Annotated in this window: 52 protein-coding genes and 1 pseudogene (1 of these 53 running past the window's edge); 25 read left to right on the forward strand and 28 right to left on the reverse strand. The window is 72.2% G+C overall.

Going from position 1 to position 57,671, the window contains the following annotated elements; all coding sequences use genetic code 11:
• Positions 1 to 895 (forward strand): sensor histidine kinase (locus A6A08_RS10115; protein WP_073702302.1); only part of this gene is annotated, 895 nt, incomplete at its 5' end.
• Complete coding sequence (locus tag A6A08_RS10120) at positions 847 to 1,494, forward strand: response regulator transcription factor (protein ID WP_073702303.1); 648 nt, start codon at positions 847 to 849, stop codon at positions 1,492 to 1,494. The genes A6A08_RS10115 and A6A08_RS10120, both read left to right, overlap by 49 nt.
• 63 nt (positions 1,495 to 1,557) lie before the next feature.
• On the opposite strand, the gene A6A08_RS10125 is transcribed toward A6A08_RS10120, so the two are convergent.
• From A6A08_RS10125 to A6A08_RS10145, 5 genes are all read right to left on the reverse strand, one after another.
• Positions 1,558 to 3,483, reverse strand: coding sequence for an AMP-binding protein (locus A6A08_RS10125; protein ID WP_073702304.1), 1,926 nt, complete (start codon positions 3,481 to 3,483; stop codon positions 1,558 to 1,560).
• Positions 3,484 to 3,622: 139 nt separating this feature from the next.
• Entirely contained in the window at positions 3,623 to 4,900 is a 1,278-nt protein-coding gene (locus tag A6A08_RS10130) for a multidrug effflux MFS transporter (RefSeq protein ID WP_083609047.1), read from the reverse strand.
• Positions 4,901 to 5,047: 147 nt separating this feature from the next.
• Complete coding sequence (locus tag A6A08_RS10135) at positions 5,048 to 5,476, reverse strand: DUF3037 domain-containing protein (RefSeq protein ID WP_073702306.1); 429 nt, start codon at positions 5,474 to 5,476, stop codon at positions 5,048 to 5,050.
• Positions 5,473 to 6,240 (reverse strand): HipA family kinase, encoded by a 768-nt coding sequence (locus A6A08_RS10140; protein WP_073702307.1) that lies wholly within the window; start codon positions 6,238 to 6,240, stop codon positions 5,473 to 5,475. Before A6A08_RS10140 ends, A6A08_RS10135 begins: the two co-directional genes overlap by 4 nt.
• 367 nt (positions 6,241 to 6,607) lie before the next feature.
• Positions 6,608 to 7,318 carry a hypothetical protein gene (locus A6A08_RS10145; RefSeq protein ID WP_073702308.1) on the reverse strand — a complete coding sequence of 237 codons (711 nt, stop codon included), beginning with the start codon at positions 7,316 to 7,318 and terminating at the stop codon, positions 6,608 to 6,610.
• Positions 7,319 to 7,468: 150 nt separating this feature from the next.
• Between A6A08_RS10145 and A6A08_RS10150 the strand changes: the two genes are divergently transcribed.
• The 5 genes from A6A08_RS10150 (at position 7,469) to A6A08_RS29120 (ending at position 12,166) form a co-directional block, all read left to right on the forward strand.
• Positions 7,469 to 8,530, forward strand: a complete 1,062-nt coding sequence (locus tag A6A08_RS10150) for a MoxR family ATPase (RefSeq protein WP_073702309.1) — start codon at positions 7,469 to 7,471, stop codon at positions 8,528 to 8,530.
• Between the two features lie 5 nt (positions 8,531 to 8,535).
• A complete protein-coding gene (locus A6A08_RS10155; RefSeq protein WP_073702310.1) occupies positions 8,536 to 9,504 on the forward strand; it encodes a DUF58 domain-containing protein in 969 nt (322 codons plus the stop codon).
• Positions 9,505 to 9,583: 79 nt separating this feature from the next.
• Positions 9,584 to 10,531, forward strand: a complete 948-nt coding sequence (locus tag A6A08_RS10160; protein WP_073702311.1) for a VWA domain-containing protein — start codon at positions 9,584 to 9,586, stop codon at positions 10,529 to 10,531.
• Positions 10,532 to 10,673: 142 nt separating this feature from the next.
• Positions 10,674 to 11,408 (forward strand): HAD family hydrolase, encoded by a 735-nt coding sequence (locus A6A08_RS10165; RefSeq protein ID WP_073702312.1) that lies wholly within the window; start codon positions 10,674 to 10,676, stop codon positions 11,406 to 11,408.
• On the forward strand, positions 11,405 to 12,166 hold the full coding sequence (locus A6A08_RS29120) for an NUDIX hydrolase (RefSeq protein WP_073702313.1): 762 nt from the start codon (positions 11,405 to 11,407) through the stop codon (positions 12,164 to 12,166). Before A6A08_RS10165 ends, A6A08_RS29120 begins: the two co-directional genes overlap by 4 nt.
• Positions 12,167 to 12,202: 36 nt before the next feature.
• Here the strand turns inward: A6A08_RS29120 and A6A08_RS10175 are convergent, their stop codons facing one another.
• Together A6A08_RS10175 and A6A08_RS10180 are read right to left on the reverse strand one after the other, a co-directional pair.
• Complete coding sequence (locus A6A08_RS10175; RefSeq protein WP_073702314.1) at positions 12,203 to 13,471, reverse strand: APC family permease; 1,269 nt, start codon at positions 13,469 to 13,471, stop codon at positions 12,203 to 12,205.
• Positions 13,472 to 13,893: 422 nt separating this feature from the next.
• The gene (locus tag A6A08_RS10180) at positions 13,894 to 14,400 is read right to left on the reverse strand and encodes a dsRBD fold-containing protein (RefSeq protein ID WP_073702315.1); all 507 of its coding nucleotides are present in this window, start codon (positions 14,398 to 14,400) and stop codon (positions 13,894 to 13,896) included.
• 141 nt (positions 14,401 to 14,541) lie between these two features.
• Here A6A08_RS10180 and A6A08_RS10185 point away from each other — a divergent pair, with 141 nt between their 5' ends.
• The 4 genes from A6A08_RS10185 (at position 14,542) to A6A08_RS10200 (ending at position 18,513) form a co-directional block, all read left to right on the forward strand.
• The gene (locus A6A08_RS10185; RefSeq protein ID WP_073702316.1) at positions 14,542 to 15,213 is read left to right on the forward strand and encodes a class I SAM-dependent methyltransferase; all 672 of its coding nucleotides are present in this window, start codon (positions 14,542 to 14,544) and stop codon (positions 15,211 to 15,213) included.
• A 123-nt stretch (positions 15,214 to 15,336) separates the two neighbouring features.
• Positions 15,337 to 15,897, forward strand: a complete 561-nt coding sequence (locus tag A6A08_RS10190; RefSeq protein WP_073702317.1) for a TrmH family RNA methyltransferase — start codon at positions 15,337 to 15,339, stop codon at positions 15,895 to 15,897.
• A gap of 229 nt (positions 15,898 to 16,126) precedes the next feature.
• Complete coding sequence (locus A6A08_RS10195; RefSeq protein WP_073702318.1) at positions 16,127 to 17,506, forward strand: hemolysin family protein; 1,380 nt, start codon at positions 16,127 to 16,129, stop codon at positions 17,504 to 17,506.
• Entirely contained in the window at positions 17,503 to 18,513 is a 1,011-nt protein-coding gene (locus tag A6A08_RS10200) for a hemolysin family protein (RefSeq protein WP_073702319.1), read from the forward strand. Before A6A08_RS10195 ends, A6A08_RS10200 begins: the two co-directional genes overlap by 4 nt.
• A 659-nt stretch (positions 18,514 to 19,172) precedes the next feature.
• Here A6A08_RS10200 and A6A08_RS10210 read toward each other — a convergent pair.
• The 7 genes and pseudogenes from A6A08_RS10210 to A6A08_RS10240 all read right to left on the reverse strand — a co-directional run bounded on the left by A6A08_RS10210 (position 19,173) and on the right by A6A08_RS10240 (position 23,976).
• A complete protein-coding gene (locus A6A08_RS10210) occupies positions 19,173 to 19,484 on the reverse strand; it encodes a putative phosphothreonine lyase domain-containg protein (RefSeq protein ID WP_206780072.1) in 312 nt (103 codons plus the stop codon).
• 88 nt (positions 19,485 to 19,572) lie between these two features.
• Positions 19,573 to 20,490, reverse strand: coding sequence for a phosphotransferase (locus tag A6A08_RS10215; RefSeq protein ID WP_073702322.1), 918 nt, complete (start codon positions 20,488 to 20,490; stop codon positions 19,573 to 19,575).
• Positions 20,491 to 20,551: 61 nt separating this feature from the next.
• A pseudogene (locus A6A08_RS28730) lies at positions 20,552 to 20,656 on the reverse strand (hypothetical protein); the annotation flags it as partial.
• A 201-nt stretch (positions 20,657 to 20,857) separates the two neighbouring features.
• Entirely contained in the window at positions 20,858 to 21,181 is a 324-nt protein-coding gene (locus A6A08_RS10225) for a hypothetical protein (protein ID WP_073702323.1), read from the reverse strand.
• 143 nt (positions 21,182 to 21,324) lie between these two features.
• Positions 21,325 to 21,753, reverse strand: a complete 429-nt coding sequence (locus tag A6A08_RS10230) for an organic hydroperoxide resistance protein (RefSeq protein ID WP_073702324.1) — start codon at positions 21,751 to 21,753, stop codon at positions 21,325 to 21,327.
• A 64-nt stretch (positions 21,754 to 21,817) separates the two neighbouring features.
• Positions 21,818 to 22,282 (reverse strand): MarR family winged helix-turn-helix transcriptional regulator, encoded by a 465-nt coding sequence (locus A6A08_RS10235; RefSeq protein WP_073702325.1) that lies wholly within the window; start codon positions 22,280 to 22,282, stop codon positions 21,818 to 21,820.
• 137 nt (positions 22,283 to 22,419) lie between these two features.
• Complete coding sequence (locus tag A6A08_RS10240; RefSeq protein ID WP_073702326.1) at positions 22,420 to 23,976, reverse strand: aldehyde dehydrogenase family protein; 1,557 nt, start codon at positions 23,974 to 23,976, stop codon at positions 22,420 to 22,422.
• A 191-nt stretch (positions 23,977 to 24,167) separates the two neighbouring features.
• Here A6A08_RS10240 and A6A08_RS10245 point away from each other — a divergent pair, with 191 nt between their 5' ends.
• The 3 genes from A6A08_RS10245 (at position 24,168) to ctaD (ending at position 29,207) form a co-directional block, all read left to right on the forward strand.
• On the forward strand, positions 24,168 to 25,265 hold the full coding sequence (locus tag A6A08_RS10245; RefSeq protein ID WP_073702327.1) for a pyroglutamyl peptidase: 1,098 nt from the start codon (positions 24,168 to 24,170) through the stop codon (positions 25,263 to 25,265).
• Positions 25,266 to 25,685: 420 nt separating this feature from the next.
• A complete protein-coding gene (locus A6A08_RS10255; protein ID WP_073702328.1) occupies positions 25,686 to 27,257 on the forward strand; it encodes a polysaccharide deacetylase family protein in 1,572 nt (523 codons plus the stop codon).
• Between the two features lie 276 nt (positions 27,258 to 27,533).
• Positions 27,534 to 29,207 carry a cytochrome c oxidase subunit I gene (ctaD, locus tag A6A08_RS10260; protein WP_073702329.1) on the forward strand — a complete coding sequence of 558 codons (1,674 nt, stop codon included), beginning with the start codon at positions 27,534 to 27,536 and terminating at the stop codon, positions 29,205 to 29,207.
• Positions 29,208 to 29,241: 34 nt separating this feature from the next.
• On the opposite strand, the gene A6A08_RS10265 is transcribed toward ctaD, so the two are convergent.
• Positions 29,242 to 30,684 (reverse strand): aldehyde dehydrogenase family protein, encoded by a 1,443-nt coding sequence (locus A6A08_RS10265; RefSeq protein WP_073702330.1) that lies wholly within the window; start codon positions 30,682 to 30,684, stop codon positions 29,242 to 29,244.
• A gap of 60 nt (positions 30,685 to 30,744) precedes the next feature.
• Between A6A08_RS10265 and A6A08_RS10270 the strand changes: the two genes are divergently transcribed.
• On the forward strand, positions 30,745 to 31,371 hold the full coding sequence (locus tag A6A08_RS10270) for a TetR/AcrR family transcriptional regulator (protein ID WP_073702331.1): 627 nt from the start codon (positions 30,745 to 30,747) through the stop codon (positions 31,369 to 31,371).
• 720 nt (positions 31,372 to 32,091) lie between these two features.
• On the opposite strand, the gene fahA is transcribed toward A6A08_RS10270, so the two are convergent.
• The 5 genes from fahA to A6A08_RS10295 form a co-directional block, all read right to left on the reverse strand.
• Positions 32,092 to 33,306, reverse strand: coding sequence for a fumarylacetoacetase (fahA, locus tag A6A08_RS10275; RefSeq protein ID WP_073702332.1), 1,215 nt, complete (start codon positions 33,304 to 33,306; stop codon positions 32,092 to 32,094).
• A 26-nt stretch (positions 33,307 to 33,332) separates the two neighbouring features.
• Entirely contained in the window at positions 33,333 to 34,181 is an 849-nt protein-coding gene (locus tag A6A08_RS10280) for a hypothetical protein (protein WP_073702333.1), read from the reverse strand.
• Positions 34,178 to 35,386 carry a homogentisate 1,2-dioxygenase gene (locus A6A08_RS10285; protein ID WP_073702334.1) on the reverse strand — a complete coding sequence of 403 codons (1,209 nt, stop codon included), beginning with the start codon at positions 35,384 to 35,386 and terminating at the stop codon, positions 34,178 to 34,180. Before A6A08_RS10285 ends, A6A08_RS10280 begins: the two co-directional genes overlap by 4 nt.
• A 36-nt stretch (positions 35,387 to 35,422) precedes the next feature.
• Positions 35,423 to 37,165, reverse strand: coding sequence for an FAD-dependent monooxygenase (locus A6A08_RS10290; protein WP_073702335.1), 1,743 nt, complete (start codon positions 37,163 to 37,165; stop codon positions 35,423 to 35,425).
• Between the two features lie 69 nt (positions 37,166 to 37,234).
• A complete protein-coding gene (locus A6A08_RS10295; RefSeq protein WP_073702336.1) occupies positions 37,235 to 38,197 on the reverse strand; it encodes an MBL fold metallo-hydrolase in 963 nt (320 codons plus the stop codon).
• Positions 38,198 to 38,551: 354 nt separating this feature from the next.
• Here A6A08_RS10295 and A6A08_RS10300 point away from each other — a divergent pair, with 354 nt between their 5' ends.
• Positions 38,552 to 39,091, forward strand: coding sequence for a MarR family winged helix-turn-helix transcriptional regulator (locus tag A6A08_RS10300; protein WP_073702359.1), 540 nt, complete (start codon positions 38,552 to 38,554; stop codon positions 39,089 to 39,091).
• Between the two features lie 163 nt (positions 39,092 to 39,254).
• Complete coding sequence (locus A6A08_RS10305; protein ID WP_073702360.1) at positions 39,255 to 40,313, forward strand: aminotransferase class V-fold PLP-dependent enzyme; 1,059 nt, start codon at positions 39,255 to 39,257, stop codon at positions 40,311 to 40,313.
• A gap of 50 nt (positions 40,314 to 40,363) precedes the next feature.
• Here A6A08_RS10305 and A6A08_RS10310 read toward each other — a convergent pair whose 3' ends face one another.
• From A6A08_RS10310 to A6A08_RS10320, 3 genes are all read right to left on the reverse strand, one after another.
• Complete coding sequence (locus A6A08_RS10310) at positions 40,364 to 41,626, reverse strand: GNAT family N-acetyltransferase (RefSeq protein ID WP_073702337.1); 1,263 nt, start codon at positions 41,624 to 41,626, stop codon at positions 40,364 to 40,366.
• A gap of 69 nt (positions 41,627 to 41,695) precedes the next feature.
• Complete coding sequence (locus A6A08_RS10315; RefSeq protein ID WP_073702338.1) at positions 41,696 to 42,958, reverse strand: GNAT family N-acetyltransferase; 1,263 nt, start codon at positions 42,956 to 42,958, stop codon at positions 41,696 to 41,698.
• Positions 42,959 to 43,087: 129 nt separating this feature from the next.
• Positions 43,088 to 44,023 (reverse strand): TauD/TfdA family dioxygenase, encoded by a 936-nt coding sequence (locus A6A08_RS10320; RefSeq protein WP_073702339.1) that lies wholly within the window; start codon positions 44,021 to 44,023, stop codon positions 43,088 to 43,090.
• 584 nt (positions 44,024 to 44,607) lie between these two features.
• On the opposite strand from A6A08_RS10320, the gene A6A08_RS10325 reads away from it, so the two are divergent.
• Positions 44,608 to 45,642, forward strand: a complete 1,035-nt coding sequence (locus A6A08_RS10325) for an N-acetylglucosamine kinase (RefSeq protein ID WP_073702340.1) — start codon at positions 44,608 to 44,610, stop codon at positions 45,640 to 45,642.
• 65 nt (positions 45,643 to 45,707) lie between these two features.
• The gene (locus A6A08_RS10330; RefSeq protein ID WP_073702341.1) at positions 45,708 to 46,562 is read left to right on the forward strand and encodes a siderophore-interacting protein; all 855 of its coding nucleotides are present in this window, start codon (positions 45,708 to 45,710) and stop codon (positions 46,560 to 46,562) included.
• A 13-nt stretch (positions 46,563 to 46,575) separates the two neighbouring features.
• Here the strand turns inward: A6A08_RS10330 and A6A08_RS10335 are convergent, their stop codons facing one another.
• The gene (locus A6A08_RS10335) at positions 46,576 to 47,934 is read right to left on the reverse strand and encodes an NAD(P)/FAD-dependent oxidoreductase (protein ID WP_073702342.1); all 1,359 of its coding nucleotides are present in this window, start codon (positions 47,932 to 47,934) and stop codon (positions 46,576 to 46,578) included.
• Positions 47,935 to 48,202: 268 nt separating this feature from the next.
• Between A6A08_RS10335 and A6A08_RS10340 the strand changes: the two genes are divergently transcribed.
• A complete protein-coding gene (locus A6A08_RS10340; protein ID WP_073702343.1) occupies positions 48,203 to 48,835 on the forward strand; it encodes a trimeric intracellular cation channel family protein in 633 nt (210 codons plus the stop codon).
• Between the two features lie 66 nt (positions 48,836 to 48,901).
• Here A6A08_RS10340 and A6A08_RS10345 read toward each other — a convergent pair whose 3' ends face one another.
• Entirely contained in the window at positions 48,902 to 49,822 is a 921-nt protein-coding gene (locus tag A6A08_RS10345) for a LysR family transcriptional regulator (RefSeq protein WP_073702361.1), read from the reverse strand.
• Positions 49,823 to 49,923: 101 nt separating this feature from the next.
• On the opposite strand from A6A08_RS10345, the gene A6A08_RS10350 reads away from it, so the two are divergent.
• From A6A08_RS10350 to A6A08_RS10360, 3 genes are all read left to right on the forward strand, one after another.
• Complete coding sequence (locus A6A08_RS10350; protein ID WP_073702344.1) at positions 49,924 to 50,847, forward strand: serine/threonine dehydratase; 924 nt, start codon at positions 49,924 to 49,926, stop codon at positions 50,845 to 50,847.
• Between the two features lie 193 nt (positions 50,848 to 51,040).
• On the forward strand, positions 51,041 to 51,712 hold the full coding sequence (locus tag A6A08_RS10355; protein ID WP_073702345.1) for a 1-acyl-sn-glycerol-3-phosphate acyltransferase: 672 nt from the start codon (positions 51,041 to 51,043) through the stop codon (positions 51,710 to 51,712).
• Positions 51,713 to 51,916: 204 nt separating this feature from the next.
• Positions 51,917 to 52,411 carry a metallophosphoesterase gene (locus A6A08_RS10360; protein ID WP_073702346.1) on the forward strand — a complete coding sequence of 165 codons (495 nt, stop codon included), beginning with the start codon at positions 51,917 to 51,919 and terminating at the stop codon, positions 52,409 to 52,411.
• A 24-nt stretch (positions 52,412 to 52,435) separates the two neighbouring features.
• On the opposite strand, the gene A6A08_RS10365 is transcribed toward A6A08_RS10360, so the two are convergent.
• Positions 52,436 to 53,479 carry a sodium:calcium antiporter gene (locus A6A08_RS10365; protein ID WP_073702347.1) on the reverse strand — a complete coding sequence of 348 codons (1,044 nt, stop codon included), beginning with the start codon at positions 53,477 to 53,479 and terminating at the stop codon, positions 52,436 to 52,438.
• Between the two features lie 203 nt (positions 53,480 to 53,682).
• Here A6A08_RS10365 and A6A08_RS10370 point away from each other — a divergent pair, with 203 nt between their 5' ends.
• Both A6A08_RS10370 and A6A08_RS10375 read left to right on the forward strand, forming a co-directional pair.
• Positions 53,683 to 54,588, forward strand: coding sequence for a manganese catalase family protein (locus tag A6A08_RS10370; RefSeq protein WP_073702348.1), 906 nt, complete (start codon positions 53,683 to 53,685; stop codon positions 54,586 to 54,588).
• A 148-nt stretch (positions 54,589 to 54,736) separates the two neighbouring features.
• Entirely contained in the window at positions 54,737 to 55,486 is a 750-nt protein-coding gene (locus A6A08_RS10375; protein ID WP_073702349.1) for a DUF2071 domain-containing protein, read from the forward strand.
• A 33-nt stretch (positions 55,487 to 55,519) separates the two neighbouring features.
• Here the strand turns inward: A6A08_RS10375 and A6A08_RS10380 are convergent, their stop codons facing one another.
• Together A6A08_RS10380 and A6A08_RS10385 are read right to left on the reverse strand one after the other, a co-directional pair.
• The gene (locus A6A08_RS10380; RefSeq protein WP_073702350.1) at positions 55,520 to 57,607 is read right to left on the reverse strand and encodes a xanthine dehydrogenase family protein molybdopterin-binding subunit; all 2,088 of its coding nucleotides are present in this window, start codon (positions 57,605 to 57,607) and stop codon (positions 55,520 to 55,522) included.
• On the reverse strand, positions 57,604 to 57,671 hold the 3' end of the coding sequence (locus tag A6A08_RS10385) for a xanthine dehydrogenase family protein subunit M (RefSeq protein WP_073702351.1). 925 nt of this gene lie beyond the right edge of the window; the window shows 68 of its 993 coding nt (coding positions 926-993); its start codon lies off the right edge, out of view; its stop codon occupies positions 57,604 to 57,606. Before A6A08_RS10385 ends, A6A08_RS10380 begins: the two co-directional genes overlap by 4 nt.

Raw genomic sequence — 57,671 nt, forward strand, 5'->3', positions numbered from 1 at the left:
CACCCTCCTCCACCACCGCACCTACCAACTCCTCTTCGCCCTCCACCTCCTCGGCCCCACCCACTACGGCGTCGACACCCCCACCACCACCCCCCACCAACTCCTCATCCTCGCCCCCAGCGCCCTCACCCTCACCCTGGGCTACCTCCTCCTCCCCCTCACCACCGACATCTACCTACGCTTCAACCGACTCCTCCTCTCCCCCTCCGAAAAAGCCCGACTCACCGCCCGCGTCGCCCACCTGGCCACCAGCCGCGCCAACACCATCGACACCCAGGCCGCCGAAATCCGCCGCATCGAACGCGACCTCCACGACGGCGCCCAAGCCCGCCTCGTCGCCCTGGGCATGAACCTCGGCATGGCCGAACACATCGTCGAACAAGACCCCCAAGCCGCCCGCACCATGCTCACCCAAGCCCGCGAAACCACCCGCCACGCCCTCACCGAACTCCGCGACCTCGTCCGCGGCATCCAACCCCCCGTCCTCGTCGAACGCGGACTCCACGGCGCCGTCCACGCCCTCGCCCTCACCCACAACCTCCCCATCACCGTCACCATCGACCTCCACGGCCGCCCCGCCGACCCCGTCGAATCCGCCGCCTACTTCGCCATCGCCGAACTCCTCACCAACACCGCCAAACACGCCCACGCCACCCACGCCTGGGTCCACATCAACCACGGCCAGAACCGCCTCGTCATCACCGTCACCGACAACGGCACCGGCGGCGCCGACCCCACCCCCGGCAGCGGCCTCGCCGGCATCCGCAGGCGCCTGGACGCCTTCGATGGCACGATGAACATCACCAGCCCCCCGGGCGGCCCCACCATCGTGACCCTGGAGATCCCGTGCGCGTTGTCCTCGCCGAAGACCTTGCCCTCCTCAGAGAAGGCCTGACCCAACTCCTCCAAGCACACGACTTCACCGTCGTCGCCGCCCTCGACAACGGACCCGACCTCCACACCGCCCTCACCCAGCACAAACCCGACGTCGCCATCGTCGACGTCCGCCTACCCCCCACCTTCACCGACGAAGGCCTCCAAGCCGCCATCGCCGCCCGCACCCAGATCCCCGGGCTGCCCATCCTCGTGCTCTCCCAACACGTCGAACAGCTCTACGCCCGCGAACTCCTCTCCGACGACACCGGAGGCGTCGGCTACCTCCTCAAGGACCGCGTCTTCGACATCGGCCAGTTCATCGAAGCCGTCCGCCGCGTCGCCGACGGCGGCACCGCCATGGACCCCGCCGTCATCTCCCAACTCCTGGCCCGCCAGGACCAGAGCGGACCCCTGGCCCAACTCACCCCCCGCGAACGCGAAGTCCTCGCCGAAATGGCCGAAGGCCGCTCCAACTCCGCCATCGCCGGACGCCTCTACATCACCGAAAAAGCCGTCAGCAAACACATCAACAACATCTTCACCAAACTCGACCTACCCCCCTCCTCCGACGACAGCCGCCGCGTCCTGGCCGTCCTCGCCTACCTCAACGGCCAATGACACACAAAGGGCGGGCCGAAACGACCCGCCCCACAAACAACACCCCAGCGCCCCAAGCCCTACCTACGACGGCTCACGACGCACCCGGTACAAACCATCGATCTCCTCCGAGAACGCCCGCAACACCGCCTCACGCCGCAACTCCCCCGAAGGCTGCACCAATCCCGACTGCACCGTGAACTCCTCAGCCAACACATGGAACGACCGCACCGCCAAATGCCGCGGCACACTCCGATTGGCCTCATACACCAACCCCTGCACCTCACGCAGCAGATCACGATCCCCCGCGATCTCCTCCGGCGCCATCGACAACGGCCGACCGTTCACCAACCGCCAGTACTCCAACTGGTCACGCACCAACGTCACCAGCGCACTCGCGAACGGCCGCCCCTCCACGATCACCAACACCTGACTGATCAACGGATGCGCACGCAACCGCGCCTCGAACTCCGCCACCAGCTCAGCGTCACCGCGCTCCTCCACCGGCTCACCCACAGCAGGCAACACCTCGGTCAGCTCATCCCCCGACGGCTCCACCGCACGAGACCCCCGCACAGGCCCACGCACCACGAACCGCCCCGGAACCTCCACCGTCGCCGCCTGCGGCCGCAACCGGCCCACCACCCTCACGAACCCGTCCGCGTCCACCTCCACCGCGAACCCCGTCGCCAACCACCCCTCACGAAACGCACTACGCGAAGCCTCCCCGTCACCCCAGTAACCCGAGAACACCCCACCACCACGCACATGGGCCTCACCCTCACGCGAGACCCACAACTCACGCTCCCCGACAACACGCCCCACCGTCCCCGGCACACGATCCCCCACAGCACCGGACACGAACACACCAGCGGTCTCAGCCGTACCGAACGCCTGCACCACCGGAACCCCCACACCCCCGTAGAAGGACTCCAACCGATCCGACAGGCCACCACCCCAGCACACCGCCAGATGCACCCGACCACCCAGCATCTCCCGCACCCGCGCGAACTGCCAGTCATACATCGACCGCGACAACCGCCGCCAGGCACCCTTCCTCGGCGCCCGGTCGAACTGCACCGCCGTGTCCACCGCAGAGTTGAACGTCCCCAGAGAGTCCCACCCCGTCGAACGCGCACTCCCCTGCTCACGCTCGAAGATGCCCTCCAACAACCCCGCCGAGCACACCAGCACCGTCGGCTTGAACGCCTCCGCCTGCGGCAACAGACCAGCCGCACCCGTCAACCCCACACGCACACGACCCACCATGCACGCCACCAACGACGCCAACCCCGGAATCTGCGACAACGGCAGATCCAGCAGAGTACTCGCCCTACCCGCAGGCAGCTCCGACATCCGCGGCCACATCCGGTCCACCAGATCCGCCGCCGACGACAGCAACGCCCCGTGCGACAGCACCACACCCCGCGTCGACCGCGAGACCGTACTCAACGGATACAGCACCACCGCCGCGTCCTCGGCCACCGTCGCATCCCGCCGGAACCGCACCGAGGACGCGTCCATGTACGCACCCAGCCGCACCACGTCGGCCAGGCCCTCCTCCATCCGCCACACACGGCCCAGATCCGGCAACTCCCGCTGCAACCCCGACACCACACGCAGCAACCGGTCACCCTGAACCACCGCCGCCGCCGGACGCGTCTGACGCACCACATGCGTCACCCGCTCCGCCGACACCGACCTCGCCAACGGCACCAGCACCGCCCGCACCGACCACACCGCGAACGCCAACCGCACCCACTCCTGGTGCGAACCCGACACCACCAGCACCCGGTCGCCCTCACCCACACCGGCCGCGACCAGACCCTTGGCGACCGCCGTCACCTCCGTGGCGAACTCACCAGCCGTCACACGCTCCCAACGGCTCCGCTCCCCCCGCACCGAGAACACCTCGGCACGCGCATCCTCGGTCGCCATCCCATAGACCAGCTCGCCCAGCCCGGAAAGACCCCGAGCCCACGTCCCAGGAGTGACACTCGGCTCGCCCATACCCACTCATCCTCTGCCACATCGGAAGGCAGGCACACCAGGCCCACCTCAATCGGGGAATTGCGACCTACTGTGCCCATTTCCCCATCACACGGCAACCCGGAGAACAGCGAACCACCAAACCCCACACCCCCTGGGGTCATCCGACCTTTGAACGCACAGACCACACATACGCCGCCAACGCCAACCCCGCGGCAGAGGCCATCACCACCGACATACTCACCAACGACGGCTCACCCGACGCCGTCAACCCCGCCAACGACGCCACACCGCCGCCCAACGAGAACTGCAACGCACCCATCAGCGCCGAAGCCGTCCCCGCCACCGCGGCAGGCTGACCGTCCAACGCCGTCACCGTCGCATTCGGCATGATGAACCCGACACTGAACATCATGAACGCCAACAACGCCACGACCACCCACAAAGCAGCCGCACCGACCAGCGCCAACACCACCAGCACACCCACCGACACCAGCGCCGCAGCCAACCCCAGGCCCAGACGCCGCAACGTCTCCACCCGGCCGACCAACAACCCGTTCGCCTGCGTCCCCGTCATCATCCCCAACGCATTCACCGCGAACAGCCCCGCATACAACTGCGGCGAAGCACCGAACTCCGTCTGCGCCACGAACGAGAACGCCGACACATACGTGAACAGCATCCCGAAACTCAAACCCAACGTCAGCACCGGACCCACAAAACGCGGCTGACGCACCAGACCCACCACCGTCGACATCAGCGCACGCGGCCCCTGCCGACGGCGATCCTCCACCGGCAGACTCTCCGGCAGCCACAGCAGCACCAACACAAAACTCAGCGCCGCCATCACCGCCAACACCCAAAAACTCACCTGCCACGGGCCCACCAGCAACAACTGCGCACCCGCCAACGGAGCCAACAGCGGCGCCAACATCATCACCAGCGCCAGACGCGAGAAGAACCGCACCGCGCCATCGCCCTCGAACAGGTCACGCACCACCGCACGCGCGATCACCGCACCCGCGGCACCCGCCATACCCTGCACGAACCGCAACACGATGAACAGCGTCACGTTCGGCACGAACACACACAGCACCGACGTCAGCGTGAACACGGCCACACCCGCCAGCAGAGGACCCCGCCGCCCGAAGGCATCGCTCATCGGCCCGATCACCAGCTGTCCCACCGCCAGCCCCAGCATCATCGCCGTCAGCGTCAGCTGGACCCGCGCCTCACTCGTCCCCAGATCCCGGGTGATCTCGGGAAAGGCCGGGAGGTACATATCCGTCGCCAACGGCCCCGTCGCCGTCAGCACGCCCAGCACCATCACCAGCAAAGCGACCGACCTACGCGAAGGCGTCCAGGGTCGGCTCCGCACCGGGGCCGACTCGACCACCCCCCGTTCAGGGGCCGTGGAGGGGGAATCAGGGGACTGCACAGGCACTCCAGTTCGCAGAAGCGGAAAAACCGAAAGGGAGGACTTCCCGACGGCGGGACCAACCACTCCATACCAACATCCCGACCCCGCGCACCGCCTCCTCTCCAAGCCCCCCAATACCTGTGATATCCGTTACGACCCGGACCGTTACCTTACGAGCCGGTCCAGCAACCGCACGACCTCGACCTCCGGATCCTCCGTCAGACCACCGTGGATCGGCCCCGGCTGCACGATCGTGCTCCGCGGCGCGGTCAACCACCGAAACCGCTGCCCCGGCCGCTCACGGCCGGCCGCACCCGCACCGGCACCACCACGGCACATCACCTCGACCGCCTCCAGCGCACGCCGCACACCGGCCACGTCCACCCCCGGATCCACGGCCAGCAACCGCCCCTCGTCCAACGCCGAACGAGCCCCCAGGAACCCGCGCTCCTGGCAGTACACGATCACCCCGGCGTTCACACACTCACCGCGCTCCAACCGCGGCACCACCCGCAACAGCGCGTACTCGAACACCGCGCGATCGCGCTCCTCACCCACGCGGCCGGTCGTCACCGCATCGCTGTAACGCCTCACCCCGTCACCTCCGGCAACCAGGAACGGTCGGCCACCCGCGCCAGCAGGAACCGCACATACGCCTCACGAACCTCATCGGGAGAGTCGAACCCGGGCTCGTCCACCAGCCACTCATCAGGTACCAGATCCACCACACGGCGCAGCATCCCCTCGTCCACCAAAGGCGCCAGCGCCGCGTCCGCGGCGGCCAGGTCCGGAGAGGACCCCGAGAGCACGTGGTCGGAGGCGTCGTAGGCGCGGCCGACGAACCTGTCGGCGTTGGCCCAGTTGTGATGGAAGATCAGCGTCGCGCCATGGTCGATCAGGTACGGCCTGCCGTGCCACAGGAGCATGTTCGGGTTGCGCCAGGAGCGGTCCACGTTGCCGGTCAGGGCGTCGAACCACAGCACCCGCCCGGCGAAGTCCCGGTCCACCCCGAAGGTCAGGGGGTCGAAACCGAGCGATCCCGGCAGGAAGTCCATCCCCAGGTTGAGCCCGCCGCTGGCCTTGAGCAGCTCCTGCACCTCGGGGTCGGGCTCACTGCGGCCGATCACCGCGTCGAACTCCACCAGGACCAGTTCGGGAACGGGCAGCCCCAGGGCCCGGCCCAGCTCACCGGAGACCACCTCGGCCACGAGCGTCTTGCGCCCCTGGCCCGCTCCGAGAAACTTGACCACGTACATCCCCAGGTCGTCGGCCTCGACCAGCCCCGGGAGCGAACCTCCTTCGCGCAGCGGCAGTACATACCGCGTCGCGATCACCTTTCTCAGCACGCGGACCAGCATAGGCACCATCCGGTGCGGACCCGCCCCGCCTCCCGCACACCCACGGGGCGATCCCGCGCGGCGAGAAGCTCTGAGCCGAACACAGGCGGGTGCTCCGACCGGACCCGGCGTTGCCGGGCACACCCCTTCCTGAAGCGCCCGGTAAACGACGCTGAACACGTTCCAGGCACCCACCGGATACGGACACGACACGCCGACGTGCCTCTGAAGAGGTTTGATAGGTCGGGCGGCGTAGCCGCACAATGTTCTATATTATTCAAATCTTTTTGGAAAAAAGAACTGCCACCTTTACGACGTAGATTTTTAGTAGACGAGCAGAGAGGGCCCGGGTCCGAAGCCCGGGCCCTCTCACGGCCTCTCACACGCTCTAGAGGTTGTCCTGGGGCGAGTCGCCCCACTCCCCCTCACCCTCCCCCGGAGACGGGATCACCGGCGTGGACGGGCTCCCCTCCCCGTCCTCCTCAGCCGGGGCGGACCCCTCCCCCGGCTGGCCCCCCGGGCTCTCCTGCCCCTCCGAGGGCGGCGCGGACCCCGGCATCTCCGGCGGGGAGAACTGCAGCATCCACCAGTACAGCAACGACACCAGCAGCAGGAGCAGCAGCAGAACCAGGCCCAGGCCGCCGATCAGCCACCAGTTGCCCTCCCCCGCGGCCACCGCGCTGTCCCGGCGCCCGCTCCAGGGCGCCCACCGCACCGACGCCGCACCGCGCGAACCCGCCCAGTGGGGCATCACCACCGGGCCCCGCGCGGCCACCCGGCCCGACCGCGCCGCCGCCTCCAGGAAGTCCTGCGCCGAAGCGGACCCCCCGTGGGGCACCGCCACCCACAGCGCCGAACGCCCGTGCGTACGGGCCGCCACCACGTCGGGGCTGGCGCGCACCGCCTCCGCGAAGCGCTCGCGCGCCGTACCGTCGCCGGCGGCGCCCGAGTCCAGGACCGCCACGCTCACCTGGTCCCCCGAGCCGTCCCGGCCCAGGTAGACCACGCCGAGGGAGGAGTCGCCCAGCCGTCCCAGCAGCCGGTAGCCGCCCAGCTGGCGCGGGTCGCCCTCGTTCAGCCCCATCGTGGGAACCGCCATGTCCTTTCCCCTCTCTGCCCGCCCCGTCCGTCCGCTTCGCCGCGTTGTGTACCGGACTGGTGCCCGCGGAGCGGGTAGTGTCACCACAGGTGAGGATCCACAACCTATCCGGTGCCCCCGCGTCGGGGCTCCCTGCTAGGAAGGCGGGACATGGCAGAGACCGGAAACGGCTCCGCGCCCTCCCAGGGCCCCGAGAGCAGCCCGGGCGAGCCGACCAGGCTGCTGCGCGCCGCACTGCACGAGGTGTCCACGGTCATCGTGGGACAGGAGCGCATGGTGGAGCGCTCCCTCATCGCCTTGGTCGCCAACGGCCACTGCCTGATCGAGGGCGTGCCCGGCATCGCCAAGACGCTGGCGGTCTCCACCCTGGCCCAGGTCACCGGCGGCTCCTTCACCCGCGTGCAGTTCACCCCGGACCTGGTGCCCTCCGACATCATCGGGACACGCATCTACCATCCCTCCACCGAGAAGTTCGACGTGGAGCTGGGCCCGGTCTTCGCCAACTTCGTCCTCGCCGACGAGATCAACCGCGCCCCCGCCAAGGTGCAGTCGGCCCTGCTGGAGGTCATGGCCGAACGGCAGGTGTCCCTGGGCGGCACCACCTATCCCCTCCCCTCCCCCTTCATCGTCATCGCCACACAGAACCCGGTCGAGTCCGAGGGCGTCTACCCGCTGCCCGAGGCCCAGCGCGACCGGTTCCTGATGAAGGTCAACGTCGGACACCCGCGCGCGCACGAGGAGATGGAGATCCTGCGCCGGATGTCTAGCACCCCGCCCACCGCGCACCAGGTGCTCGACCCCGTCACCCTGGGCGAGCTGCAGGCCGACGCCCAGCGCGTGCACGTCCACCAGCTCATCGCCGACTACGTGGTGCGGCTGGTCATGGCCACCCGGGAGCCGGAGAACCACCAGATGCCGGACCTGCGCCAGGTGCTGGAGATGGGGGCCAGCCCCCGCGCCACCCTGGGCCTGGTCTCGGCCGCGCGGGCCCTGGCGCTGCTGCGCGGGCGCGACTACGTGCTGCCCGACGACGTGCGGGTGCTCGCCCACGACATCATCGCCCACCGCCTGGTGCTCACCTTCGACGCCCTGGCCGACGGGGTCACCGCCGAGCAGGTGGTCGACCGGATCCTGTCGACCGTGCTCGCGCCGCGGGTGATCTGGGACGAACCGCCCAGTGGAGAGACCGCCTCCTTCGCCTCCCCGAGGTGAGGACCATGACCACTCCCGCGATCGGCACCGACCCCCGTCTGCGCGCCGCGCTGCGCCGCCTGGACCTGCGCATCGTGCACCGCCTGGAGGGGCTGCTGCACGGCGAGCACCTGGGCCTGCGCCTGGGGCCGGGCTCGGAGGCCGCCGAGGCCCGCGTGTACCAGCCGGGCGAGGACGACGTACGACGCATGGACTGGTCGGTCACCGCCCGCACCACCACGCCGCACGTGCGCGACCTGGTCGCCGACCGCGAACTGGAGAGCTGGACCCTGCTGGACATGTCGCCGAGCATGGACTTCGGCACGGGCCTGCGCACCAAGCACGAGGTGGCGGTCGGCGCGATGGTGGCGGCCAACCTGCTCACCCAGCGTGTGGGCGACCGGTTCGGCGCCCACTTCCTGCACCAGGGCAGGATCCGGCGCTGGCCCGCCCGCTCGGGCAAGGAGGCGCTGCTGGCGCTGCTGGCCACGGTGGCCGCGGCGCCGACCGGTGACGAGCGCGCGCCCTCCCCGCACCAGTCCACCCTGGCCGACGCTCTGTCGGACCTGGTGCGCACCCGCCGCCGCCGCGGCCTGCGGGTGGTGATCTCCGACTTCCTGGACACGCCCGCTTTCGGCGGCGAGGTCGCCTGGGAGCGCCCTCTGCGGCAGCTGGCCACACGCCACCAGGTGCTGGTGGTGGAGGTGCTCGACCCGCGCGAGCTGGACGTGCCCGAGATGGGGGACGTGGCCCTGCGCGATCCCCGCACGGGCAGGGTGCGCGACGTACGGCTGACCCGGGCCGTGCGCGAGCGCTACCGCCGGGCGGCCGCTGACCAGCGCACGGCGGTGCGCGACGCGCTGCGCCGGTGCGGGGTGCACCACCTGTTGCTACGAACGGACCGGGACTGGGTACTGGATACGGCACGGTTCGTCATCCACCAGAGGCGTACCGCGCACCACATGGCCCGCCGCACCCCGGCGACGCCCGGCTGAGCGAGGGGGCCGCCATGGGACCGAACGAGGGCGGGAACCGACCCGCGGGACAGAGCCTGATGCGACGGGGGACTGAGCGATGACCTTCCTGGAGCCCCAGCGGCTGTGGTGGCTGCTCCTCATCGCCGTGCTGATCGGTGCCTACGTGTTCGCGCAGACCCGGCGGCGCGAGTACACGGTGCGCTTCACCAACCTGTCGCTGCTGGACCAGGTGGCACCGCACCGCCCGGACGTGCGCAGGCACGTCCCTGCGGCGCTGTTCACGCTGACCCTGGGAGTGCTCATCACCTCGATGGCGCTGCCCGCGATGCCGGTGGAGCAGCCGCGCGAGCGGGCCACGATCATGGTGGCCGTGGACGTGTCGCTGTCGATGGCGGCCACCGACATCGACCCCGACCGCCTGAACGCGGCCAAGAAGTCGGCGCAAGAGTTCGTGGACACGCTCCCGGACCGGTTCAACGTGGGGCTGGTGGCCTTCTCCTCTACGGCGACGGTGGTCTCCTCGCCCACCCACGACCACCAGGCGGTGATCGGGTCGATCGAGAACCTGCGGCTGGGCCCGGGAACGGCGATCGGCGAGGGTGTGTTCGCCTCGCTGGAGGCGATCCATAACTTCGACGAGGAGGCCGAGGAGGACCCGCCGCCCTCGGCAATCGTGCTCCTGTCGGACGGGGAGAACACCAGCGGGCGCGACATCGCGCAGGCGGCGTCGGCGGCGGCCGAGCAGGAGGTGCCGGTATCGGCGATCGCGTTCGGCACCGGCGCGGCGATGATCGAGATCGACGGCTACCAGGTGCCCGCCGACATCGACAAGGAGGCGCTGCGCGGCCTGGCCCAGGACACCGACGGCCACTTCTACGAGGCCGAGAGCGAGACCGAGCTCGACGAGGTCTACGAGAACATCGGCTCCTCGCTGGGCACCGAACTGGTGCACGAGGAGATTGTCACACGGTTCGTGCTGGTGGCGATCGTGCTGTCGATGGCCACGGCGGTGACGTCACTGCTGTGGTTCCAACGGCTTCCGTGAGCCCCGGACACGTCCCGGACCACTCCCTATACCCTCGTTAAGTGAGCTGGGTCACATCCCTTTAGGCGGGGTTTACACCTTTTCTGTCATGTCCACAGGTTAGCGTTGGCATGTTTTGTCCTGCCCATTCACTTGAGGAACGATGCCGAACACACCCGCAGCACCGACGGCGATCTGCTTCGACCTGGACGACACCCTCATCGACGACCTCGCCGCGTCGTCCACGGGGCTCCGCGCGGTCATGGAGCGGCTCGGCCACCCCGACTTCGGTGCCGCGCGCAGTCTGTGGGACGTACAGACCGAGATCTCCTTCGGCTCCTACCTGCGCGGCCGCCTGAGCCTGGAACAACAGCGTCGCGAACGCATCCGCGCCCTGGCCGTCCAGGCCGGACACGGCGACATCGCCGACCAGCACTGCGACGACCTCTACCGCCTCTACCTGGACGCGCACCGCTCGGCCTGGCAGGTCTTCCCCGACACGATCCCCGCGCTGAACGCCCTGGCATCGGCCGGATACCGCCTGGCCGTGGTCACCAACGGCATCGAGTCCCTCCAGCACGCCAAGCTGCAGGCACTGGAGCTGACCCCCTACTTCCACGCCGTGGTGTGCGCCGACACCGCCGGAACGGGCAAGCCCGACCCGCGCATCTTCCACACGGCCGCCCAGCGCCTGGGCGTGGACCCCACCGCCTGCTGGCACGTGGGCGACCAGATCCAGGCCGACGGCGTGGGGGCCGTGGCCGCGCGCATGCACCCGGTCATGATCGACCGGCAGGGCCGGCAGCGCTTCGAGTCCGTGAGCACCGTCACCAGCCTGGACGACCTGCTGCGCATGGTCGGCCTGCCCAGCGCGGTCCCCGCGGCGGGATCGCTGTGACCCCTCCCTCCGCCGGCGAACCGCAGCGGCGCGTCACCGCGCACCTGGTCACCGGGACCACGGTGCTCGGCACCCGCGTGCTGTTCGGACAGGACCCGGCGGAGGCGGTCCGCGACCTGGGCGGCCTGCCTCCGGACACACCCCTGCACGCCGTGGACGTGCTCACCGAACTGGTGGAGGCTCCCGACGGCACGCCCCTGCACGTCGACCGCGTGGTCTTCACCGAGCCCGGAACCCGGGCGGCCTGGCCCTCGGCCGCGGCGGGAAGCGGCCTGCCGCCCTCCCCCGCCGAACTGGCCGCCGGGGAGACCCCGCCCGAGGACCGCCTGCGGCTGCGCCGCCTCGCCTCCTACGGGATCGTCCACGACCCCGACGACCGCGTGCTGCTGAGCCGCATCGCCGAGGGCTTCCCCGGCGCCGGGACCTGGCACCTGCCGGGCGGCGGCGTGGACGCGGGCGAGGACGTGCGCGCCGCGCTGCGGCGCGAGGTGGCCGAGGAGACCGGCCAGGACGGCCAGGTCGGCGACCTGATCACCGTCTCCAGCCACCACCGGCACCAGCCCGGCGGCCACGAGATCTACTCGGTGTGGGTGTTCTTCCACGTGTTCGTGCCCCGGCCGGGACCGGCCAGGGTGCTGGAGGAGAACGGCTCGACCGCCGACTGCGGCTGGTTCACCGCCCAGGAGGTGTCCCGGCTGCGCCTGTCCACGACCGCTCAGCGCGGCCTGGCCCACCTGGCACGGCACAGACGCCCCTGAACCCCCTCGGGCCCGGGAGCGCCCTTCCGCGGCCCCTCAGAAGCGCAGGGCGAACCGCTCACGCAGCCACCACAGGCCGGCTCCCAACGCCAGGACCCCCATACCGGTGATGACCGCGGGCAGCGGCAGACTGCACGCCAGCACCACGCACCCCACCAGCCCGGTCAGGGGCACCACCAGCGGCGGCCGGGGCTCGTCGGCCCCCAGCCGCAGCGCCGAGGCGTTGGTGATGGCGTAGTACACCAGGACGCCGAACGCGGAGAAGGCGATGGCCCCGCGCAGGTCGGTGAGCATCACCAGACCCACCACCAGCACGGCGACCAGCAGCTCGGCCCGGTGCGGCACCCCGAACCGCTCGTGCACGGCCGCGAGGGAGCGGGGCAGGTGCCCGTCGGCGGCCATCGCTGCGGTGGTCCTGGAGACCCCCAGGACCAGGGAGAGCAGGGCGCCCAGGCTCGCCACCGCGGCACCGGCGACCACGACCGGGGCCAGCCAGGCAAAACCCGCGACCTGGACGGCGTCGACCATCGGGGTGTCGGTGGTGGACAGGCGCTCACGGCCCAGCACGATCAGCAGACCGGTCCCGATGACCAGGTACAGCAGGAGGACGCCGCCCAGGGCCAACGTGATGGCACGGGGGATGGTGGTCTCGGGGTCGCGGACCTCACCGCCCAGGGTGGCCACCCGCGCGTACCCGGCGAAGGCGAAGAAGACCATCCCCGCCGCGCCCAGCACACCGAAGGAACCGGGCCAGGGCCCCAGGCCCTCCACCTGGGCGACGGCCGCCAGGCGCCCGCTGAGGACCATCGCCACGATCGCGGCGGCCAGGACGAGGAGGACCAGCACGAGAAGGACCTTGACCACCAGCGTGGAGCGCCTGACGCCGCGGTAGTTGAGCGCGGTGAGCGCGAGCACGGCGGCCGCCGCCACGGGCTTCTCCCAGCCCGGCAGCAGGTAGGCGGCGAAGGTCAGCGCCATGGCGGCGCAGGAGGCGACCTTGCCGACGACGAAGGACCAGCCCGCCAGGTAGCCCCACAGCTCGCCCAGGCGCTCGCGCCCGTAGACGTAGGCGCCGCCGGACTCGGGATGGCGGGCGGCGAGCCTGGCCGAGGAGACGGCGTTGCAGTAGGCGACGGTGCCCGCGATGAGGATGGCCACGGGCAGCCAGGCGCCCGCGCCGAGCGCGGCCGGGGCGAAGACGGTGAACACTCCGGCGCCGAGCATCGCGCCCGCGCCGATGGCGACGGCGTCCACCGTGCCGAGGACACGGGCGGGTCTGGCCTGGGGTCCGGAAGAGGTGGGCAACGGATCTCCTTGCGTGAGTGCTCCGGCGCGCACGCCGGCGGTAACGCGCCTTGCCCCGGGCACTCCCGGTGAAAGCGCGGCGCTACCCCGGGCCGTGGCGGCGGACCTCGTGTGCCCGGCTGGCGCACCCTCCCCCCGACACGGCCTGGTCGGGCACGGCGGCGTTCCGGCCCCCGTGGAGCCGGAACGGCCCCTGGCCGCCTCCCGGCGGTGGCCGTACCCGACTTCCGAGTGTGCCCGATCCCGGTGACCGGCGGGCGCAAACGGCTCATGGCGAAGGTGACCACTTCCGGTCCGCACGGTGTCGGCGCGGTGCCCCGCACCCCAACGCCCCCAACCCACGCCAAGGGCCCGGACCGGCGACCGGTCCGGGCCCGAGTACACGGGCGGCCCTCACGGAACCAGGCGGCGCCTCCCCGCCCTCAGGTGGGCCGCCACGGAAGGCCGCTGTTGTCGTTGATGTCCTCGGCGGCGACCTGGCGGAGCTGGCGCGAGAGGTCGGACAGGGCACGCGAGACCGCGAGCTCCTCCCCGATCTCGGGCACGTCCAGGTCCGTGGGGTGCTTGCGGGCCATCCCGTGCCCCCTCAGCGCCGTCCCGTCGTCGGCGACCAGGCCCACCTCGGCCCAGGTCCGCGCGCTGTCGCCCTCGCTCTCCTCGGCGACGACGACGTCGACGTTCCAGCGCTTCGTCGTCTGCATGGCATCGACCCCCTCCGCGTCCGCGCCCGTACCGCCGGGCGGGTGTTCCACGTGCGCGTCCGGCCCCGGGTAGACCAGCGCGTCGTGCCCCTGCTCCGCGTCGGACCAGTGCACCTGGTACGGAGGCGATCCCCCGCGCCCCCGGACTCCGGTGACCACGCCCGTCCTGCGGTGGGTGTCGGCGCGCGGGCTCTCGACCACCAGCCGGTCTCCTACCTGTGCTCGCATGGGTTCCCCCACAAACGTCGGATACCTCCATCTTCACCACTCCCGGTACCCGCGACCGGGAGCTTGGCGATTTCGTTCATGTGGGGATACGAGGTTTTTGCCCGGTACGGTGCGCCGCCCGGGTCCTGGTAGCGTCACGGCGTGGCCCAGCACTACTTCGACTCCGACCCGGGCGCCGCCAGCCGCCCCTCCACCGCAGACCTGGTCCTGCCGGACCTGCACCTGCGGCTGCACACCGACCGGGGCGTGTTCTCCCCCGACAAGGTCGACCTCGGCACACGGGTGCTGCTGGAGACGGTCCCCGCGCCTCCCGCCCGGGGACACCTGCTGGACCTGGGCTGCGGCTACGGCCCCATCGCCCTGACGATGGCCTCACGCGCCCCCCGAGCACGGGTACTGGGCGTGGACGTCAACACCCGCGCCGTGGACCTGGCCCGGCGCAACGCCGCCGAACACGGCCTGGACAACGCGCGCTTCACCGTGGTGGGGCCCGAGGGCGCCCCGGCAGCGGACACGGCGGCGAAGGAGGAGGGCGGGCAGGACGCGGCGGCACCCGCGGCCCAGGACCTGCTCGGCCCCTTCGACGCGATCTGGTCCAACCCGCCCATCCGGGTGGGCAAGGACATACTGCACACGATGCTGCGCACCTGGCTGGGACGGCTCACCCCCCAGGGCGTGGCCCACCTGGTGGTACAGCGCCACCTGGGCTCGGACTCGCTGCAGAAGTGGCTGGACTCCCAGGGGCTGCCCACCGAACGCGTGGCCTCCCGGGCGGGCTTCCGGGTGCTGGCAGTACGGCGTTCCGCGGCTTGAGACACCTTTTGCCTGGATGTGCCGGGGTCACCGCGTGCACGCACACGCAGTGACCGGTACGCTGTGGCGAACAACAGACCACCGGGACCAGCCCGGGCGCACCCGTCGAGGAACACACCGCAGTTGAGCACGCAGTTGCGTCCCACGGACGTCAAACGCCTGAACCGCCAGTGGCGCAGGCGCACCGAGGGGCGCCTCGCCCTTCTCGTCGAATCGGTCACCCAGCCCTTCAACCTGGGATCGATCCTGCGCACCTGCGCGACCTTCGGCGTCGACCACCTCTGGCTCACGGGCAACAGCGCCGACCCCGGCGACCCCAAGGTCGGCAAGACCGCCCTGGGCACCGCCGCGAAGGTGGAGCACACACGGCTCTCCTCCACCCCCGAGGCCCTGGCCGCCGCGCGCGGCGACGGGTACAAGGTGGTGGCGGTCGAACTGGCCGACGGCGCGGTCCCGCTGCACGCCGCCCCGCTGGAGCCCGACGTGTGCCTGGCCGTGGGCGCCGAGGACCACGGCTGCTCCCCCGCGCTCCTGGCGGGCGCGGACGCCATCACCTACATTCCGCAGATCGGACGTGTGGGATCGCTGAACGTGGCCGTGGCCACGGCGATCGCGCTCGCCGAGGCCCGCCGCCGCGAGTGGGCCTCCTTCGGCGGCGAGGCCGACGCCCCCGCCGGACACTGAGCGCCCGGGGAACTTTCACCCCCGGCCCTTCGTCCTTATCTTCACAGCAGGCCACTTCCGTCACACCGTCAACGCGCGCAAGCGCAGAGAGAGGAACAGTGGACCCGTCCCGAAGTACCGGCAGCATCCTCACCGGATGCTGTGACCCAGACGACGAGCCCCCTTCTACGAAGGGCGCGCACCTTCGTAGGAACCATGCCGCGAAGCGGACCCAGGCGGTGCGTGCCCGATGATGAGCACCGTCCTCAGTATCGCCTTCGGGGCTCTGGTGGTCTTCCTGATCACCGTGGCGACGGGATACTTCGTCGCCCAGGAATTCGGCTTCATGGCCGTGGACCGCTCACGCCTGCGGGCGCGGGCCGCGGCCGGTGACACCGGGGCCAAACGGGCCCTGGACATCACCGGACGCACCTCCTTCATGCTCTCCGGCGCCCAGCTGGGCATCACCGTGACCGGGCTGCTGGTCGGCTACGTGGCCGAGCCCATGATCGGCCAGGGCGTCGGCGAACTCCTCGGCGTCGTCGGGGTCCCCACGGGGACCGGCGTGGCCGTGGGAACCGTCCTCGCCCTGCTGTTCTCCACCATCGTGCAGATGGTCTTCGGCGAGCTCTTCCCCAAGAACCTGGCCATCGCCCGGCCCGAACCGGTGGCGCGCTGGCTGGCGCTGTCCACCAGGATCTACCTGAGGATCTTCGGCCCGGTCATCTGGCTGTTCGACCAGGCCGCGATCCTGCTGCTCAAGGCGGTGCGGATCGAGCCGGTGGAGGACGTGCAGCACGCGGCCACACCGCGCGACCTGGAGAGCATCATCGCCGAGTCCCGGGAGAGCGGTGACCTGCCCGCCGAGCTGTCCGCGCTGCTGGACCGCACCCTGGACTTCCACGACCGCACCGCCGGGCACGCGATGATCCCGCGCCCGGAGGTGACCACCGTGGAGGAGGGCGACCCCGTCAGCCGCGTCGTGGAGCTGATGGCCTCCGACCACTCGCGCTTCCCCGTCCTGGGCGACGGCGTGGACGACATCGTCGGCGTGATCTGCCTGCGCGACGTACTCGCCCTGGGCGACCGCGACCTGGCCGACGTCAAGGTCAGCGAGGTCGCCCGGGAGACGGTGATGGTGCCCGCGTCGCTGCCGCTGCCGGTGCTGCTGGACCGGCTGCGGGAGGCGGGCGAGGAGTTCGCCTGCGTCGTGGACGAGTACGGCGGACTGGCCGGGGTCGTCACGACCGAGGACCTGGCCGAGGAACTGGTCGGCGAGATCGCCGACGAGCACACCCCGGAGGAGGAGTCACCCGCCTACCTGGAGGGAGAGGGCTCCTACCTGGTCCCGGGCGCACTGCACATCGACGAGGTCGAACGGCTCATCGACCACGACCTGCCCCCGGGCGACTACGAGACCGTGGGCGGCCTGGTCATCCACGAGCTCCACCGGCTGCCCGAGGTCGGCGACCAGGCCCGGATCCGCCTGCCCCGCCCGACCAGCGCACACGAGGAAGACCCCGACATGGCGCTGACCCTGACCGTCAACACCGTGCACAGGCACGTTCCGCACACGGTGGAGCTGCGCCTGCGCGAGGCGGCCGAGAGCGAAACGGAGGTGCGCGCGTGAGCGACATGAACGTGTGGCTGGCGCTGGCGCTGACCGCGGCCATCATCGTACTGAGCGCCTTCTTCGTGGCCATCGAGTTCGCGCTGGTGGCGGCCCGCCGCTACCGGCTGGAGGAGGCCGCGGAGACGAGCGTGTCGGCGCGGGCCGCCCTGCGCAGCGCACGCGACCTGTCACTGCTCCTGGCCGGCTCGCAGCTGGGCATCACCCTGTGCACACTGGCGCTGGGCGCGATCTCCAAACCCGCCGTCCACCACCTGCTGGAACCCCTGTTCACGGGCCTGCCGCACGCGGTGTCCTCGGTGGTCTCGTTCGTGCTCTCACTGGTCCTGGTGACGTTCCTGCACCTGGTGGTGGGCGAGATGGCGCCCAAGTCCTGGGCGATCTCGCACCCGGAGAGGTCGGCGACCCTGCTGGCCGTGCCGATGCGGGCCTTCATGTGGCTCACCCGCCCGCTGCTGCTGATGCTGAACGGCATGGCCAACTGGTGCCTGCACCGCGTCGGCGTGACCGCCGTGGACGAGCTCTCGGCCGGACACGGCCCCGAGGACGTACGCGAACTCGTGGAGCACTCGGCCAAGGCCGGGGCGCTGGACGCCGAACGGCGCGACCAGCTGGCCACCGCGCTGGAGGTCAACTCGCGTCCGCTGGACGAGATCGTGACCCGGCGCGAGGAGATCGCCTCGGTCTCCCCCGACGCCGGCGTGGAGGAGATCAAGCGGGTCTCGCGGGAGTCCACGCACCTGCGCCTGGTGGTGGTGGACCGCGGCGAGCCGGTGGGCGTGCTGCACGTGCGCGAGGCGCTGACCGGCGCACGGGACACGACGGCGGCCGACCTGATGCGCCCGGTGCTCACCCTGCACTCGCAGACGCCGATGTACGCGGCGATGAGCATCATGCGTGAGAGCCGCAGCCACCTGTCCCTGGTGGAGGCGGACGGAGAGGTGATCGGCCTGGTCACCCTCCAGGACATCCTGGACCGCCTGCTGCTGCTGGAGACGGCCGCCTAGGACCTGCACGTGGCCGTGGGACGAGGGGCCGGGAAAGGGCGTGCGCCCTTTCCCGGCCCCACCTCGTAGGAGGGCGGGGCCGCGGGGCCGTGCCTTCCGGCGCGCGGCGGCTACGCGTGGGGCGCCTCCCCCGGCCTCCCCCCAGCGGTCGAAGAGCGCCCGTCCGACGGGCAGCAGCACGACCGAGGACATCACCAGGACGAGGAAGATCCCTCCCAGCCGGTCGTATCCGGCCTGCCTCTCCTCCTCCGCGGCGGTGGGGGGGATCGTGCTCCTCCGGGGAAGGGGCGACGCGGAACTCGGCTATCGGTTCGCCGGAGGATGTGCCCGTGACCACGCACGTGCCCCCGCAGGGAAGGCCGACGTCGATCTCCGCACCGGTCACGGCATAGGTGCCGTAGACGCTGGTCCAGTCCCCGCCGGGGAGGGTCTGCCGGGGGCCGACAGCAGGCTGTGGCCCTCGAGCGCGGCCGCCTCCGACAGGGGTCCGCCCCGCACGGGGTGGAAGTTCGAGATCTCGATCCGGAAGGAGTCCGGTAGGGACCGCGACACGGCGTCGGGGTCGCGGCCCGCGGCCTCCAGCATGCTCCGCATCTCCTCCTCGAAGAAGGCCCAGTTCTCCCCAAGCTACGGCGAGGGGCAAAGTAACCGGTGAGTAGCTACAGCGGCCCTGAGAGCAGGGCGTGTGTGGCGGCGTCCTCCTTGCAGGACAGGCGCTGGTCGATCCCCATCGCCCGCAGCTCGCCCAGCACCCTGGCCACGTCCCGGCGGTCCCGCCAGTCCTTGGTGTAGACGCAGATCAGCCGGTCCTTGCCAGGTTTGTCGTCGGTGGCAACCTGGGCCCTCCACCCCAGGCGTCCGGCCTCGGTGGCCTCCACGATGGCCGCCCACACCTCGTTTACCCGCTCGGGGGCGGTGAAGGACATCCACTTGCCGGTGAACCCGGCGTTGGCCTTCTCCGCACTGGGCAAGTGGACGCGCCGCAACAGCCGTCGCTTGTCGCTGGCCTGTACCGGCCCCTCAAGGAGCTGGGTGAAACAGTCGAAGCATGCCGCCGATCTACTCGTGGAATCGGGTCAGACGCTCGCTCAGGACCCGGTCGAGCGCCGCCCGTCCCGCCGGGCCCCACGCCGGCTTGCCGCCGGGCAGGCCGCGGTCCCCGTTCTGGCCCATCAGCATCAGGAAGAGGCTCTTCAGCGCGGCCAGCCCGCGGGCGCGCCGAACCGTCGCCTCGTCAGCCTCCGCGTAGGCGGCGAAGAAGCGTGCGGCCGCGCCCGCCGGCAGCAGCACCCAGGCGGCCGCCAGGTCCGACGCCGGGTCGCCGACGAACAGGTCGCCGAAGTCGACGACGCCCGCCAGCGTCCCGTCCGCGACGACGACGTTCGCGGGATGCAGGTCGCCGTGCACCCACACTGGCGGACCCTCCCATGCGGGGGCCGCGACGGCGTCGTCCCAGACGGCCCGGACATCGGCGGCGTCGGAGCCGATCGCGTCAGCGTCGACGGAGTCGAAGAACTGGTCGAAGCCGTTCGTGCAGTCCTTGGGGTGCGCGCCGCGGCCCGTATCAACCGGTGCGTCGGCGGGCGCTGGCACATGCAGCGCCCGGAGGAACGCCGCCAGGGTGTCGGCCGCGTGCTCGCCGCGGGTGATCGACCCGTGGTCCAGCGGCAGGCCCGGCACCCACGTCATGACCGTCCACATCTTGGGGAAACGCTCGGAGGGCGCACCACCTCGCACCGGGACGGGGCTGGGCAGCGGCAGGCGTGGGGCGAGCAGCGGCAGCCACCGGCGCTCCTTGAACTGGGGATCGGGGTCGGTGTCCATGCGCTGGATCCGCACGGCCAGCTCGTCCCCGAGGCGCCACATCTGGTTGCCCCAGCCGCCCTCCACCTCGCGGAGGGGCAGCTCGGCCAGGTCCGGATGCTGGTCCCGCAGCAGGTCGCGGATGAGACCCGCGGTGATCTCGATCTCGGTCATGCGGAGCAACCATATCGGCGAGCTGGTCCTCTTCGTCCTCGGTGGCCGCGTGGGTGCCGTACCTGTCGCGGATCTGGCTGCGGTGGTACTTCACCGACCGGGTGTTCCAGGGATACTTGCCGAACAGCGCCGCCTCCACGCCCACCTGGTCGGCGACGAAGGGCACCGCCGCGGCCGGGATCTCCTCGGCGCAGGAGGGGAAGCGGCCCTCGATCTAAGAACTTCAGCTTGAGCGCGAACCCGGGCCGGGTGGCGCCGCTCTTGTCACCGAGCAGCTTGCGGTCGCCCTCTTCCAGGGTCCACTCATCGACGAGCTGTCCAGGGGTCCAGTCCTGGCGCATGAGGGGTACTCCGCGATCGTGTGCGGTCAGTCGGCAGCGCGCACGACCGCGGACAGATGCCCGGTTACCGGCGGGTTCACCTGATCCGTGACCTCGGACCGCCCCTCGCCGTGGCTTCGGGAGAACTGGGCCAGGAAGGAGGATCGTTCCACCGTCAGTGTGAGGGTCTCCTCCCTGTCCCCGGAGACCGGATGGACGTACGGGGACGTGGAGGTGTACTCGGGTTCGTCGATGACGAAGTCCAGTTCCCCGACGAAGCTGACGGGGACGGCGGCGCCCAGGTCCGGCGAGTTCCCCGGGACCGTGAGCAGCGGCCCCCGGACGGATCGGAGCAGCCGCTGTACTCCCACACCACGCCCGGGTCCCGGGTCGGCCCCGGAGCGCCCGCCGCGACGCAGCACGACAGCGCCAGACCACCGGCCACCCCGCGAACGCGCGCACACGAGGGGGAGGGCGCGCGGCGCACGCCCTCCCCCCTGTACTGCGGCGGAGCCTAGGCGGTCTTGGCCGTCAGCTTCACCTCGATGTTGCCGCGGGTGGCGCGGGAGTAGGGGCACATCTGGTGGGCGCCCTGGACCAGCTCCTCGGCCTTGGCCTGGTCCACGCCCGGAATGGTGACGATGAGCTCGACGGCCAGGTCCAGGCCCTCGTCGGTCTTGCCGATGCTGACCCGGGAGTCGATGGTGGAGCCGTCGACGTCGACCTTCTCCTTGCGGGCGACCGCCTTGAGGGCGCCGTGGAAGCAGGCGCCGTAGCCGATGGCGAAGAGCTGCTCGGGGTTGGTGCCGACGCCGTCGTCACCGCCCATGCCCTTGGGCACGGACAGGTCGACCTCCAGGCGGCCGTCATCGGTCCTTCCGTTGCCCTTGCGGCCCTCACCGGTGACGGTGGCGTTGGCGGTGTACATCACGTCGTATGCCATGTTTGCCTTTCTCGTTGACGACACGTGGTCGCTGTGGTTGGAACGGTCGGTCCGGGAGGCGCCCTCAGCAGGAGGCGTGCCTGGAGGAGGTCTCCACCGAACGTGTGATCTGGTCGAGCGCGTCCCGTAGCGCCGCGGCCCTGCCGGGGGGAAGGTCGGCCGCGCACAGGACCCGGTCGGGAACCCCCTCGGCGCGCGCCCGCAGCTCCTCGCCCCTGCGCGTGGCCGAGACCTCCACGACGCGCTCGTCGGTGGCGCTGCGCTCACGGGTCAGCAGACCGGCGCCCTCCAGACGGCGCAGCAGCGGCGAGAGCGTTCCCGAGTCCAGGTGCAGGGCGTGGCTGAGCTCCTTGACGGTGAGCGTCCCGCGCTCCCACAGCACGAGCATGACCAGGTACTGCGGGTAGGTCAGCCCCAGCTCCCCCAGCAGCTCCCGGTACAGCCCGGTCAGGGCGCGGGAGGCCGCGTAGAGGGAGAAGCACAGCTGGTTGTCCAGGGCGAGGGGGTTGCCCCCTTCCGCTTCGGCCACGGTCTTCCCTCCCACCCGTACGGGGCCGTCGGTCGGGCACCACCGTAACAGAATTCGGTTGAGCGCAACATGATAGGGCGCAATATTTTTCCGCCGACCCGTGCCCGCGCCCCGTGAAGGGCGCGGGCACCACGTGCTCACAGGAAGCGGACCCCCTGGGCCAGCGGCAGCTCACCGCCGTAGTTGACCGTGTTGGTCGCCCGGCGCATGTAGGCCTTCCACGCGTCCGAACCCGACTCACGGCCGCCGCCGGTGTCCTTCTCCCCGCCGAAGGCGCCCCCGATCTCCGCACCGGAGGTACCGATGTTGACGTTGACGATCCCGCAGTCCGAGCCGGCCGCGGACAGGAACCGCTCGGCCTCGGCCTGGTCCTGGGTGAAGATCGCCGACGACAGGCCCTGGGGCACGCCGTTGTGCATCCGCACGGCCTCCTCCAGGGTGCGGTAGGACATCACGTACAGGATCGGCGCGAAGGTCTCCTCCCGCACCACCTCGGTCTGACCCGGCATGCGCACCACCGCGGGCTCCACGTAGTAGGCGTCGGCGGCCTCCTCCGCCAGACGCCGACCGCCGCCGACGAGCACCTCGCCGCCGTCGGCCCCGGCGCGCTCCAACGCCTCGCACATGGCCACGTACCCGCGCTCACCCACCAGCGGGCCCACCAGGGTCGACTCCTCGAAGGGATCGCCGATCCGGTCGCGCAGCTGCTTGTAGGCGTCCACGACGCGCCGGGTGACCTCCTCGACCACGTCCTCGTGCACGATGAGGCGCCGCAGCGTCGTGCAGCGCTGGCCCGCGGTACCGGCGGCCGAGAACACGCTGCCGCGCACCACCAGGTCCAGATCCGCCGACGGAGCGACCACCGCCGCGTTGTTGCCGCCCAGTTCCAGCAGGTAGCGGCCCATACGTGCGGCCACCCGGGGCGCGACCGCACGGCCCATCGCGGTCGACCCGGTCGCCGACAGCAAAGACACCCGCTCGTCCTCCACCAGGGCCTCTCCGACCTCCCGTCCGCCCAGCACCACCTGGTGGACCTCCGAGGGCGCACCCACGTCGGAGGCCGCGCGCATGAGCAGGCCGTGGCAGGCCAGCGCGGTCAGCGGCGTCAGCTCCGAGGGCTTCCACACCACGGTGTCACCACACACCAGGGCCACACACGTGTTCCACGACCACACGGCCACGGGGAAGTTGAACGCGGTGATCACACCGACCACGCCCAGCGGATGCCAGGTCTCCATGAGCCGGTGGCCGGGCCGCTCGGAGGGCATGGTGCGCCCGTACAGCTGCCGGGACATGCCCACGGCCAGATCGCAGATGTCGATCATCTCCTGGACCTCGCCCAGGGCCTCGGAGCGGATCTTGCCCGCCTCGATGGTCACCAGCTCGGCCAGGTCGTCCTTGTGCTCGCGCAACAGCTCACCGAGCCGGTGGACGAGCCGCCCGCGCACGGGGGCGGGGGTGTCGCGCCAGGAGGAGGCGAAGGCCTCGTGGGCCGTGGTGACGGCCCGCCCGACGGAGGCGGCGTCGTCGTGCCCCAGCGGGAAGAGCTCCCGCCCGGTGATGGGCGTCCTGGCCGCGCCGGCGGGCCCGGCGGACCCGTCCGACCCACGCGGCCGGTCCAGGCCGCACCGTTCCAGGGCGGCCCGCGCGCGCTCGGCGAGGGACTCGGTGTCGGGGAGGGCGAAGGTGCGCATGTGTTTCTCTCTCCGTTGAGAGGGGCCAGCGGTCACCACACACACTGCCAAGTTCGACCCCCCCGGTCCAGCCCCGGTGTCGTGGTCGCGGGCCGCGCGACACTCCCCGCACCAGCCGGATCCGGGCGGCGTTAGACTCACCTGGCCCCTCCCCGAGGCGACCGAACACCCTGCGAGAAGACAGCGACCCCGTGCACCACCACACCAGCCCCGAAGAGGACCGCGCCGGCCTCCCCGAACCGCGCACGATCCTGACCCGCTCCGGCTTCAGCGCCGCCGACCCCCTGTTCAGCGCCGACCTGCGGACCAGTGCGGACCTCTCCCAGGCCCGGGAGGCGGTCGCCGCGCACGCCTCCCGGCTGTGGACGGAGGCCGCCCGCGACGGAGCCGACGACCGCCCCCTGTACTGGGCGCGGCTGGTACTGGCCGCCAGGCTGCGGTCCTGGCAGCCGGGCTTCCCCCTGTCCGAGACCGAGCGCGCCGGCCTGCTGCACCTGCTGGAGACCGGATCACGCGGCGTCGCCGACCTCGACTTCCCGCACGGCGACCGGTGGATCCGGGTGATCGTGACCGGCTTCGACCCCTTCCACCTGGACGAGGACCCGGCGTGCTCCAACCCCTCCGGGGCGGCGGCACTGGACCTGAACGGGTGGACCTTCCCCGTGGGCGCGCACACGGCCGTGGTACGCACCATCGTGTTCCCGGTGCGCTGGGCCGACTTCGACGCCGGCCTGGTGGAGGAGGCGCTGGCCCCGTGGCACGGGCGCGCGGACGCGATCGTGACACTCAGCCGCGGACGGCCCGGCCGCTTCGACCTGGAGGTGTGGAACGGTGCCTGGCGCGGCGGGGGCGAGGACAACCTGCGCGTGTCGCGCACAGGCCGGGTCCCCGTGCCGGACGCCCCGCAGTGGACGCGCTCCTCACTGCCCCACGAGCCGATCACGGCGGCGACGGAGCAGAGCCCCTACCCCGTGGTGGTCAACACCGAGGTCGCCGAGATCCCGGCAGGCGGCGGCGAGACGGTGGTGCGCCCGGACGGCCCCACCCCGGAGTCGACCGCGCGTGGCGGAGGCGGCGGGGACTACCTGTCCAACGAGATCGCCTACCGCAACACGCTGCTGCGGGACGAAGCCGGGCAGCGGACCCCGGCCGGGCACGTGCACCTGCCCAAGGTGGCGGACCCGCGGGACAACGCCGCGGTCCTGGCCCAGGTCCGCCTGATCGTGGCGGCCGTGGCCGCCGACGCGGCACAGACCAGGGCCGGGGACGGCGCCCAGGCCGAGGACTGAGCCCGCCCCGCCTCCCGGCGGCCCAGGACCCGCCCGGCACCCGCCGCGACCACGGAAAGGGCGCCGATGGCCGAGCCCTGACTCGCGGGCTGCTGCGGTGGCTGGAAGCCGGGGCCGCCGTACCAGCCTCCCGGGGGCGGAGGAGGACCTCCGGGCGGCGGAGGGGATGGTTTCCGCCGCCGGGCGGAGGCGGGTAGCCACCGCTGCCTCCGCCGGGAGGGAGGTAGCCACCGGTTCCGTGACCGTAACTCATGGTTGCCTCTCGGAGGAGTCCGTAGGCGGTCGCCCCGGCAGGGTGTGACGCCCCATCAGTGTCCCAGGTTCACCCTGATACCCAGACGCCCCTCTTCGCGACACAGAGTCACCGTGTCGCCGCTCAGTGATTCACACACGGGCGGGCCGCTCGGATATGGTCCCCTGGTGGCTCTCACCTCTCTGCGACGAACAATCTCCGTCTGCGCCGCCCTGGGCCTGCTCCTGGTCCCGGGCTGCCATGCCGTGGAACAGGCCCTACCCTACGCCGAGGCGGTCAGGACCTCCCCCGACGACATGGCCGGACTACAGGCACGGACAGTGACGGTGGACACCGACCACAGCGTGGTGAGCTACCGCTATCCGATGCTGGGCGGCGCCCACCCGCTGACGGTGGAGACGCGTACCCGCATGGCCCGGCGGCAGACCGCCTTCCTGGAGGAGCTCCCGGACCGGGGCACCCCCGAACTGCACCAGGACGCGACCATCCTGGCCGCCTCCCCCCACCTGGTGGGCGCGCGGCTGACCGCGACCACCTCGGCCGGAAGGGACCGGACCTTCGAGGCCTCCACCCTGTGGTACGACGCCGAGAGCGGCGAGGTACTGCCGTGGACGTCGCTGTTCCGCGACGAGGAGGCGATCCAGCAGGCCCACCTGGCACTCGCCGAGGTACTGGAGGAGGGCTACAACCTCCCCCCACAGCAGCTGCCCGGCCTGGTCGGCGAGGTCGCCCGCGGCGAGGGGGCCGAAGACGGCGCGACGGCCAGGGCCGAGAACCCCGACAGCAGCGCCCCGCCCTTGGACGGCCCGCCCGGCGAGGAGGGCGGCGAGGACGAGGGCCCGGGCCTGTCCGACCCCGAGCGGGCCCACGAGGCGGCCCAGCGCTGGGCGGGCTCGCCCCTCCAGGACCTGGCCTTCAGCACCGCGGGCGGCCTGGCCGTGCGGATGGACCCCGCCGACGTGCCCGCGGCGGGCCGGGTCGACGAGGTACTGGTGCCCGTGGCACCCGAGGACACCGAGGGACTGCTGTCCGAACTGGGCTATCAGGCCCGGGAGGCGGCACTGTCGGGCAACAACGCCGACGACGACCTGCCGCTGGGCGAGGAGCTCAGCGCACAGGGCCACACCCTGGACTGCGCACGGCTCAAGTGCGTGGCGCTGACCTTCGACGACGGCCCCGGCGAGCACACCGACGCCCTGCTGGACATCCTGGACGAGTACGACGCCCGGGCCACCTTCTACGTCCTGGGGTCGCTGGTGGAGGAGTTCCCCGACCCGATGCGGCGGATGGCCGAGGAGGGCCACGAACTGGGCAACCACACCTGGAAGCACGACGACCTCGCGCGGATGTCGGGCACCGAGATCCGCAAGGACATCAAGCGCACCAACGAGGCCGTGCGCGAACTGACCGGCTCCCTTCCCCGGACCATCCGGCCGCCCTACGGGTCGCTGGACGGGACGGTGCGCCGTTCGGTGGACCAGCCGTTCGTCCTGTGGGACGTGGACACGCTGGACTGGAAGAACCGCGACAGCGACGCCGTCAGCGGGCACGCACTGGACCACACGGTGCCGGGGAGCGTGGTGCTCTTCCACGACATCCACGAGACGTCGGTACAGGCCGTCCCGGCGGTGCTGGCCGGACTGCACCGGCAGGGCTACCACTTCGTCACGGTCACCGACATCTTCGGGGACTCGGGCCTGGAACCGGGCGACGTGTACACCGACGCCCGCCTGCCCTGACACCACCGCCCCGCCCCGGCGGCGCGCGCAAGCGGCCCCCGGCCCCGTCCGCGGAGCCGGGGGCCGCGCCGTGGGCGGGGCAGCCCCCGGCGGGGGCACGGGGAAATCCGCCACCCGAAATCGGGAACACGTAAGAAGAATCGGCACCTCCCGTGAAGGCAATGGGATAGGTTGCGCTCTCGAGGCCGGAAAACCTCTTTCACAAACCATTACAAATGGGAAGAATCCCCTTTTCCTATTTTTGTCCCAACCCATTCCCGCACGGAGGAACAAGAAGTGGCACCAGCGAAGACCGAGGCCGAGGAAGAGCAGGGAACAACACCCAGGGGAACCTTCGTCAACTGGCTGACCTCGACCGATCACAAGATCATCGGATACATGTACATCATCACCGCCTTCGCCTTCTTCCTCCTCGGCGGGGTCATGGCGGTACTCATCCGCGCCGAACTGCTCCTCCCGGGCATGCAGGTCATGTCCAACGAGCAGTACAACCAGCTGTTCACCATGCACGGCACGATCATGCTGCTGATGTTCGCGACCCCGCTGTTCATCGGATTCGGCAACGTGATCATGCCGCTGCAGATCGGCGCGCCCGACGTGGCGTTCCCGAGGATGAACCTGTTCAGCTACTACCTGTTCCTGTTCGGCAGCCTCATCGCCATCAGCGGGTTCCTCACCCCCGGCGGCGCCGCCGACTTCGGCTGGTTCGCCTACACGCCGCTCTCGGGACCGGTCCGCTCACCGGGGCTGGGCGGCGACCTGTGGGCCCTGGGCCTGGTCGTCTCCGGTCTGGGCACGATCCTGGGCGCGGTCAACTTCATCACCACCGGCCTGTGCATGCGCGCGCCGGGCATGACGATGTTCCGCATGCCGGTCTTCACCTGGAACATCCTCCTCACCAGTGTCCTGGTGCTCATCGCGTTCCCGGTCCTGACCGCGGCCCTGGTGGCCCTGGCCGCCGACCGCATCGTCGGCGCACAGGTCTACCACCCCGAGCACGGCGGGACGATCCTGTGGCAGCACCTGTTCTGGTTCTTCGGCCACCCCGAGGTGTACATCATCGCGCTGCCGTTCTTCGGCATCGTCACCGAGGTCATCCCGGTCTTCTCGCGCAAGCCGATCTTCGGCTACAAGAGCCTGGTGGCGGCGACGATCGCCATCACCGGCCTGTCGGTGACGGTGTGGGCCCACCACATGTTCCCCACCGGCGCGGTGCTGCTGCCGTTCTTCTCGTTCATGAGCTTCCTCATCGCGGTGCCCACCGGCGTGAAGTTCTTCAACTGGATCGGCACGATGTGGCGGGGCCAGATCACCTTCGAGACGCCGATGCTGTTCGTCATCGGCTTCCTGGTGACCTTCCTCTTCGGCGGTCTGACGGGTGTGCTGCTGGCCTCGCCGCCCATCGACTTCCACGTCACCGACTCCTACTTCGTGGTGGCCCACTTCCACTACGTGGTGTTCGGCACGGTGGTGTTCGCGATGTTCGCGGGCTTCTACTACTGGTGGCCCAAGTTCACCGGCACCATGCTCAACGAGGGACTGGGCAAGTTCCACTTCTGGCTTTTGTTCCTGGGCTTCCACGGCACGTTCCTGGTCCAGCACTGGCTGGGCGCCGCGGGCTTCCCGCGCCGCTACGCCGACTACCTGGTCTTCGACGGCTTCACCGAGCTGAACCAGATCTCCTCGGTCTCCTCCTTCGTCCTGGCCGCCTCCACCCTCATCTTCTTCTGGAACGTCTACATCACCGCGAAGAAGGCCCCACAGGTCGGGGTGGACGACCCGTGGGGATACGGCAACTCCCTGGAGTGGGCGACCTCCTGCCCGCCGCCGCGGCACAACTTCACGTCGCTGCCGCGGATCCGCTCCGAGCGCCCCGTGTTCGACCTGAACCACCCGTACGCGGCGGCCACACCCGCGAGCAGCGGACGCGACAGCTCCCCTGAGCACTGACCCGGCGGCGGGGCGGCGCCTCCCGCCCCGCCGCTCACAGGAGCCTGCGCAGCAGCTTCTCCTTCAGGTCGGTGATCGGCGCGTAGGCGACCTTCATCGTGTCCATGAACAGCGACTTGTCGAGCACCGACTTGGTGTGCGAGAAGGTGTCGACCGAGGCGACGGAGTGGTAGGCGCCCATACCGCTGTCCCCCACACCGCCGAAGGGCAGCTCGGGAACGGCCAGGTGGGCGATGGGCAGGCCGAAGGCCAGGCCGCCCGAGGAGGTCTCGGTGGCCAGCCGGCGCTTGGTCTCCTCCGAGTTCGTGAAGCCGTACAGCGCCAGCGGCTTGTCGCGCTCGTTGACGAAGGCGATGGCCGCGTCCAGGTCGGGGACCTCCACGATCGGCAGGACCGGCCCGAAGATCTCCTCCGCCATCACCGGGGACGCCGGGTCCACCCCGCCCAGGACGGTGGGGGCTATGTAGAGCTCCTCGCGGTCGTGCTGTCCCCCGGCGACCACGGTGCCGCTCTCCAGCAGCGCGACGAGCCGCGCGAAGTGGCGCTCGTTGACGATGCGCCCGTAGTCGGCGCTCCGGGCCGGGTCCTCCCCGAACATCTCGGTGATGGCCGCGGCCAGCTCCCGCTGCAGGGCCTCGGCGGTACCGCCGACGGCGAGCACGTAGTCGGGGGCCACACAGGTCTGCCCGGCGTTGGTGAACTTGCCCCAGGCCAGACGGCGCGCGGTGGTGGTCAGGTCCACGCCGGGCTCGACGATGGCCGGGCTCTTGCCGCCCAGCTCCAGGGTGACGGGGGTCAGGTGCTTGACCGCGGCGGCCATGACGATACGGGCCACTGCGCCGTTGCCGGTGTAGAAGATGTGGTCGAAGCGCTCCTCCAGCAGGGCGGTGCTCTCGGGGACACCGCCCTCCACGACCGCGACCGCCTCGGTGTCCAGGTAGCGCGGCACCAGCTCGGCCAGGGCCGCGGAGGTGGCGGGGGCGAGCTCGCTGGGCTTGACCAGGGCGGCGTTGCCCGCCGCGATGGCGCCGACCAGGGGCGCCAGGGACAGGTTCACCGGGTAGTTCCACGGCGAGACGATCAGCACGGTGCCCAGCGGCTCACGCACACGGCGCGCCTTGGCCGGGGCCAGGGCCAGGGGCACCGACACCCGCTGGGGGCGCAGCCAGGAGGCCAGGTGCCTGAGGGTGTGGTCGATCTCGTTGACCACGAAGCCGATCTCGGTGGTGTGCGCCTCCACCGGGCTCTTGCCCAGATCGGCCTTGAGGGCCCGCTCCAGGGCCGGGCACTCCTCGACGAGCAGTCGGCGCAGGGCGCGCAGCTGGGCACGGCGCCAGGCGATCGGCTTGGTGCGGCCGGAGGCGAACGCGGCACGCAGGCGGGCGACGGTCGGGGGGATCTCGGTGGTCAGGGTCAGCGGCTCACCGGGCCCGGGGGCGGCGTTCTCGACGTCCTGGGCGCTTGAGGTGTTCGTCATGGAGTGATGTTAAACGAAACACTTTCGTTTCGAAAGAGGGTCTGGCATAGGATCCCGAACATGACCACGGACCATCTGCCGGACGCGCCGCACGCCCCCCACCGGGGGAGGCCACGCGACGCCAGCCGGGACCGCGCGCTGATGGACGCCACCCTCGCCGAACTCCAACTGCACGGCTACAGCGGCCTGACCACGGCCGCCGTCGCCAGACGGGCCGGTGTCTCCACCGCCACGCTCTACCGGCGCTGGCGCTCCAAGGAGGACCTGGTCCTGGGAGCCTCCCATGCCTGGGCCGAGGAACTGGGCCCCGACCACGACACCGGAAGCCTGCCCTCGGACCTGGCCGCCCTCCTGCACGACAAGGCCGCCGCCCTGGACGGCCCCTCCGGGCGCCTGCTGCGCGCCGTCCTGGGCGAGGCGGCACACAACCAGGCACTCGCCGACGTGCTCATGGAACAGTTCGTCCTACCGCTCCAGACCCGTGTCGAGGCGGTCCTGAACCGGGCCGCCGACCGGGGCGAGATCCCACCGGGGCAGGACCCGCTGGTGGTGGGCGAGATGGTGATCGGCCCGATGGTCAGCCACACCTTCCTCATCCCGCACACACCCGGCTCCCGCCCCGGCACGGAGATGGCCGAACGGCTGCTGCCCTACCTGCTGCGCGCCCTGGGCGCACGTACCGCCTAGACCCGGACACGAGAAGGCCCCGTCCACCGGACCGGCGGGCGGGGCCCCGCGGACGAACCATTCCGTCACCGCAGGACAGAACGCGTCCGGTCCGCTTCGGACACACCGGCAACGTCCGCCCATGCGCTGGAGGACCGGCCGCCCGAAGGCGTCGCGAGGACTCCTGGGTGAACCTGGACCGAGCCGTGATGCACGGTTCGGAGGTCGTTTCGAGCTGTATCGATTGACTTTTGACTATTGAGAACCATCACCTTTACGCCATAGATCTTTAGGTGATCGGTGTGGTCGGGCGGCCTTCGGCGGATGCCGACGACGACCCACCTGCCGCACGGAGCGCGAAGCCCGCGCTCCCCGTGCGGACCCCGGCTGTGGCCGCTCCGCCAGTCATCTGGGAGTCAGGACGTACTCGCCGAGAGCTCGCTCGGAAGCGGCCCCGCCAGTTCCCCGATGCCCGGCCCCCTCCCCCACCGGGCTCGGGTAACCGGAGCGCGGTCGGTGCAGGGGCTCGTTCGGCGCCGACCGGCAGGGATTCCCGCGCTCCCGGACAGTGGTACTTCGCCCCAGGGGGCGGGGGAGCGCCGCTGTGAGCTCTACCAAGTGCCTGGCCGGGGACGTGCGGAAGGCTCCACCCCCCTGGGGCGGACCACTGGCTTTTCCCAGGGCGGACCCGGCCGCGCCCGCCTGCGGCGGATCGCGGCCGGGCCGGGGAGCGCACTCCGGCTACCGGGCCGGGAGGATCCTGCCGGTGACCTCGCCGAAGTCGACCCTGGTCCCGTCCGGCCCCGGGGCGGTGGCGGTGATCGTCACCTCGTCGCCGTCCTCCAGGAAGGCGCGCTCGGTGCCGTCGGGCAGGCGCAGCGGCTCCTTGCCGCTCCAGGTCAGCTCCAGCAGGCAGCCGCGCTGACCGGGCTCGGGGCCGCTGACCGTACCGGAGGCGTACACGTCCCCGGTGCGCAGGGACGCCCCGTTGACCGTCATGTGCGCGAGCTGCTGGGCCGCGGTCCAGTACATCTGGGCGAAGGGCGGGTTCGACACCACGTGCCCGTTCAGCCTGACCTCAAGGCGCAGGTCCAGCCCCCAGGGCCGGGACCCCTGGAGGTAGGGCATCGGCTCGGGGTCCTGGGCGGGCTGCTCCACCCGGGCGGCCTCCAGGGCGGAGACCGGCACGATCCACGGCGACACGGACGTGGCGAAGGACTTGCCCAGGAACGGGCCGAGCGGCACGTACTCCCAGGCCTGCAGGTCGCGGGAGGACCAGTCGTTGAGCAGGAACACCCCGAAGACGTGGTCGGCGAAGTCGTCCACCTCCACGCGCTCGCCCATCGCGCTGGGCGTCCCGACGACGAAACCGACCTCGGCCTCGATGTCCAGGCGGACCGAGGGCCCGAAGACCGGCGCGGGCTCCGTGGGCGGCTTGCGCTGGCCGGTGGGGCGCACGATGTCGGTGCCCGAGACCACGACGGTGCCCGAGCGGCCGTGGTAGCCGATGGGCAGGTGCTTCCAGTTCGGGGTGAGGGGCTCCTGCTCGGGGCGGAAGATGCGGCCCACGTTGGTGGCGTGGTGCTCCGAGGCGTAGAAGTCCACGTAGTCGGCCACGGTGAAGGGCAGGTGCAGCCGGACCGTGGAGCGGTCCACCAGGTGGGGGCGCACCGCGGTTTCGTGGGCCGGGTCGGTCAGCCACGAGGTCAGGGCCGCGCGGACCTCGTCCCACACCGGGCGCCCGGCGGCCAGGAGGCCGTCCAGGTTCGGGCCGGAGACGGTCTCGGCGAAGGGCGCGTCCAGGGCGCGGGCCGCGGCGCCCAGGTCCAGGACGTACTCGCCCACGGCCACACCCGTGCGCGGGGCGGGGTCGGCGTCGGTGCCGAACACCCCGTAGGGCAGGGTGGCCAGGCCGAACTGCGCGTCCGGTGCGAGGTCGAGCCAGCTGTCGGGCATGGCGTTCGCTTTCTGAGAGTGGGCGGTCAGCGGGTACGGGATGCGGGCAGCGCCCCCAGGACGACGAGGTCCTCCAGGGGGTCGGTGACGCTGCACGTGCCGAAGGAGCGGAAGCTGCGGCGCACCCGCTCGGCCTCGGCTTCGGTGAGCTTGGCGGCGAGCGCGGCCAGTCGGGAGCCGTCGCGGTCGGCCAGGACGTGGGCGGCCTCCCGCTCGGCGGCACCGTCGAGCAGGGCGGCGGTGGCCAGCAGCACGTTGAGGAACCCGTGCTGCTCGAAGCCCTCGGCGGTGGTGTGGCGCACGGCGTGGTGCAGGCCGGCCGTGCACTTGAAGGGCAGCTCCAGATCCACCGCCGCGTGCAGGAACGCGGCCAGCTCCTCCTCGTCGGGGTGGGCCTCGTGGGTGAGCCCGCCGGTGCGGAACTTGGCGCTGTGGCCGGTGCCCGCCAGCGCCTCCAGGTCCGCGCGCACCCGGCCCCGGCGGGAGACCTCCACGAACCCCTCCGCCCCCTCGGGCAGGTGGGCGCGGAGCCGCTCAGCCACGGCGGCGGCCGCGCCGGGCTCCGCGGCGGCCTCCACCCCGGCCAGCCGCAGCGCCGGATCGGCCAGGACGGACTCCACGGCGGGCGCCACACCGTCCGCGCCGCCGGGGACGGTGACCGCGACGGCGAGCGGTTCGGGCGCGCCCTCCTCCCGGGCCAGGACGGCGCGCAGCTCACCCACGCGGGCGTCGGAGACCAGGAACGGTCCGACGTACTCGGCGCGCGGGCCCGCCCGGTGGGCGCGGTGGGCGGGCAGCGCCCCGCCCATGGGCGCGTTGCCGGGCGGGAAGAGCGCCGCGTCGTCGAAGAGCCCGCGGTACAGTGCCGCGCTCACCGCCGCTCCCTCCGGCCGCCGGCCCAGCTCCAGGCGTAGACGCCGTCGTCGGCGGCCAGGCCGCCCTCGCCCAGGTCCAGCGGACGGAAGGTGTCCACCATGACGGCGAGCTCGTCGAAGGCCTCGGCGCCGATGCTGCGCTCGTAGGCTCCGGGCTGGGGCCCGTGGGAGTGGCCGCCCGGGTGCAGGGAGATGGACCCCTGGCCGATCCCCGAGCCCTTGCGGGCCTCGTAGTCGCCGCCGCAGTAGAACATGACCTCGTCGGAGTCGACGTTGGAGTGGTAGTAGGGCACCGGGATCGCGCCGGGATGGTAGTCCACCTTGCGCGGCACGAAGTTGCAGATGACGAAGTTGTGGCCCTCGAACACCTGGTGGACGGGCGGCGGCTGGTGGACGCGCCCGGTGATGGGCTGGAAGTCGTCGATGTTGAAGGCGTAGGGGTACAGGCACCCGTCCCAGCCCACGACGTCGAAGGGATGCGCGGGATAGGTGTAGCGGGTGCCGGAGATACCGCCGGGGCCGTCGCCGCGGTGCTTGATGAGCACGTCGACGTTCTCGCCCTCGGCCAGCAGCGGCTCGGAGGGGCCGCGCAGGTCGCGTTCGCAGTAGGGGGAGTGCTCCAGGAACTGCCCGTACCGGGACAGGTAGCGCTTGGGCGGGGCGATGTGGCTGTTGGCCTCCACCACGTAGGCGCGCAGCGGCTCCTCCCCGGTGGGCACCCAGCGGTGGGTGGTGGCCCGGGGCAGGACGACGTAGTCGCCCCGTCCGACCTCCAGCAGGCCGAAGACGGTCTCCACGCGGGCGGTGCCCGACTCCACGTACACGCACTCGTCGCCGATGCCGTTGCGGTACAGCTCCGAGGGAGCACCGGCCACGACGTAGGAGATGCGCACGTCGTCGTTGCCCAGGACCAGGCGGCGCGACTCCACGACGTCGGCGGCCTTCCACTCCTGGTCGGAGAAGAGGTCGTGCAGCCTCAGGTGGCGGGGCACCATCGGCGCGTTGCGGGTGCGGGCCTGGTCGGGGACCTCCCACTCGGCGGCGTCGACGATGGCCGAGGGGATGGCCCGGTGGTAGAGCAGCGAGGAGTCGGCGGAGAAGCCCTCCTCCCCCATCAGCTCCTCGTAGTACAGGCCGCCCTCGGGGGTGCGGTGCTGGGTGTGGCGGGTGCGGGGCACCTCGCCGACCTGGCGGTAGTAGGCCATGGCGGTGTTCTCCCTTCCGTGTCGGGTGGATCCGGGTCAGGCGGCCGGGGCGGGCTCGTCACCGCGCGGGCCGGTGCCGGGGGTGTCCTCGGCGGCGGTCCCCGCCGGTCGGCCGACCCCCTCGGCGGACGCGGGGAGGCGGGGGGTGAACCCCAGCGCGGCGCGCACCGCCGCGCGCACGGCGGCGGCCCCGCCCGCGACGACCGCGGCCACGTGGGCGTCGGGGCGCACCAGCCACACCTGGCCCGGTGCGGGTTCCAGGGCCTTGGTGAGCGCGCCGGTGGTGTCGATCGCGTCCAGGTACAGGGCGTTGACGGGGGCCTGGGTGGCCTCGCGGGCGGCGGTGAGCACGCCCTCCAGGAACGCGCCGGGCTCGCGGCCCTCGGGGGCGGGACCCGCCAGCAGGGTCAGGCCCTCGCGCAGCAGCGGGCGGATGCGGGTGGGCGCGTCCTCGCCGGGCAGGCTCACGGGGGCGTCGGGCAGGATCACCCCGGGGCAGGGGTCGGGGACCTGTCCGCGCGGGGGCCGTCCGCCGAAGGGGCGTTCGGGGCAGGGGGTGGTCAGGGCCGAGTCGGTGTACCAGAACGGTTCGGCCAGGCGCCCGGAGTCGACCCTGGCGCGGGCCGCCTCCTCGGTCAGCGCCTGTTCGAGCACGGTGACGCGGGTGCGGTGGGCCTCCTCGTCGTGGGGGACCAGGAAGCGCATGGTGGCGCTGGTGACGTCGGCGTTCTCCAGGGCCGCGGCGTGGCGCTCGTCGTGGTAGCTCTCCAGCAGCTCCTCGCCCGCCCACCCGGCCAGGACGTAGGCGAGCTTCCACGCGGCGTTCTCGGCGTCCTGGACCCCGGAGTTGAGTCCGCGGGCGCCGAAGGGGGCGACCAGGTGGGCGTTGTCGCCGAGCAGCAGGACGCGGCCCGCGCGCATGCGCTCGGCCACGCGGGTGTGGAACCGGTAGACCGAGTGCCAGACGATCTCGTAGGGCCGCTCGCCGATGATCTGGCGGATGCGGGCGTCCAGGCGGCCGCTGGCCTCCTCGGCCGCCAGGTCGAAGTCGGCGGGGACCTGCCAGTCGATGCGGTAGACCGAGTCGGGGCAGGGGTGGATGAGCACCTGGCGTCCGGGGTTCCACTCGGGATCGAAGTAGAAGCGGCGCTCGCGCTCCCAGCCGTCGAGGTCGGCCCGGATGTCGCAGATGAGGAAGCGGTCGTCGAAGGTGGTGCCGTCGAAGGCCAGTCCCAGGGCCTCGCGGACCACACCGCCGTGGGCGCCCAGGCACGACAGGGCGTGGGAGCCGCGCAGGCTCACCGGCCCCCGGGGGGTGTGGCACTCCACGGTGACGCCGTCCTCGTCCTGGGCGATGCCGGCGACCCGGTGGTTCCACAGGACCTGCACGCCCGCCTCGGCCATGCGCTCGTCCAGGACCTCCTCGGTGCGGGACTGGGAGATGTTGACGAACGGGGGCAGGGACGAGGCCGCCGGGTCGGCCAGGTGGACGCTGAACAGCTCGCGCCCGCGGTAGAAGGTGCGCGCGGTGTCCCAGGTCAGGCCCTCCCTCGCGATGGTCCCGGCGCCCAGCCAGTCCCAGACGTCGAGCACGTCGCGCTGCTGGCAGATGGCCTTGGACCCGACGGCGTCGCGCTCGGGGCGCCCGTCCACGACCAGCACGGGGACTCCGCGCCGGGCCAGTAGCAGGGCCGCGGTCTGGCCGACCGGCCCCGCACCGAGCACCAGGACGGGCTCGGCGGCGGGGTCGGCGGGGGTGCGTGGAGCAGGGGGTCGCATGTGGTGGCTCCGTTCGGCGTGGGCGCCCCGCGTGGGCGCTGACGGGAGAAGGAGGGGGTGGGCGGGCCCTCAGCCCTGGAGCTGGTCCCAGACCTGCCGGTCGCGCTCGGCGGTCCAGACGACGGGGCGCTCGATGCCGGAGAACTCGTCCCACAGGCGGGAGACGTCGAAGGGCAGGCAGTGCTCGAAGATGGGCCAGTGGCCGTAGTCGCCGACCAGGGCGGCGTGGGTGGCCTCGAAGGCCTCCTTGAGGGTGCCGCCGCGGCCGTGGACCGCGCCGACCTCGGCGATCATGACCTTGAGGAAGTTGCGGGTCTGCTCGATGGCGGCGTCGACCTCCTCGCGGCCGCGGCTGACGGCGCCGCGCCCGCCGACGAGCATCTCCGCGCCCAGGGCCTTGACGCCGTCCAGGGTGCCCCCGGCCCAGTCGTGGTGGAAGGCGTCGCCGGTGTAGAGGGCGGCCTGGGCCTCGACGAGGTCGCCGGCGAAGAGGATCCTGTGCTTGGGCAGCCAGGCGACGACGTCGCCCTCGGTGTGGCCGCGGCCGAAGTACTGCAGGACCAGCTCGCCGCGGTCTCCGCCCAGGTCGATGGTGGTGCGGTCGGCGAAGGTCTGGGTGGGCCAGGTCAGGCCGGGCACGGAGTCGGCGTCCTTGGCCAGGCGGGGCATGCGGCCGAACTCGCTGGCCCAGTCCTCCTTGCCGCGCTCGCGGATGAGTTCGTGGGTCTTCTCGTGGGTGAGGATGATCTCGGCGTCGAAGGCGCTGGCGCCCAGGACGCGGACCGCGTGGTAGTGCGAGAGCACCAGGTAGCGGACGGGCTTGTCGGTGTGCTGGCGCAGCAGGGCGAGCCAGTCGCGCGCGGCGGCGGGGGTGGCCAGGGCCTCGAAGGCCACGAGGAAGTCCTCGCCCTCGATGGCGCCCACGTTGGGGTCGCCTTCGGCGGTGAGGGCGTAGACCCCGTCGGCCAGGACCTCCAGGGTCTGCTGCTTGGCCTCGGTGTCGGCGGATGAGGCGAACGGCTTGGCTGCCATGGTCGAAGGACCCTTCACTCGCTCCGGGCGGCGCTTGCCGCCCAATTGATCAAAGGTTTGATGATTATGACCATAACGTGCCCCAGGCCACAGCACCAAGAGGCGTGAGCCCGACTGGCGCGTGATACAGATCACACACCAAGGCTACTCTTCACCCGCCCGGGGGCCGCCACCTGCGGCTCACCGGTCCGTCGCACCCTCCCCGCGAGCGCGCACCGGTCCCATAACCCGCCGCCTCCGACGGATGCGCCCATTCGCAGAACACCCACATCACGCCATAACCGCCTCACACGGGCGCCGGGGAGGAAAAACGCGGTAAACAGCGCCCGTACTCCAGGCACTAGGGTGGTCGCCGTGACCCATGACACCTCTCCCCCAGGCGATCTCACCTTCTGGTCATTCGTGGACTACGCGGTACGGAAGGCCGAACAGGAACTGCCCTCCGTCAACACCGACGCCATGCGCATGGTCCTGACGCTCAACCGGGCCACGAGCATGGTCATCTACGACCTGGAGTCCTCCGTGCACCGCCCGCGCGGGCTCACCTGGCCCGGGTTCAGGGTGATCTTCGCGCTGTGGCTGGCCGGGCCCATGGAGGCCAAGACCACCGCCGAGATCTCCGGCATGAGCCGTGCCGCGCTGTCCGCGCTGCTCAACACCCTCGAACGCGACGGGCTCATCGTGCGCGAGCGCGCCGTCCACGACCGGCGCGCCCTCCAGCTCAGCCTCACCGAGGCCGGATACGGAGCGATCCTCGGCGGCTTCCGCGCGCACAACCGCCGCGAGAGCGCCTGGGCCGAGGCACTCGAACCCGACGAGCGCCAGGAACTCGTACGCCTGCTCAACAAGCTCATGGCGGGCTCCACCGACGCCAAGGCCAAGTTCCGCAGCTGAAACCCCCGAGGCCCCCAGGCCACGGGCAGGGCCGGCACCCGTGCGCCGCCGTCCCGGCGCGACCCGCCGGCCCCGGCACGCCCCGGCGCACCCGGAGAACACAGTCCGCCCGGAGCCGGAATGGACCTTGAGCGGCGCCCTCCCCGCTGTGAGCATCAAGGGCATGGACGACTCCGACCGCGCCCGCCTGCGCTCCGCCGGGCAGCAGTTCTCCGCCGCGAACACCTACCTCAACACCGCCACGCACGGCCTGACACCCCACCGGGCACTGCGGGCCCTGGAACGGCACACCCACGAGGTGGCCTCCGGCCGGTTCTCCCCCGCCGACACCGACCCCCGTATCGAGGGGGTCCGCGCCGCCTACGCCCGCATGGCCGGTGTGTCCGCCGACCGCGTGGCCATCGGCAGCCACGTCGCCCAGCTCGTCGGCACGGTGGCCGCCGGCCTGGCCCCGGGCTCGGAGGTGCTGCTCGCGCGCGAGGAGTTCACCTCCGTGACCTTCCCGTTCCTGGCCCGCCAGAAGGACGGCGTGCGGGTGCGCGAGGTCCCCCTGGCACACCTGCCCGAGGAGGTCGGCCCCGGCACCGCGCTGGTGGCCGTCTCCGCCGTGCAGTCCATCGACGGCGCCCTCGCCCCGCTGCGGGACCTCACCCGGGCCTGCGCCGACCACGGCGCACGGCTCCTGGTGGACACCACCCAGTCCGCCGGATGGCTGCCGCTGGACGCGGACCGGATCGACTACACGGTGTGCTCCACCTTCAAGTGGCTGCTGGGCACACGCGGGGCCGCCCTGCTGACCGGCACCACCGAGGCCCTGTCCGCACTCGGACCCCAGGCCGCGAACTGGTACGCGGGCGGCGACCGGTGGGACTCGCTGTACGGGGGGCCGCTGCGGCTCGCCGACCAGGCCCGCCGCCTGGACCTGCCGCCGGTGTGGTCGGCCTGGATCTGCCTGGAGGAGTCCCTGGCCCTGCTGGAGGAGGTGGGCGTCGAGACGGTCGGCGAGCACGACGCCGCCCTGGGCGACCGCTTCCGCGAGGCCATGGACATGGAACCGGCCGGGTCGGCGATCGTGTCCCTGCCCGTGTCCGAGGACGCCAAGGAGCGCGCGGCCCGGGCGGGGATCGTCACCGCCGTCCGCGACGGGCGGATGCGGGCGGCCTTCCACCTGTACAACGACGAGTCCGACGTGGACCGCCTGGTCAAGGCGCTGAAGGGCTGAGGAGGCGGTTCCGGTCCCGCGCGCCGCGGCGCGCGGGACCGGTCGCCGTGTCAGAAGACCAGGCCGCAGAACGGCGCCCGGGAGCGGTGCAGCGCGGTGTCGAGGCGCTCCACCGCGCCGGGGGTGTGCTCGGTGAGCAACCCCGCGCGCAGGTAGCCCTCCAGCGACGTCTGGCCCAGGTGGGCGGCGCCCAGGTGGGACACGTCCAGGCTGACGTCGGGGGCGGCGTCGGTGGCCTCCACCCGGGCGCCGCCGGTGCCGGCCCTCAGGTGCCAGCGCCCGGCGTTCCACGGCGCGAACCGGTCGGTGACCTCCAGGACCGCCTCGACGGGCCCGGCGTAGGAGCGCTCGGACAGGGCCCCGGGCACGTCCACCAGGCGCACCCACAGGGACGTGTGGAGCGTGGGCACCGCCCGCCCCCTGTCGACGAGCAGGTGGTGCAGCGGGTCGTCCACGGCCAGGGAGTCGAACACGACCTCGCTGGTCAGGTCGCGGTTGAACAGGTGCTCGTACAGAGCGGTCCAGGCGGCCGGGGCGGTGGCGGTGATCTCCTTGACGTACACCTCACCCTGGGATCCGTCCCGCTCCCACCTGCTACGGGTGTGGTAGAGCGCGTACCCCAGCGGCCCGTCGGGGCCGCCGGCCACCACCGCGCGCAGCGGCCCCCTGCCGCCGCGCTGCTCGGGCAGGTCCCGCAGCACCCGGTCCCACCAGTGTCCGGCGCGCTGGAACTGGCCGACCTGGACGGCGGCGACCTCGCGGTGCACCCGTTCCAGGTCCGGGCGCACCTGCTCGGGGTCGGCCAGGCGGATCCGCAGGGAGGGGTCGCGGGGCGCGTCGGCGCGCAGGCGCGCGTGGGGTTGGCGGACGCCGGTCTCCATCTCCGTGGCCGCGGGGCCGTAGCCGAACCGGCCGTAGATGGCGCCCTCGGAGGCCCACAGGGCCGCGTAGCGCTCCCCTCGCGCGTGGATGTCGGCGAGCTGGCGGCGCATGAGGGCGCTGAGCACGCCCCGGCGGCGGTGGGTGGGCCACACACCCACACCCGTCACACCGGCCACAGGACGCGGCCCGCCCGGCATGGCCATCTCGAAGGCGAAGTCGTTGACCGCTCCCACGATCTCGCCGCCGTCCACGGCGACCAGGACGCGGTCATAGCCCTCGGCGTCCAGCAGGGGCCGCAGGTAGCGCTCGCGCTCCTGCGGGGGCTCCGAGGACAGCAGCGCCTCGCCGACCACGCGCATCACCTCGACGTACTCGTCGCGGTCGGTGCCCCGTACGGTCCACTCGGGGTGGGAACTGGAATGGGTCGTCATTCTCCAAGCCTGTCAATTGCGCCGTGGCCCGGGCCACGGCTGGTGCGTGCGGTGTCGGTGTCGTTCTGCTCAGAAGCCGGTGCCGCAGAAGGGCGCCCGCGGCGCGTACAGGGCGGTGTCCAGCCGTGCGGCCGCACCCGGGGTGTGCTCGGTGGCCGAACCCGCGTCCACGAAGGCCGTCAGGGCGACGCGTCCCAGGTAGGCGGCGCCCAGGTGGGACACGTCCAGGGTGAGGTCGGGGGCGGCGTCGGCGGCCTCCACCCGGGCGCCGTCGGCGTCGGCCCTCAGGCGCCAGCGCCCGGCGTTCCACGGCGCGAACCGGTCGGCGACCTCCAGCACGGTGTCCACCGGAAGGCTGTAGGGGCGCTCCGACAGGGCTCCGGGAACGTCCACCAGGCGCAGCCACAGCCCGTCGGAGCCGTGCCTGGCCAGCCGCCCGGGATCGGCCAGCAGGGTGGTGAGGGCGTCGTCCTCGGGCAGGCTCTCGAAGACCGTCTCGGCTACCAGGTCGCGGTCCAGGAGGTATCGGTACAGGGCGACCCGCGCGGCCGGGGTGGTGGTGACCAGCTCGCGCACGAGGACCTGCCCCTGGGGAAGATCCTCGTCCCGGCGTTTGACGAGGCTGTGCAGTGCGTACCCGCGGGGCCCGTCGGGTCCGCGCACCAGGGCCACGAGCAACCGCTCGTCCGGGCGTTCCGACTCCTTGAGCAGCAGGCTCCAGAAGTTGGAGGTGCGGGCGAACCGCCCCACGCGCCCGGACAGGGCCCGGCGGTGCATCCGCTCCATCTCCTCCCGGGCCGCAGCGGGTTCGGTCAGCTCCACGGTGAGTGAGGGGTCGCGGGGCGCGTCGGGACGCAGGCGGGCGTGGACGCGCTGGACGGTCGCCCTCATCTCCCGGAAGGACACGCCGTAGCCGAACCGGCCGTAGATTCCGCCCTCGGAGGCCCACAGCACGGCCAGGTTCTCGCCCCGGGCGCGGATGTCGGCGAGCTGGCGGCGCATGAGGGCGCTGAGCACGCCCCGGCGGCGGTGGGTGGGCCACACGCCCACACCCGTCACACCGGCCACAGGACGCGGCCCGCCCGGCATGGCCATCTCGAAGCCGTGGGCCATGGCGGTGCCCACGATCCGGTCGCCGTCCAGGGCGAGCAGGGTGCGGTCGTGCTCGGTTATGGGATGGTCGCGTTCACCGTCCAGGAGCTTTTGGGCGGAGATGTTGAGAGCCTCGGCGAAGACCTTCAGGGCCTCGGGGTGCTCCTGCTCCGTCCCGCCGCGCACGGTCCACACGGAGGCGTCGTCGCGGGAGGAACCGTACTGTCGCGCACCTGTCATGGGACGACTCTCCCAGCCGCCCCGACGTCGGCGCCAGTGTTTTTCCGGCGGCGCCCGGGCCCCGCCGGACACGGACGGTCCGGTGTCCGGCGGGGCGGGGAAGGCGGGGAACGGGTGCCACCGGGCCTTCTAGAACGGGCGGTCGCCGACGATCGCGACGCGCTCGGCCACACGCGGGTGCGGGTGGTAGTCGTTCACGGCGTAGTGCTGTGTGGCGCGGTTGTCCCAGAACGCGATCGAGTTCGGCTCCCAGGAGAAGCGCACCTGGTACTCGGGCGCGTGCGCCTGCTGGAAGAGGAAGCGCAGGATCTCGTCGCTCTCCTCCCGCTCCAGGCCGACGATCCGCGTCGTGAAGGAGACGTTGACGAACAGCGTCCGGCGGCCGGTCTCGGGGTGCGTGCGCACGACGGGGTGCTCGACCGGGGGGAAGCGGTCCTGCCACTCCAGGAGCCGCTCCTCGTCGAGGAAGCGGGCGAACCCGGGGATGACGTCGTGGACGGCGGTGCGCCCCTCGATGCGCTCCTTGACGTCCCGGGGCAGGTTGTCGTAGGCCGCGGCCATGTCGGCCCACAGGGTGTCGCCGCCCGTCGGCGGAACCTCCACCAGCCTCAGGACGGCGCCCATGGCGGGCGCCTCACGCCAGGTGACGTCGGTGTGCCACACGTTCTCGTAGCTGGGCGGCATCGCGCCCTTGGCGAAGCGGGCGACGTGGGCGTCCTCCCCCTGGTCGATGAAGGGGTTGGTCTCCAGCTCGCCCCACATCCGGGCGATCTCCTGCTGGCGCGCGGAGTCGATGGGCTGGTCGCGGAAGAAGATCACCTTGAACTCCAGCAGCGCCCGGTGGAGTTCGGCGCGCACCTCCTCGTCGATGTGCGCGCGCAGGTCCACGCCCTGGATCTCGGCGCCGATGAGGGGGCCGAGCGGGCGGACCCCGAACAGCTCGTAGGGGCGGGACTCCTGGTCCGGGGCGAGGCGGCGCAGGGTGCGCGGGCCCTCCACGAGGGCGTTGTCGACGGCCGCGCTGTCACGCAGGCCCTGCGACGCGTTCTCGATGGTCACGGTCATGGTGCGTACCTTCCTGTGGGCATGGGCGGGGGTCGGGAACGGGCGGTCGGGGACCTTCCGGGGGGAGCCGCGGTACGGGGCCCGCCGCGCCGATCGCCGGTCGCGGCCGACGGCGTGCCGGTACGCGCTCAGGTACGCGCTCGGGGGCGCGGGTCCAGGCGTGGGGGGCGCCGGTCGGCGCGGCCGCGGGCGCGTTGAGGACACGCGGCGGGAGACGCCGCCGCGGGGAGGACGCGGCTCAGCCGCGGGGAGGGGAGCCCAGGCGCCCGCGACGCAGGATGAGTCCCGGCGTGCCGCGGCGCACCCTGTCGATCCGTGCGGACCGATGGGCGGTCGGGCGGTTAGACGGGAGGGCGTCCATACCTGTGAGGGTGGTGGACCGGCCGCCCTCCTGTCAACACACCCGCGGTCGGCGGGAGATCGGCGCACGCGGGCGGAGGCGCGCCGGGGCACACGCCCCTCGCGGGCCGTCTCGGCGAGTAACACGCGGCGCCACGGGGCACCTCTTCCCTGTGACACCTACGACCTCCTCCTTCCAGGCCCGATCCGACCAGCCGGGCGGCCGGCCCAGACTCGTCCTGGGGGTGGACGCCGGGGGCACCGCCACCCGGGCGCTGGTGACCACGCTCTCGGGGGAACGTGTGGGCCGGGCCCGGGCCGGGGGAGCCAACCCCAACGCCCACGGCGCCGACAGGGCCGCCGAGCACCTGGCCGAGGCGGTCGGGGCCGCCCTGGAGGCGGCCGGACCGGGCGCGCGCGGTGCCGTGGCCGCCGCCGTGGTCGGCCTGGCCGGGGTGTCCTCACTGCGTGACGAGGACGTGCGCGCGCGTATGGAGCGGGCCCTGGCCCTGGCGGGTCTTCCCCCGGGTCTGGGGGTCTTCACCGGCGACGACGAGGTCGCCTTCGCCTCGGGGACCCCGGTCGCGCACGGAGCGGTACTGATCGCCGGGACCGGGGCCATCGCCACCCGCATCGACGAGCGCAGGCGGACCCGCTCGGCGGACGGGATGGGATGGCTGATCGGCGACGAGGGCTCGGGCTTTTGGATCGGGCACCAGGCCGCGCGGGAGACGGCGCGGCAACTGTCCCGGGGCGGTCCGCTCAGTCCGCTGGCACGCGCGGTGGCCAAGCGGGTCATCCCGGGCCAGCGTCCGGAGGACGGGCCCGACCACCTGCCCCAGGAGCACGCCCGCAACTTCGCCCGGACCCTGACCGCCGCCGCCCCGGTCACGCTCGCCGAACTCGCGCCGCTGGTCAGTGAGGCCCACGCGCTGGGCGACCCGGCGGCCGAGGTGATCGTGGAGGCCGCCGCCGGGCACCTGGCGCACTCGGTGCACCAGGTGCGCGCCCCCGGGGAGAGGCTGCCCGTGGTGCTGGCCGGCGGGGTGCTGGCGGGGTCGGAGCCGGTGCGTTGCGCGCTCGTCCGCAAGCTGGAGATGGGCACGGCCGGGTCCGCGATCGCCATGGCCGGGTGCACGGTGGGCGGGGCGGCCTGGCTGGCGGCCCTGCGGGCGGGGGCGCCCGAGGACGACCACCGGCTGCACGCGGTGTTCACCCGGTCTGATGGGGGCCACGGCCGCGACCACACCGACCACTCCACGCAGGTTTTGCCCCGGTAGGTCCCTGTGCTCTACGGTATGCCTTACTTAGGTTCGCCTAACTCAATTCGGCAGAAGGGGGCGCCGTGGCTCAGCGGCAGGGACGACCCGCCAGGACCGTCCACACGGGGCGGGTGGAGACGGTCGAGCGGCTCACCCCGCACATGATCCGGGTCGTACTCGGAGGGGAGGGCCTCTCGGCCTTCGCCACCGGCGACCACACCGACAGCTACGTCAAACTGCTCTTCCCGCCGCCCTCGCCGGGCGACCCCGAGCCCTTCGATCTGGAGCGCCTGCGTGCCGAGCGCCCCCGCCAGGAGTGGCCGGTCACGCGCACCTACACCGTGCGCGGCTGGGACCCCGGCTCCCGAAGGCTCACCCTCGACTTCGTCCACCACGGCGACGCCGGCCTGGCCGGCGTGTGGGCGGCCAACGCCAGGCCGGGCGACCGGCTGCGCCTGCTGGGCCCCGGCGGCGGCTACTCCCCCGACCCCGAGGCCGACTGGCACCTGATGGCCGGGGACGAGAGCGCCCTGCCCGCCATCGCCGCCGCCGTGGAACGCCTCTCCCCGGGCGCCACCGCCCACGTGTTCGTCGAGGTCGGGGGCCCCGAGGAGGAACAGGACCTCGGCGCGGGCGAGGGCCTGCACGTGCACTGGCTGCACCGCGGGGACCGCACCGTCGGCTCGCTCCTGGTCCCCGCCGTGCGCGCGTTGGACTTCCCCCCGGGCCGCGTCCACGCCTTCGTGCACGGCGAGGCCGCCTTCGTCCGCGACCTGCGCCGCCTGCTGCGCGTGGAACACGGCCTGCCCAAGGAGCAGCTGTCGGTGTCGGGCTACTGGCGCCTGGGCCGCGACGAGGACGGCTGGCAGGCCTCCAAGGTCGAGTGGAACCGCGGCGTGGAGGCCGAGGAGGAGGCGGCCCTGGCCGCGAACGGCTGACCGCCCCGCCCTCTCACAGGTCCAGTTCCTCCAGGGCGACGAGGTAGGCCTCGTTGAACGTGGGGAACTGCGGGATCGTGTCGACCAGCGCCTCGACCGTCAGGCCCGTGCGGATCGCCAGCGCCGCGGTGTGGATCCACTCCGCGGCCATGGGCGCGAACGCCCACGCCCCCACCAGCACCCCGCGCCCGCGGTCGGCGACCAGGCCCAGCGTGCCGCGCGGGTCGGTGTCATAGGTCCAGGGCCGGGCCAGGGACCCGGGCAGGTCGACCTCGGCGGTGGCCGTGTCGATCCCCCGCTCCCGGGCCTGGCCCGCGGTGATCCCCACCCCGGCGACCTCGGGGTAGGAGAAGACCACGCGCGGCACGGCGGTGTAGTCGGCGCCGCGGTCCCCGCCCAGGATGTTGTCGGCGACCACACGCCCCTGGTACTTGGCCACGTGGGTGAACATCATCCGGCCGGTGACGTCACCGACCCCCCACAGCCCCGGCGCCGCCCGGCAGCGCTCGTCCACCACCAGGGCGGAGCGGTCCAGCTCCACACCGGCCTCCTCCAGCCCCAGGCCGCCGGTGCGTGGGCGCCGCCCGGTGGCGAGCACCACCACGTCGGCGTCCACGTGCGAGCCGTCGTCCAGGGCGGCCCGCACCCCGCCGCCGTCGCGCACCACCGAGGAGACCTGCGTGTTCAGGCGCACGGTGATGCCGTCGCGTTCGAGCTGGTCGCCGACCAGCCCGCACAGCCGGGGCTCCTCGCGGTCCACCAGGCGGGGGCCGCGCTGGACCACGGTCACTCTCGAACCCATCCGGGCCAGGAACTGTCCCAGCTCCACCCCCACGGCGCTGCCGCCCACCACGAGCGCGCGCCCCGGGACGTCGGTGAGGGTGGTGGCCTCCCGGTTGGTCCACACCACCGAGGTGTCCAGGTCCCCCAACCCCTCGATCGGCGGGCGCAGGGCCTCGGACCCGGTGGCCACGACCACGTGGTCGGCGGTGACCTCGGTCCCCTCCACCTCGATCCGCCACGGGTCGCGGCCGGTCAGGCGCCCCGGCCCCCGCAGGACCAGCGCGCCCTGGTCCTGGTACCCCCGCGCCTGCGCGGAGTCGTCCAGGTGGCGGATCATCCGGTCCCGGTACGCGCGCAGCCCCGACCACTCCAGCTCCGGGCGGGAGAGCCCCGCGGCGCCCTCCGCCTCCTGTCCCACCTCCGGCGGACGCAGCAGCACCTTGGTGGGGATGCACGCCCAGTAACCGCACTCGCCGCCGATGAGCTCGCGCTCGATCACCGCCACCCGCCTGCCCGCGGCGAGCAGCCTGCCCGCGACGGTCTCACCGCCCGGTCCCATGCCGATGACGACCGCGTCCACGTGTTCCATACGCCCCCGCTCCGCCCGCGTCCCGATCACCACGATGGTGTCCCCGCCACGGGCGCGGAAGGAACCGACACGCCGCCGCGCGCTCCCGGGCCGGCCACCGCCACGGCGCCGGGAGGGGCGGCCGAGGGGCCGCGCGGGCCCGCCCACGCCCCGCCGTGCGGCGCGTCACAGGGCCAACGGGCGGCCGACGCGCCCGGGACGTGGTGGAATGGTCGGTCGGCACCGGTCCCAGCCGACCCGGAAGGAAAGCCCTCCCCGGCACACACGCATGTCCACCCAGACCCTGATCCTCGTCCTCGACCTCATCGGCATCCTCGCCTTCGCCATCGACGGGTCGCTGACCGCCGTCCGCACCGCGCGCGTGGACATCGTCGGCGTCCTGACCCTGGGCATGGTGACCGCCCTGGGCGGCGGCGTCATCCGCGACCTGCTGCTCGGCGTGACCCCCGCCACCTTCCAGGACTGGCGCTACATCTGCACCGCCCTGCTGGGCGCGACCACCGCGTTCTTCCTCAGCCGCCAGCTCACCCACCTGACCAAGCCGATCCTCGTCTTCGACGCGGCCGGACTGAGCCTGTTCGCCGTGATCGGCGCGACCAAGGCCCTGGAGATGGGGTTCGGCCCCCTGCAGGCCACCCTGCTCGGCGTCGTCACCGGCGTGGGCGGCGGCACCATCCGCGACGTCCTGCTCAACCGCGTACCGACCGTGCTCAGCGCGAACTCGCACCTGTACGCCACCCCGGCCCTGCTGGGCGCGGGCCTGGTCGCCATCTCCTACACCGTGGGCCTGACCTGGGGCTGGATCGCCGTGGTGGGGGCCCTGCTGTGCTTCACCGTGCGGCTGCTGGCACTGCTGTACCGGTGGAGCGCGCCCAGCCCGCCCGGCGCCCCGCCGCTGTGAGAGGCCCCGGCACGGGCCCGGCGGGCACCGGTACGGGCGGTCCCGGCCCGGCGGGCATCGCCCTCCTCAGCCGCCCCCGCCCCGCGGCTCCAGGGCCCGGGCCGCGACACCGCGCAGGATCGCGACCATCGCCGGAACCGGATCGGGCGGACGGCGCCGGTGCACGGCGTAGATCTCCCGGGCCAGACGGGCGTCGCGCAGCGGACGGCTCACCCACCCGCCCCGGCGGGCCGACCCCAGGATGCTGAGCGGAATGAGGGCCACCCCCACCCCGGCCTCGATGAGCGCCAGCGCCACCTCGTAGTCACGGGTCTCGTAGGCCACCCCCAGGCGCACCCCGGCCTCGGCGGCGGCCGTGTCCAGACTGACCCGGTTGTGGATGCCCGGCGCGCCGCAGATCCACTCCTCCCCGGCCAGATCGGCCAGCGACGGGTCGCGGTCGGTGATCGGATGACCGGTGGGGGCGACCACCAGCAGCGGATCCACCAGGACGCGCTCGCGGTGCAGCCCGCCCGCGCGGGGCAGGGGCACGCCCGGGTAGCGGTGGGTCAGCAGCAGGTCCAGCTCACCGGAGGTGACCAGGTCGTACCCGCCGGGGGGCTCGATGTCGGACAGCGACAGGCGCACCTGGGGGTGCTCGTGGCCGAACGCGGCCAGGGTCGCCGGCAGCAGGACCTTGCCCGCGCTGGCGAAGGCGCCCAGCGACAACCGCTCGGGGGCCGCGCCGGCGAAGGCGCGCACGGCCGTCTCGGCCTCGCGCAGCTCCCCCAGCACCCGCTCACCGTGTTCGAGCAGGACCCGGCCCGCAGCGGTCAGGACGGCACCGGTACGGCCCCGTTCCACCAGACGGCAGCCCACCTCGCGCTCCAGCTTGGTGAGCTGCTGGGACAGGGCCGGAGGGGTGAAGGAGAGCCGCTGGGCCGCGGCCGCGATCGACCCCGCGTGCGCCACCTCCACGAGCACGCGCAACCGATTGGCGTCCAACACCACGACCACACCCCCGAACAACACCCGACACAAAGCTCTGCTTAACGATCTTTAGCAGACCCAACTTTAAGTTAATAACCAGTAGCGGCACAGTGGGAAACATGAGCCCCACGACCGCGCACGCTGTGCCCACGGCCACCGACGTCCGTGCCGCCGCCGAACGCATCGCCCCCTACGCCCGCCGCACCCCGGTACTGCACACCGAGGTCGACGGACGGCCGCTGACGCTCAAACTGGAGCACCTGCAGCGCACCGGTGCCTTCAAACTGCGCGGAGCCCTCAACGCCCTCCTGGGCGGGCCGCACACCGACCGGGTGATCACCGCCTCCGGCGGCAACCACGGCCTGGGAGTGGCCACCGCCGCCCGCGTGCTCGGCGTCCACGCCACGGTCTACGTGCCCGAGACCGTCCCCGAGGCCAAGGCCGCGCCCCTGGCCGCCACCGGAGCCGAGATCGTCCGGGTCGGCGAGCACTACGCGGTGGCCGCCGAGGCCGCCCGGGCCCGCGCCGAGGCCGAGGGCGTGCGCTACCTGCACGCCTTCGACGACCCCCTCGTCGTCGCCGGCCAGGGCACGATCGGGCTGGAGATCGCCACCGACGCCCCCGAGTGCGACACCATCGCCGTCGCCGTGGGCGGCGGCGGACTCGCCGCCGGCGTCCGCCTGGGCGCGCAGGGACGCCGGGTCGTGGGCGCCGAACCCCGGGGCTGCCAGAGCATGCACGCCGCGCTGGCCGCGGGTCACCCCGTGGAGGGCACCGTGGACTCGGTGGCCTCCTCCGCGCTGGGCGCCGCCGCCCTGGGCCAGGTGCCCTTCGAGGTGCTGCGCGAGCACCCGGTGACCCCGGTACTGGTCAGCGACGCCGAGATCGTCCAGGCCCAGGACCGCCTGTGGGAGGAGTTCCGGATCGCCACCGAACCGGCCGCGGCCGTGCCCTTCGCCGCCTGGCTGGCGGGCCGGGTCCCGGGCGAGCGCCCCTGCCTGGTGGTGTGCGGGGCCAACGCCCAGTGGCGGCGCGCCGACTGACCCGCCCGCGCACTCCCCAAGCCCCGACAGGCCGCCGTGCGCCCGCCGCCCGGGCGGCGGGCGCACGGCACCGGCCCACCACCCGGCCCCCGCCCGGTGACCTGGGGCACTCTCCCCCCTCCCCGCGCCGTTGTTACCGACCGGTCGCCCTTACATTGGACTCCGGCATCCGACCATCCGTGAGGGAGACCACGTGCTCTACGGCGCGTTGCGGCAAACAGCATCGGTGCTCGCCCGCACCCTGTGCCGCCCGACCATCCAGGGCCGTGAGAACGTCCCCGCAACCGGCGCGGTCCTGCTGGCCAGCAACCACCTGTCGTTCGTGGACAGCGTGGTCATCCCCCTGTCGGTGACCCAGCGCCGGGTGCGGTTCCTGGCCAAGTCCGACTACTTCGAGGGCACCGGCCTCAAGGGACGCCTCACCAGGACCGTGTTCTCCTCCCTGGGAGCCATGCCCGTACAGCGCGCCGACGCACGCGGCGCCATGCTGTCCCTGGAGACGATGCTGGACCGGCTGCGCGAGGGCGAGGCCTGCGTCATCTACCCCGAGGGCACCCGCTCCCGGGACGGGCGCCTGTACCGGGGCCGCACCGGCGTGGCCCACCTGGCCATGGAGTCCAAGGCCCCCGTCGTGCCGGTGGCCGTGACCGGCACCCAGGACGTCCAGCCCGTCGGCGCGTCCATGCCGCGCCCGCGCCCCTTCACCATCCGCTTCGGCACACCGATGGACTTCTCCACCGGCTACGACCACCTGCCCCCCGGCAAGGCCCGGCGGGTCATCACCGACCGCGTCATGGACGCCATCCACGCCATGTCCGGCCAGGAGCGGGCCAAGGAGTACAACTCCTTCGGCGGCGACGAGTGACCGCGGCCGCCGCTGCCCGAGAACCGGGCCCGCCGCGCCTCGATGCGGTGACCGCGAAGGTGCACCGGCCCGCCCCACGAGCCGCGATCTTGTACTTGTAGCGAGGTTGGGCGCCGAAGTGCGCTACAAGTACAAGATGGTCCGGGGGTGGAGCACTCCAGGCACACCGGCAACGTATCCGGTCAGTCCACTAGGCTGCGCACCATGCGTGTGCTGCTCCTGTCCGACACCCACATCCCGCGCCGCGCGCGCGACCTGCCCGACCAGGTCTGGCGGGAGGTCGAACGGGCCGACACCGTGGTCCACGCCGGGGACTGGTGCGACCTGGCCAGCCTGGAACGCCTCCAGGAGCGGGCCGGGCACCTGATCGGCGTGTACGGCAACAACGACGGTCCCGACCTGCGCGCACGGCTGCCCGAGGTCGCCCACGCCACCCTCGAAGGAGTGCGCCTGGCCGTCGTCCACGAGACCGGTGACGCGCGGGGACGCGAGAAACGCTGCCAGGAACGCTTCGCCGACCACGACGTGCTGGTGTTCGGGCACTCGCACATCCCCTGGGACACCACCGCCCCCTCCGGACTGCGACTGCTCAACCCCGGCTCGCCCACGGACCGGCGCCGCCAACCCCACCACACCTACATGACGGCGACCCTGCGCGACGCACAGGTACACGACGTCCACCTGCACCGGGTGCGCTGAAGGGGCCCGGGGCCGCTCCCGCCCTCAGAAGGCGAGCACTCCGACGATCCCCGCGTAGACCACGATCAGCAGCACGCCCTCGAAGCCGATCCGGCCCCAGCCGCGCACCTGGCGCAGGATGAGCCCGGCCAGCAGCACCACGGTCATCAGCAGCGCCCCGGCCGTCAGGAACAACTCGTCCGCCGTGGCGGCGTGGAACAGCGATCCCCGCCGGTAGAAGGCGTCGCCCACGGCCAGGTTGAGCACGTCCAGGCTGTTGCCGCCGATGACGGCGGCGACGGCCAGCGTCATCGCGCCTCTCCGGACCGCCGCGACCGCCGCGACCGTCTCGGGCAGGGCGTTGACCGCGCCCATCGCCACCGCGCCCACCAGACCCGCGTTGAGCCCCGTGGCCTCCACGATCGTCGCTGCCGCCCGGGCCAGCGCCCACCCGCCCACGGCCACGACGGCGCCCACCACGAGGAAGCGCGCCCACAGCACGCTCGTGCGCGCACCGGCCCGCTCCCCTCCCCCGTCCTCGGGGACGTCCACCACCGTCTCGGTGGTGCGCACGGCACGCCACATCGGATGCTTGTGCTCCTTCTGGATCAGCCAGAGACCGCCCGCGTAGAACAGGACCAGCCCGACCGAGGCCGGATGCACACCCACGAGCACCACGTCCGGGCCGAAGGCCGTGAGCATCGCCAGCGTCAGCAGACCGATCAGCATGCAGCAGAAGAGCAGGTTGGCCGAGGAGGCGGCGGCGTGCTCCAGGTTGGCGCGCCGGTAGAAGAAGTCGGCCACCGCCAACGCGAGCGTCTGCGCGGCGATACCCCCCACGGCGTTGCTGTAGGCCAGCCCGGGATGGTCCACCGAGGCGCTGACCGCCGTCATCACGATCCCCGACAGGGAGGTGGCCAGACCGAAGAAGACCGCGCCGAAGACCGCCTCCCCCCACCCGGTGCGGTCGGCCAGGACGTCGCCCAGCGCCGCCATCCTGACGCTGGCCACCACCGTCACCACGGCCACCAGGACGAAGAGCCCCGCACTCCATCCCAGCGGCCAGGGTGGGGACAGCGCCTCCAGCATCTCTTCCTCGCTCCTTCACACGTTCCTCGGTCCTTCCGGCAACCCCTACCGCCTACCCCGCACCCGTCCGGCTATCCCGCGGCCCCAGGCGCGGTAGACGGAGAACAAACTCTCCTCCAAGGGCGCATACGTCTCAGGTGCCCGGGTAGCGGCCCAAAAACAGTCCGTGTTGCGACCACATCCCCCAGTGATGAGGCGAAAGCATGTTCCGACACACCAAACACCTGCAGTTCGAGGCCAAGCCCGAGGCGCCCGACGCGCTTTTCGCGGCGAAACTCCAGGAGCTCATCGGCGGCGCCTTCGGCGAGATGACCGTCACCATGCAGTACCTGTTCCAGGGCTGGAACTGCCGCATCGAGGGCAAGTACAAGGACCTGATCATGGACGTGGCTACCGAGGAGATCGGCCACGTCGAGATGCTCGCCACCATGGTGGCCCGCCTGCTGGAGGGCGCCCCGGCCACCACCGTGGCCAAGGCCGTCGAGGACCCGGTGGTGGCGGCGATCGTGGGCGGTATGAACCCCCAACAGGCCATCGTCGCCGGGGGCGGCGCCGTACCCGCCGACTCCGCGGGCACCCCTTGGAACGGCAAGTACATCGTGGCCAGCGGCAACCTGCTGGCGGACTTTCGCGCCAACGTCGCGGCCGAGGCCCAGGGCCGTCTCCAGACCGCGCGCCTGTACAACATGACCGACGACCCCGGCGTCAAGGCGATGCTCCAGTTCAACCTGGCCCGGGACACCGTCCACCAGAACATGTGGCTGGCCGCCATCGAGGAGCTGCAGGAGGACGGCCTGGAGGGCGAGGTCGCTCCCAGCGCCCTCTTCGACGAGGAGAACCAGGAGCACGCCAACACCATCTGGGGCCTGTCCGACGGCACCGCCGCCGCCCAGGCCCGCTGGGCGAACAGGCCCGCCCCCGACGGGCGGCACGAACTGCGCTACCTCGACCAGCCCGAACCGCTCGGCGGGAAGGCCTCCGCGCCGCCCGCGGACCCCGAGCTGTACGGGACCAACGGCGAACCCAGCGGTGAGGGCTCGACCAAGGGACCGTCCAAGGCCACCAAGGGCGAGGGCTTCATGGGCAAGCTCAAGGACACCCTGGAATAGCCCCTCCGCACGACCGGGCACGCGCGCCCGCCCCCAGGGACGGGCGGACACGCGTCCCGCCGGACCACGCCCGGCAGGCCGACGCCCCGGGCGTGGTCCCGTTCCCGGACGGCCGGGACCGTCCCGCGAGCGCTGCAAGGAGAAGCCGGTGCAGGAGTCATCGACACACGCGAACCGGCGGCCGCCGCCCGCCGACCCGCCTCCGCTGCCCGGACCGCCACTACTCAGGCAGGACTGGCGCGGGGTGGTCCTCACACACTGGGCACTCCCACCCGAACAGGTCACGCCGCTGCTGCCCCCGCACACCCGGCCCGACGTACTGGACGGGGCCGCACACGTCGGACTCGTGGCCTTCCACGTCCCCTCAACCACGGCCGCCGGGATCCCGGTCGGCGGATTCGGCGAGGTGAACGTACGCCTGTACTCGGTGGACGGGTACGGCCGCCGGGGCGTGGTCTTCCTGTCCATGGACGCCGACTCGGCCCACAACGTCCTGGCGGCGCGCGCCCTGACGAGCCTGCCCTACATGTGGTCGGACGTCTCCCTGCGCTCCGAGGGCGACGCGCACGCCGGCGCGGTACGCCGCCGGCTGCCCCGGGGCGGGGCCCGGGGCAGCTGGCGGGCCACCGTGGGCGAGCGCCTGGACCGCCCCGGCCCGCTGGAGCACTTCGTCACCGCACGATGGGGCCTGCACACCCGCCACGCGGGCCGCACCTGGTGGATCCGGGTACGGCACCGGCCCTGGCCCCTGTACCGCGCGCACTCCTGGGCCTATGAGGGCGACCTGCTCCAGGCCGCGGGCGTACACGTCGGCGACCGCGAACCCGTGTCGGTGCTGTGGTCACCCGGCGTGGACACCGTCGTGTGCCCGTCCCTGGTGACCGCACCCCGCACCTGACCCCGGTCGGCGCCCCGGGCCGCGCACCCGCCCTCAGAGCAGCACCTTGTCCGGCGTGATCGGCAGGTCACGGACCCGCACACCCGTGGCGTGGTACACGGCGTTGGCCACGGCCGCTGCCGTACCCACGATGCCGATCTCGCCCACGCCCCGCGAACCCATCGGGGTGGCGCGCAGGTCCTCCCCCTCCAACCAGTCCACCCGCAGATCGCCCACGTCGGCGTTGGTGGGGATGTGGTACTCGGCGAAGTCCCCGTTGGCGACGTGGCCGTAGCGCGGATCCCGGAAGCTCTCCTCGTGCAGCGCCATCGACATCCCCATGACCATCCCGCCCAGGAACTGCGAACGCACCGTACGCGGATTGACCACCCGCCCCACCGAGAACATGCCGAACATGCGCGGCACCCGGATCTCACCCGTGTCGGCGTGCACGCGCGCCTCGACGAAGTGCGCCCCGAAGGAGTAGACCGCGTACCCCTCGTCGACGGTGTCCTGCGCCGCGCTCGCCCGCGCGCTCGCGCCCGGCGCCGGGGAGTACCCGTGCTCGGCCCGAAAGGCCCGGGCCGCGGCCACGATCGCCGTACCCCAGGAGCTGGTACCGCTGGACCCGCCCGCGACCGAGGCCGTGGGCAGGGCCGTGTCGCCGATCCGCAGCCGCACCTCCTCCGCCGGGCACCCCAGCGCGTCCGCCGCGATCTGGGTGAGCGCGGTCCAGGCCCCGGTACCGATGTCCACCGCGCCGATACCCACCTCGTAACGGCCGTCGTCGCCGTAGCGGACATGGGCCACCGACCCCGGGTTGAACAGGTGCGGATAGCTCGCCGCGGCCACACCGGTACCGACCAGCCAGTCGCCCTCACGGCGGACTCCGGGAGCGGGGTCGCGCCCGTGCCAGCCGAAGCGCTCGGCGCCCTCGCGCAGACACCTGACCAACTGCCGGTCCGACCACGGAGCGCCGCTCTGCGGATCGGTCTCCGGCTCGTTGCGCACCCGCAACTCCACCGGGTCCACCCCCAGCTCCTGGGCGAGCTCATCCATGGCCGCCTCCAGCGCGTACATCCCCGGCGCCTCGCCCGGCGCCCGCATCCAGAAGTTGACGGGCACGTCCAGAGCGGCCATCCGGTGGGTGGTGCGGCGGTGGGGCGCGGCGTACATCCACCGCGAGCACATCGCGCTCTGCTCGGGGAACTCCTTGACCGTCGAGGTCTGCTCCACCGAGTCATGGACCAGCACGCTCAACCGCCCGTCCCGGTCGGCGCCCAGGCGCACCCTCTGGATCGTGGGGGTGCGGTAGCCGACCAGGCAGAACATCTGCTGCCGGGTCAGCGCGAACTTGACCGGCCGCCCGGGCAGGGCACGAGCGGCCATCGCGGCCAGGACGTCGTGGGCGTGCGCCTCCCCCTTGGAACCGAAGCCGCCTCCCACATGCGGTGCGACCACCCTGACCCGCTCCGGCTCCAGGCCGAACACCGCGGCCACCGACGCGCGGACCACGTGCACGCCCTGGGTGGAGTCGTAGAGGGTCAGGCGCCCGGCCTCCTCCTCCCACAGGGCCACGGTGGTGTGCGGCTCCATCGGGTTGTTGTGCTCCGTAGGCGTGCCGTAGGTGTGGTCGACCAGGACCTCGGCGCGCTCCAGCGCCGCCTCCACCTCGCCCTGCTCGGTGTCGGACGCGGGCCCGTCCTCGCTCTCGGGCCGGTACAGCCCCCCGTGGTCGCCGGTCAGCACCACGTCGTGCGGCGACCGCTCGTACTCCACCCGCACCAGCCCGGCCGCCTGCCGGGCGGTCTCGGGGGTGTCGGCGACGACCGCGGCGACGAACTGGCCGTGGAAGGACACCTCGTCGGACTGCAGGACGGCGAACTCCCGGTCACTGGTGTCGGCGAGCCGCTCGGCGTTGCCGGGGGTCAGAACGGCGCGCACCTCCTCCAGCGCCTCGGCCTCCGAGGCGTCGACACCGGCGACGCGCCCCCGTGCACAGGTGGACAGCACCGGATGCAGGTACAGGGGGTCGTCGAGCGGATGCTCGTAGGCGTAGGTCGCCCGCCCGGTGACCTTGTCCGCGCCCTCCAGCCGGGTCAGCGGCCGGCCCATGGCCTGCGGCTGCGACGTCTTGGTCATCGTGCCTCCTCAGCGGTCAGCTCGCGCAGGACCAGGGCCAGGGTGTTGACGGCCATGGGGACCT

This window comes from Nocardiopsis sp. TSRI0078, assembly GCF_001905145.1.
Taxonomy (GTDB): domain Bacteria; phylum Actinomycetota; class Actinomycetes; order Streptosporangiales; family Streptosporangiaceae; genus Nocardiopsis.

Coding starts and splice junctions, on each gene's coding strand:
- A6A08_RS10125 (WP_073702304.1), bottom strand. CDS start 3,483: ATGGGCGAGCCGAGTGTCACTCCTGGGACGTGGGCTCGGGGTCTTTCC.
- A6A08_RS10140 (WP_073702307.1), bottom strand. CDS start 6,240: ATGCTGGTCCGCGTGCTGAGAAAGGTGATCGCGACGCGGTATGTACTG.
- A6A08_RS10145 (WP_073702308.1), bottom strand. CDS start 7,318: ATGGCGGTTCCCACGATGGGGCTGAACGAGGGCGACCCGCGCCAGCTG.
- A6A08_RS10150 (WP_073702309.1), top strand. CDS start 7,469: ATGGCAGAGACCGGAAACGGCTCCGCGCCCTCCCAGGGCCCCGAGAGC.
- A6A08_RS10155 (WP_073702310.1), top strand. CDS start 8,536: ATGACCACTCCCGCGATCGGCACCGACCCCCGTCTGCGCGCCGCGCTG.
- A6A08_RS10160 (WP_073702311.1), top strand. CDS start 9,584: ATGACCTTCCTGGAGCCCCAGCGGCTGTGGTGGCTGCTCCTCATCGCC.
- A6A08_RS10165 (WP_073702312.1), top strand. CDS start 10,674: ATGCCGAACACACCCGCAGCACCGACGGCGATCTGCTTCGACCTGGAC.
- A6A08_RS10180 (WP_073702315.1), bottom strand. CDS start 14,400: ATGCGAGCACAGGTAGGAGACCGGCTGGTGGTCGAGAGCCCGCGCGCC.
- A6A08_RS10195 (WP_073702318.1), top strand. CDS start 16,127: ATGATGAGCACCGTCCTCAGTATCGCCTTCGGGGCTCTGGTGGTCTTC.
- A6A08_RS10215 (WP_073702322.1), bottom strand. CDS start 20,490: ATGACCGAGATCGAGATCACCGCGGGTCTCATCCGCGACCTGCTGCGG.
- A6A08_RS10230 (WP_073702324.1), bottom strand. CDS start 21,753: ATGGCATACGACGTGATGTACACCGCCAACGCCACCGTCACCGGTGAG.
- A6A08_RS10240 (WP_073702326.1), bottom strand. CDS start 23,976: ATGCGCACCTTCGCCCTCCCCGACACCGAGTCCCTCGCCGAGCGCGCG.
- A6A08_RS10265 (WP_073702330.1), bottom strand. CDS start 30,684: ATGACGAACACCTCAAGCGCCCAGGACGTCGAGAACGCCGCCCCCGGG.
- A6A08_RS10270 (WP_073702331.1), top strand. CDS start 30,745: ATGACCACGGACCATCTGCCGGACGCGCCGCACGCCCCCCACCGGGGG.
- fahA (WP_073702332.1), bottom strand. CDS start 33,306: ATGCCCGACAGCTGGCTCGACCTCGCACCGGACGCGCAGTTCGGCCTG.
- A6A08_RS10285 (WP_073702334.1), bottom strand. CDS start 35,386: ATGGCCTACTACCGCCAGGTCGGCGAGGTGCCCCGCACCCGCCACACC.
- A6A08_RS10290 (WP_073702335.1), bottom strand. CDS start 37,165: ATGCGACCCCCTGCTCCACGCACCCCCGCCGACCCCGCCGCCGAGCCC.
- A6A08_RS10295 (WP_073702336.1), bottom strand. CDS start 38,197: ATGGCAGCCAAGCCGTTCGCCTCATCCGCCGACACCGAGGCCAAGCAG.
- A6A08_RS10305 (WP_073702360.1), top strand. CDS start 39,255: ATGGACGACTCCGACCGCGCCCGCCTGCGCTCCGCCGGGCAGCAGTTC.
- A6A08_RS10310 (WP_073702337.1), bottom strand. CDS start 41,626: ATGACGACCCATTCCAGTTCCCACCCCGAGTGGACCGTACGGGGCACC.
- A6A08_RS10315 (WP_073702338.1), bottom strand. CDS start 42,958: ATGACAGGTGCGCGACAGTACGGTTCCTCCCGCGACGACGCCTCCGTG.
- A6A08_RS10320 (WP_073702339.1), bottom strand. CDS start 44,023: ATGACCGTGACCATCGAGAACGCGTCGCAGGGCCTGCGTGACAGCGCG.
- A6A08_RS10335 (WP_073702342.1), bottom strand. CDS start 47,934: ATGGAACACGTGGACGCGGTCGTCATCGGCATGGGACCGGGCGGTGAG.
- A6A08_RS10340 (WP_073702343.1), top strand. CDS start 48,203: ATGTCCACCCAGACCCTGATCCTCGTCCTCGACCTCATCGGCATCCTC.
- A6A08_RS10350 (WP_073702344.1), top strand. CDS start 49,924: ATGAGCCCCACGACCGCGCACGCTGTGCCCACGGCCACCGACGTCCGT.
- A6A08_RS10360 (WP_073702346.1), top strand. CDS start 51,917: ATGCGTGTGCTGCTCCTGTCCGACACCCACATCCCGCGCCGCGCGCGC.
- A6A08_RS10365 (WP_073702347.1), bottom strand. CDS start 53,479: ATGCTGGAGGCGCTGTCCCCACCCTGGCCGCTGGGATGGAGTGCGGGG.
- A6A08_RS10370 (WP_073702348.1), top strand. CDS start 53,683: ATGTTCCGACACACCAAACACCTGCAGTTCGAGGCCAAGCCCGAGGCG.
- A6A08_RS10380 (WP_073702350.1), bottom strand. CDS start 57,607: ATGACCAAGACGTCGCAGCCGCAGGCCATGGGCCGGCCGCTGACCCGG.